This window comes from Enterobacter sp. 725m/11 (assembly GCF_011683705.1).
Classification (GTDB): domain Bacteria; phylum Pseudomonadota; class Gammaproteobacteria; order Enterobacterales; family Enterobacteriaceae; genus Enterobacter; species Enterobacter bugandensis.
Genome location: NZ_JAAQOK010000028.1, coordinates 1 through 57,671 on the forward strand (window position 1 = coordinate 1; position 57,671 = coordinate 57,671).

General features: G+C 55.7%; 52 protein-coding genes, 1 tRNA gene and 1 pseudogene (1 of these 54 running past the window's edge). 22 read left to right on the forward strand and 32 right to left on the reverse strand.

The window, feature by feature from the left end:
• Positions 1-1,587 (reverse strand): annotated as a pseudogene (locus HBA26_RS13470) (autotransporter outer membrane beta-barrel domain-containing protein); the annotation flags it as partial.
• A 445-nt stretch (positions 1,588-2,032) separates the two neighbouring features.
• Between HBA26_RS13470 and hemB the strand changes: the two are divergent.
• Positions 2,033-3,007, forward strand: a complete 975-nt coding sequence (gene hemB, locus HBA26_RS13475; protein ID WP_045259875.1) for a porphobilinogen synthase — start codon at positions 2,033-2,035, stop codon at positions 3,005-3,007.
• Between the two features lie 72 nt (positions 3,008-3,079).
• The gene (locus HBA26_RS13480; RefSeq protein ID WP_126345138.1) at positions 3,080-4,780 is read left to right on the forward strand and encodes a lysophospholipid acyltransferase family protein; all 1,701 of its coding nucleotides are present in this window, start codon (positions 3,080-3,082) and stop codon (positions 4,778-4,780) included.
• Between the two features lie 106 nt (positions 4,781-4,886).
• Here the strand turns inward: HBA26_RS13480 and tauD are convergent, their stop codons facing one another.
• From tauD to mmuP, 6 genes are all read right to left on the reverse strand, one after another.
• Entirely contained in the window at positions 4,887-5,735 is an 849-nt protein-coding gene (gene tauD, locus HBA26_RS13485) for a taurine dioxygenase (protein ID WP_041911116.1), read from the reverse strand.
• On the reverse strand, positions 5,732-6,559 hold the full coding sequence (gene tauC / locus HBA26_RS13490; RefSeq protein WP_048957569.1) for a taurine ABC transporter permease TauC: 828 nt from the start codon (positions 6,557-6,559) through the stop codon (positions 5,732-5,734). The genes tauD and tauC overlap by 4 nt, the downstream gene beginning before the upstream one ends.
• On the reverse strand, positions 6,556-7,323 hold the full coding sequence (tauB, locus tag HBA26_RS13495; protein WP_126345142.1) for a taurine ABC transporter ATP-binding subunit: 768 nt from the start codon (positions 7,321-7,323) through the stop codon (positions 6,556-6,558). Before tauB ends, tauC begins: the two co-directional genes overlap by 4 nt.
• Positions 7,324-7,333: 10 nt before the next feature.
• Entirely contained in the window at positions 7,334-8,296 is a 963-nt protein-coding gene (gene tauA / locus HBA26_RS13500; protein ID WP_028012107.1) for a taurine ABC transporter substrate-binding protein, read from the reverse strand.
• Between the two features lie 174 nt (positions 8,297-8,470).
• The gene (gene mmuM, locus HBA26_RS13505; protein ID WP_126345143.1) at positions 8,471-9,403 is read right to left on the reverse strand and encodes a homocysteine S-methyltransferase; all 933 of its coding nucleotides are present in this window, start codon (positions 9,401-9,403) and stop codon (positions 8,471-8,473) included.
• A complete protein-coding gene (mmuP, locus tag HBA26_RS13510) occupies positions 9,390-10,790 on the reverse strand; it encodes an S-methylmethionine permease (RefSeq protein ID WP_126345144.1) in 1,401 nt (466 codons plus the stop codon). Before mmuP ends, mmuM begins: the two co-directional genes overlap by 14 nt.
• Positions 10,791-11,127: 337 nt before the next feature.
• On the opposite strand from mmuP, the gene HBA26_RS13515 reads away from it, so the two are divergent.
• The 11 genes from HBA26_RS13515 to HBA26_RS13565 all read left to right on the forward strand — a co-directional run bounded on the left by HBA26_RS13515 (position 11,128) and on the right by HBA26_RS13565 (position 22,760).
• Positions 11,128-12,237: an AI-2E family transporter gene (locus HBA26_RS13515; RefSeq protein WP_047367583.1), complete on the forward strand. Its 1,110-nt coding sequence runs from the start codon at positions 11,128-11,130 to the stop codon at positions 12,235-12,237.
• 119 nt (positions 12,238-12,356) lie between these two features.
• A complete protein-coding gene (locus HBA26_RS13520) occupies positions 12,357-14,141 on the forward strand; it encodes a diguanylate cyclase (protein ID WP_166720922.1) in 1,785 nt (594 codons plus the stop codon).
• A 310-nt stretch (positions 14,142-14,451) separates the two neighbouring features.
• Positions 14,452-15,525, forward strand: a complete 1,074-nt coding sequence (locus HBA26_RS13525; RefSeq protein WP_126345146.1) for a catalase family peroxidase — start codon at positions 14,452-14,454, stop codon at positions 15,523-15,525.
• Entirely contained in the window at positions 15,522-16,085 is a 564-nt protein-coding gene (locus HBA26_RS13530) for a cytochrome b (protein WP_041911125.1), read from the forward strand. The genes HBA26_RS13525 and HBA26_RS13530 overlap by 4 nt, the downstream gene beginning before the upstream one ends.
• A gap of 427 nt (positions 16,086-16,512) precedes the next feature.
• Positions 16,513-17,007, forward strand: a complete 495-nt coding sequence (locus HBA26_RS13535) for a molybdopterin-dependent oxidoreductase (RefSeq protein WP_028012099.1) — start codon at positions 16,513-16,515, stop codon at positions 17,005-17,007.
• 17 nt (positions 17,008-17,024) lie between these two features.
• The gene (locus tag HBA26_RS13540; protein ID WP_047367578.1) at positions 17,025-18,962 is read left to right on the forward strand and encodes a bifunctional diguanylate cyclase/phosphodiesterase; all 1,938 of its coding nucleotides are present in this window, start codon (positions 17,025-17,027) and stop codon (positions 18,960-18,962) included.
• Positions 18,963-19,201: 239 nt separating this feature from the next.
• Positions 19,202-19,459: a YjhX family toxin gene (locus tag HBA26_RS13545; RefSeq protein ID WP_028012097.1), complete on the forward strand. Its 258-nt coding sequence runs from the start codon at positions 19,202-19,204 to the stop codon at positions 19,457-19,459.
• A 10-nt stretch (positions 19,460-19,469) separates the two neighbouring features.
• Complete coding sequence (locus tag HBA26_RS13550; protein WP_100170710.1) at positions 19,470-20,216, forward strand: class I SAM-dependent methyltransferase; 747 nt, start codon at positions 19,470-19,472, stop codon at positions 20,214-20,216.
• Between the two features lie 137 nt (positions 20,217-20,353).
• A complete protein-coding gene (locus HBA26_RS13555; RefSeq protein ID WP_166720923.1) occupies positions 20,354-20,509 on the forward strand; it encodes a hypothetical protein in 156 nt (51 codons plus the stop codon).
• Between the two features lie 24 nt (positions 20,510-20,533).
• Positions 20,534-21,208: a hypothetical protein gene (locus tag HBA26_RS13560; protein ID WP_166720924.1), complete on the forward strand. Its 675-nt coding sequence runs from the start codon at positions 20,534-20,536 to the stop codon at positions 21,206-21,208.
• 745 nt (positions 21,209-21,953) lie between these two features.
• The gene (locus HBA26_RS13565; protein WP_023306876.1) at positions 21,954-22,760 is read left to right on the forward strand and encodes a DUF4225 domain-containing protein; all 807 of its coding nucleotides are present in this window, start codon (positions 21,954-21,956) and stop codon (positions 22,758-22,760) included.
• On the opposite strand, the gene HBA26_RS13570 is transcribed toward HBA26_RS13565, so the two are convergent.
• From HBA26_RS13570 to proB, 4 genes are all read right to left on the reverse strand, one after another.
• A complete protein-coding gene (locus HBA26_RS13570; protein WP_015673660.1) occupies positions 22,757-23,071 on the reverse strand; it encodes a hypothetical protein in 315 nt (104 codons plus the stop codon). The genes HBA26_RS13565 and HBA26_RS13570 overlap by 4 nt on opposite strands.
• Before the next feature lie 622 nt (positions 23,072-23,693).
• A tRNA-Thr gene (locus tag HBA26_RS13575) sits at positions 23,694-23,766 on the reverse strand.
• Between the two features lie 111 nt (positions 23,767-23,877).
• Positions 23,878-25,131 carry a glutamate-5-semialdehyde dehydrogenase gene (gene proA / locus HBA26_RS13580; RefSeq protein WP_126345148.1) on the reverse strand — a complete coding sequence of 418 codons (1,254 nt, stop codon included), beginning with the start codon at positions 25,129-25,131 and terminating at the stop codon, positions 23,878-23,880.
• An 11-nt stretch (positions 25,132-25,142) separates the two neighbouring features.
• Positions 25,143-26,246, reverse strand: coding sequence for a glutamate 5-kinase (proB, locus tag HBA26_RS13585; RefSeq protein WP_014882684.1), 1,104 nt, complete (start codon positions 26,244-26,246; stop codon positions 25,143-25,145).
• 305 nt (positions 26,247-26,551) lie between these two features.
• Between proB and phoE the strand changes: the two genes are divergently transcribed.
• A complete protein-coding gene (gene phoE, locus HBA26_RS13590) occupies positions 26,552-27,604 on the forward strand; it encodes a phosphoporin PhoE (RefSeq protein WP_028012086.1) in 1,053 nt (350 codons plus the stop codon).
• Positions 27,605-27,715: 111 nt separating this feature from the next.
• On the opposite strand, the gene crl is transcribed toward phoE, so the two are convergent.
• From crl to gpt, 3 genes are all read right to left on the reverse strand, one after another.
• Positions 27,716-28,117 (reverse strand): sigma factor-binding protein Crl, encoded by a 402-nt coding sequence (gene crl, locus HBA26_RS13595; protein ID WP_008500249.1) that lies wholly within the window; start codon positions 28,115-28,117, stop codon positions 27,716-27,718.
• Positions 28,118-28,174: 57 nt separating this feature from the next.
• Positions 28,175-29,419: an esterase FrsA gene (gene frsA / locus HBA26_RS13600; RefSeq protein ID WP_028012084.1), complete on the reverse strand. Its 1,245-nt coding sequence runs from the start codon at positions 29,417-29,419 to the stop codon at positions 28,175-28,177.
• Between the two features lie 104 nt (positions 29,420-29,523).
• Positions 29,524-29,982: a xanthine phosphoribosyltransferase gene (gene gpt / locus HBA26_RS13605; RefSeq protein ID WP_003863205.1), complete on the reverse strand. Its 459-nt coding sequence runs from the start codon at positions 29,980-29,982 to the stop codon at positions 29,524-29,526.
• Between the two features lie 260 nt (positions 29,983-30,242).
• Between gpt and pepD the strand changes: the two genes are divergently transcribed.
• Positions 30,243-31,700, forward strand: coding sequence for a cytosol nonspecific dipeptidase (pepD, locus tag HBA26_RS13610; RefSeq protein ID WP_045630671.1), 1,458 nt, complete (start codon positions 30,243-30,245; stop codon positions 31,698-31,700).
• Positions 31,701-31,755: 55 nt separating this feature from the next.
• Here pepD and dinB read toward each other — a convergent pair whose 3' ends face one another.
• Complete coding sequence (gene dinB, locus HBA26_RS13615) at positions 31,756-32,814, reverse strand: DNA polymerase IV (RefSeq protein WP_041911133.1); 1,059 nt, start codon at positions 32,812-32,814, stop codon at positions 31,756-31,758.
• A gap of 158 nt (positions 32,815-32,972) precedes the next feature.
• Between dinB and HBA26_RS13620 the strand changes: the two genes are divergently transcribed.
• Positions 32,973-33,836 (forward strand): glycerophosphodiester phosphodiesterase family protein, encoded by an 864-nt coding sequence (locus HBA26_RS13620; RefSeq protein ID WP_126345150.1) that lies wholly within the window; start codon positions 32,973-32,975, stop codon positions 33,834-33,836.
• Positions 33,837-33,866: 30 nt separating this feature from the next.
• On the opposite strand, the gene nqrM is transcribed toward HBA26_RS13620, so the two are convergent.
• From nqrM to HBA26_RS13655, 7 genes are read right to left on the reverse strand one after another with little or no spacing between them, the layout of a single operon-like run.
• Entirely contained in the window at positions 33,867-34,067 is a 201-nt protein-coding gene (gene nqrM / locus HBA26_RS13625; protein WP_041911135.1) for a (Na+)-NQR maturation NqrM, read from the reverse strand.
• A gap of 2 nt (positions 34,068-34,069) precedes the next feature.
• Complete coding sequence (nqrF, locus tag HBA26_RS13630) at positions 34,070-35,293, reverse strand: NADH:ubiquinone reductase (Na(+)-transporting) subunit F (protein ID WP_059357365.1); 1,224 nt, start codon at positions 35,291-35,293, stop codon at positions 34,070-34,072.
• 10 nt (positions 35,294-35,303) lie between these two features.
• Positions 35,304-35,900: an NADH:ubiquinone reductase (Na(+)-transporting) subunit E gene (gene nqrE / locus HBA26_RS13635; RefSeq protein ID WP_003863217.1), complete on the reverse strand. Its 597-nt coding sequence runs from the start codon at positions 35,898-35,900 to the stop codon at positions 35,304-35,306.
• Positions 35,901-35,906: 6 nt separating this feature from the next.
• Positions 35,907-36,545 carry an NADH:ubiquinone reductase (Na(+)-transporting) subunit D gene (locus tag HBA26_RS13640; protein WP_028012078.1) on the reverse strand — a complete coding sequence of 213 codons (639 nt, stop codon included), beginning with the start codon at positions 36,543-36,545 and terminating at the stop codon, positions 35,907-35,909.
• Positions 36,538-37,332: a Na(+)-translocating NADH-quinone reductase subunit C gene (locus HBA26_RS13645; protein WP_041911137.1), complete on the reverse strand. Its 795-nt coding sequence runs from the start codon at positions 37,330-37,332 to the stop codon at positions 36,538-36,540. The genes HBA26_RS13640 and HBA26_RS13645 overlap by 8 nt, the downstream gene beginning before the upstream one ends.
• Entirely contained in the window at positions 37,325-38,560 is a 1,236-nt protein-coding gene (locus HBA26_RS13650) for an NADH:ubiquinone reductase (Na(+)-transporting) subunit B (RefSeq protein WP_126345151.1), read from the reverse strand. The genes HBA26_RS13645 and HBA26_RS13650 overlap by 8 nt, the downstream gene beginning before the upstream one ends.
• Positions 38,561-38,562: 2 nt before the next feature.
• Entirely contained in the window at positions 38,563-39,906 is a 1,344-nt protein-coding gene (locus HBA26_RS13655) for a Na(+)-translocating NADH-quinone reductase subunit A (protein ID WP_100170714.1), read from the reverse strand.
• Between the two features lie 298 nt (positions 39,907-40,204).
• Between HBA26_RS13655 and dpaA the strand changes: the two genes are divergently transcribed.
• The gene (gene dpaA, locus HBA26_RS13660; protein ID WP_041911140.1) at positions 40,205-40,945 is read left to right on the forward strand and encodes a peptidoglycan meso-diaminopimelic acid protein amidase; all 741 of its coding nucleotides are present in this window, start codon (positions 40,205-40,207) and stop codon (positions 40,943-40,945) included.
• Here dpaA and HBA26_RS13665 read toward each other — a convergent pair.
• Positions 40,916-41,683, reverse strand: a complete 768-nt coding sequence (locus tag HBA26_RS13665) for a class II glutamine amidotransferase (protein WP_028012073.1) — start codon at positions 41,681-41,683, stop codon at positions 40,916-40,918. The genes dpaA and HBA26_RS13665 overlap by 30 nt on opposite strands.
• A gap of 48 nt (positions 41,684-41,731) precedes the next feature.
• Positions 41,732-42,310: a D-sedoheptulose 7-phosphate isomerase gene (gene lpcA, locus HBA26_RS13670; protein WP_003863232.1), complete on the reverse strand. Its 579-nt coding sequence runs from the start codon at positions 42,308-42,310 to the stop codon at positions 41,732-41,734.
• A gap of 239 nt (positions 42,311-42,549) precedes the next feature.
• On the opposite strand from lpcA, the gene fadE reads away from it, so the two are divergent.
• Entirely contained in the window at positions 42,550-44,994 is a 2,445-nt protein-coding gene (fadE, locus tag HBA26_RS13675; RefSeq protein WP_028012072.1) for an acyl-CoA dehydrogenase FadE, read from the forward strand.
• Positions 44,995-45,102: 108 nt separating this feature from the next.
• Entirely contained in the window at positions 45,103-45,873 is a 771-nt protein-coding gene (locus HBA26_RS13680) for an amidohydrolase (RefSeq protein WP_041911141.1), read from the forward strand.
• Positions 45,874-45,929: 56 nt separating this feature from the next.
• On the opposite strand, the gene HBA26_RS13685 is transcribed toward HBA26_RS13680, so the two are convergent.
• From HBA26_RS13685 to HBA26_RS13720, 8 genes are all read right to left on the reverse strand, one after another.
• Complete coding sequence (locus HBA26_RS13685; RefSeq protein ID WP_059357368.1) at positions 45,930-47,531, reverse strand: gamma-glutamyltransferase family protein; 1,602 nt, start codon at positions 47,529-47,531, stop codon at positions 45,930-45,932.
• A gap of 9 nt (positions 47,532-47,540) precedes the next feature.
• Complete coding sequence (locus HBA26_RS13690; RefSeq protein ID WP_028012069.1) at positions 47,541-48,416, reverse strand: ABC transporter permease; 876 nt, start codon at positions 48,414-48,416, stop codon at positions 47,541-47,543.
• Between the two features lie 2 nt (positions 48,417-48,418).
• Entirely contained in the window at positions 48,419-49,360 is a 942-nt protein-coding gene (locus HBA26_RS13695) for an ABC transporter permease (protein WP_028012068.1), read from the reverse strand.
• Between the two features lie 18 nt (positions 49,361-49,378).
• On the reverse strand, positions 49,379-50,893 hold the full coding sequence (locus HBA26_RS13700; RefSeq protein WP_192979052.1) for an ABC transporter substrate-binding protein: 1,515 nt from the start codon (positions 50,891-50,893) through the stop codon (positions 49,379-49,381).
• 2 nt (positions 50,894-50,895) lie between these two features.
• Complete coding sequence (locus HBA26_RS13705; RefSeq protein WP_126345152.1) at positions 50,896-51,978, reverse strand: oligopeptide/dipeptide ABC transporter ATP-binding protein; 1,083 nt, start codon at positions 51,976-51,978, stop codon at positions 50,896-50,898.
• Positions 51,975-52,988, reverse strand: coding sequence for an ABC transporter ATP-binding protein (locus tag HBA26_RS13710; RefSeq protein WP_047367562.1), 1,014 nt, complete (start codon positions 52,986-52,988; stop codon positions 51,975-51,977). The genes HBA26_RS13705 and HBA26_RS13710 overlap by 4 nt, the downstream gene beginning before the upstream one ends.
• Positions 52,985-53,704, reverse strand: coding sequence for a FadR/GntR family transcriptional regulator (locus HBA26_RS13715; protein ID WP_028012064.1), 720 nt, complete (start codon positions 53,702-53,704; stop codon positions 52,985-52,987). The genes HBA26_RS13710 and HBA26_RS13715 overlap by 4 nt, the downstream gene beginning before the upstream one ends.
• A gap of 365 nt (positions 53,705-54,069) precedes the next feature.
• On the reverse strand, positions 54,070-55,899 hold the full coding sequence (locus tag HBA26_RS13720; protein ID WP_048960608.1) for a glycosyl hydrolase family 18 protein: 1,830 nt from the start codon (positions 55,897-55,899) through the stop codon (positions 54,070-54,072).
• Positions 55,900-56,215: 316 nt separating this feature from the next.
• Between HBA26_RS13720 and gspG the strand changes: the two genes are divergently transcribed.
• The 3 genes in view from gspG to HBA26_RS13735 are tightly spaced (at most 2 nt apart) and all read left to right on the forward strand, a layout consistent with a single transcriptional unit that may run on beyond the window.
• The gene (gene gspG, locus HBA26_RS13725) at positions 56,216-56,635 is read left to right on the forward strand and encodes a type II secretion system major pseudopilin GspG (protein WP_045630682.1); all 420 of its coding nucleotides are present in this window, start codon (positions 56,216-56,218) and stop codon (positions 56,633-56,635) included.
• Positions 56,636-56,637: 2 nt separating this feature from the next.
• Positions 56,638-57,102, forward strand: a complete 465-nt coding sequence (locus HBA26_RS13730; protein ID WP_126345153.1) for a lytic transglycosylase domain-containing protein — start codon at positions 56,638-56,640, stop codon at positions 57,100-57,102.
• A protein-coding gene (locus HBA26_RS13735) for a type II secretion system F family protein (protein ID WP_088205262.1) crosses the window boundary here: on the forward strand, positions 57,099-57,671 show its 5' portion. It continues 597 nt past the right edge of the window; 573 of the gene's 1,170 nt are visible here — the first part of the coding sequence; the start codon lies at positions 57,099-57,101; its stop codon lies off the right edge, out of view. The genes HBA26_RS13730 and HBA26_RS13735 overlap by 4 nt, the downstream gene beginning before the upstream one ends.

Consider the following 57,671-nt stretch of genomic DNA (forward strand, 5'->3'; position numbering starts at 1 on the left):
GGTGATATAGCGTGCGTTGTTCAGATCACTGTTCAGCACATAATCGCGGCTGGCAACGTTGAGCACGCCGCCATCGGTCAGTACCATATTGTGCGTATCAACCTGACCCAGACCCAGCGCCAGCTCGGCACCGTTGTCTACGGTAATGGTGTTGGCATACAGCTCTGCTGTCTCTTCAGTCAGTGCCGCACGGCTATAGCTGTCCAGATACAGGCTGTCGGTTGCCACGGCTCCGCTGTCGCCAATATTCATGGTTGAAGCATTGGTCAGGGTGATTGAATCCGCCAGCAGGCCGGAGTTTTCAACATTGACCTGAGACTGGTTGTTCACCGTCAGCGCATCAATGTTGGAGACCTTGCGGGTATCCCACTCGGAACCGTTATCCAGCGCCACATTGAACAGGCCGCTTTGGTACACCTCTTCACCGGCAACGTGACCGTTGCTGTCGAAGGTAGAATCAGGCCAGATGCTGTTCGGGGACAGAGCGTGCCAGTCAACGTTGCTGTAGCCCTGGCCATACATCTGCGCAGTGCCGATAGCTTCAACGCTGGACTGCGCTGCACCGACCCACTTGCTGCCGTTGGTCAGCGTTACATCCAGTGTATCGGTACCGTCCCAGCCGTTGGTGGTTGGGTTATAGACACCATCTTCAGTGGTATCCGTTGCCGGATCGCCATTCTCGTAGAAGTTGTTATCAAAGGTGCTGGAGAAAAGAATGTCACCCGTTACGGTAGAGTGATCGAAGGTAGCGGTGGTCTGCATGGCGTTATCAGACGCGCCGGCCGCAACGATCAGCGCCGCATCATCCGCAGCCGAGGCGTTGGTTTCACCATAGTCGCTCGGCTTCGCCGTTTGACCGTAGAACCCGTTGGTGCCCAGATCGCTGTACGCACCAGAGGTCAGCACGGAGTCTTTCACCACCAGCGTATCGGTAAAGACATTGCTGCTGTTAGCAACGCCTTCAACGCCGTCGTATGGTGTGTTATCCAGTTCCTGATAACCCTGCGTCAGCGTGATACCCGCGACGTGGGAGTTGTTCTGAATAACGATATCAGATTCAACGTCCAGGGTAATTGCGTTACCCAGACCATAGGTGTCCAGATAATGCGTTTCAGTATTCTCGCCATTGACGACATCATACGCGTAATGCTCGTAGGCATCGTTGATGGTGGAGTTATCAACGGTCAGGCTAAAACGATCGTACTGGGCATGGCTGGTGCCATCGGTATCCACGCCATCTGCACACGTCGTGGTCATACACTCTGACGTGATCATGCCGTTAATGGTGCTGTTAGAAATACTCAACGCGTTCGCACGGCCATTGACCCCATCATCCAGATAGTAAGTCGAAATAACACCGTTTACGGTTGATTTATTGATGACCGGATAAATGTCACCATCATGGGTGGCATCCGAGTAATCCCAATCTGCGTAGCCATAATACCACGGCGTAGATGCGGTATTATCATATCCAAAAGTATTATATGTCGTACCGGAAATATCTTTCGCATTAGCCTGAGAAGCGATAGCCAGCGTACAAGCTAATGCAAGTTGAGATACAACCAGTTTCTTTTTCCATGTTTGCATTGGGTCATCCCTCCTCAGGGACGTAAGCATGTTTGTCCGTAAATCAATTAGCAATGTTTAATTGCGGAGTGAATTATGCAGTTTCATTCAGAAAAGGTTCAATGAATGATTCATTTAAGTCCGTATCCAGACAATCAGCAGATGTAAAACGAGAGAAAAAGAGCGCTAAATATAAATACTATAAAGAAAAAGTCAAAATAAACTAAACAAGCAAAGGTGATATGACTTTTATAAACAGATCATTTTTATTTATACATTCCCTTCGTAATAGAATTAACATCAATAATTCGAACCGACATTCCGCAGGATTAGTTAATTATATATAATTCACTGGCAATCATAGACAGGCCGCATTAATCGGTATCAAAATGCCCACTTTAGTAAAACACCTCACTTCACTTTGAGGTACACTAACCTTCTTTGTTCCACAAACATCAGGCATACCATGACCGATTTAATTGCACGTCCCCGCCGCCTGCGTAAGTCACCCGCACTGCGCGCTATGTTTGAAGAGACAACACTGAGCTTAAACGATCTGGTGTTGCCGATTTTTGTTGAAGAAGAGATTGATGACTACAAAGCCATCGAAGCCATGCCGGGCGTGATGCGCATTCCTGAAAAATACCTGGCGCGTGAGATCGAACGCATTGCCAACGCGGGGATCCGCTCGGTGATGACCTTCGGCATCTCCCACCATACCGACGCCACCGGCAGCGATGCATGGAAAGAAGATGGCCTCGTGGCCCGCATGTCCCGCATCTGCAAAGATACCGTGCCAGAAATGGTGGTCATGTCCGACACCTGCTTCTGCGAATACACCTCCCACGGGCACTGCGGCGTACTGTGCGATCACGGCGTGGACAACGATGCCACCCTACTGAACCTCGGCAAGCAGGCGGTCGTGGCTGCCGCTGCGGGTGCGGACTTCATCGCGCCGTCTGCGGCGATGGACGGACAGGTTCAGGCTATCCGTCAGGCACTGGATGCGGCAGGCTTTACCGACACCGCCATCATGTCCTACTCCACCAAGTTTGCCTCCTCCTTCTACGGTCCGTTCCGTGAAGCAGCGGGTACGGCGCTGAAGGGCGATCGTAAGACCTACCAGATGAACCCGCTGAACCGCCGGGAAGCGATTCGTGAATCCCTGCTTGATGAAGCCCAGGGCGCAGACTGCCTGATGGTGAAACCGGCTGGCGCCTATCTCGATATTCTGCGCGACATTCGCGAGCGCACCGAACTGCCGCTGGGGGCATACCAGGTGAGCGGTGAATACGCGATGATCAAATTCGCCGCGCTGGCCGGTGCCATCGACGAAGAGAAAGTGATCCTTGAAAGCCTGGGCGCGATCAAACGCGCGGGCGCGGATCTGATCTTCAGCTACTTCGCGCTGGATCTGGCCGAGAAAAAAATCCTCCGCTAATCTTCACCAAACTGCAATACAACCGACATCTGCTCCTTCTACTGTCTTCGCAAGACGGCAGGAGGAGTAATCATGTTTAGCCTCGATAGCGTTCTCGACGATCTTTGGCCTCAGGCGAGGCCTGCACCCTGGCAAAAAAGTCTGTTAAAAAGGCTGTTTTACGAAGAAGAATTCCAGCAGTTTGCCGCCGCTCACCGCCACCTGAAAGGACTGGATATGGTGGAGCAAGTTCTGGAGCACCTTGATATTCTCTGCACCGTTTCCGCCCGCGATCTCGAACAAATCCCCGAACATGGCCCACTGGTTATTATTGCCAACCACCCGACAGGCACGCTGGACGGGCTGGCGCTGATGTACGCCGTCTCCCGCGTGCGGCGCGACGTTAAAGTCGTGACCAACCGGATGCTGACCCACCTTGAGCCTCTCAGTTCGCTGTTTATTCCGGTGGACAATATGGGCGGCAGGACGGCGAAATCGTCTCTGGTTCAGATGGAGCAGCATCTGCAAAACGCGGGCGTGCTGATCTTCTTCCCGGCGGGTGAAGTTTCACGCCCCACGCGCAAAGGCATTCGCGATAAAAAATGGCACTCCGGCTTTATCAAACTCGCCAGCAAGCTGCGCGCCCCGCTGCTGCCGGTGCATATTCAGGCGCATAACAGCCTGCTCTTTTATGCCAGCACGCTGGTGTCGCCGACATTGTCGATGCTGCTGCTAATGCAGCAGATGTTCCGCCGCCGCCACAGCCAGCTGCCGATTAAAATCGGCCAGCAAATCGCCTGGCATCACTGGCATAGCGCCACTCTTTCGTCACGTGAGATGGCCGAGCAGTGCCGTCAGCACGTGATACGTCTTGGCAAGGGATTGCCTGGCGTCTTCAAAACCCAGTGCGCCATTGCCCGTCCGGAAGACAGGGCCACCCTGAAACGCGAGCTGGCGCAGGCGGAATGTCTGGGTAAAACCAGCGACGGTAAAACCATCTACCTGTGGCAGCGCAACGGGCAGGAAGAGGCGCCTCTTCTGCGCGAACTGGGCCGCCTGCGCGAGATTGCGTTTCGCGCGGTGGAGGAAGGGAGCGGTAAACGCCGGGACACCGACAGCTACGATGACGATTATCTGCACCTGATCCTCTGGGATGAAGAGGATCTGGAGATCGTCGGGGCGTATCGCTTTATGCCGACGGCCATGCAGATCGAAAAGCGCGGCGTTGAAGGTCTGTACAGTTACAGCCTGTTCCACTACGACGACAAAATGCAGGACGTGCTTGAGCACGGCATTGAGCTCGGGCGCAGCTTTATTCAGCCGCGCTACTGGGGGCGTCGCGGTCTGGACTATTTATGGTCCGGCATCGGGGCTTACCTGGCGCGTTACCCACATTATCGCTACCTGTTTGGCCCCGTCTCCATCTCCGGCGGCTTACCGCCTGCGGCACGGGATCTGCTGGTCGCCTTTTACCGCCTGTGGTTCCCCGCGACGCATCCGCTAGCCGCGTCACGTCAGCCGTATCCGGCATCCTTACCGGACGTGCTGGCACAGTTTGGCGGCGTGGATTACGTGGACGATTTGACGAAGCTGAAATCCCTGCTCGGCAATCTGGGCTGCGGCATACCGCCGCTGTATAAACAGTATTCCGAGCTATGCGAGCCCGGCGGCGTGCAGTTTATTGATTTTGGCAGCGACCCGGCGTTCAACAACTGCGTAGACGGTCTGGTGCTGGTGGATTTGTGCTACCTGAAGGCGAACCGCTATCAGCGGTATATTGAGGCGCACCTTTAATTGGCCGGGGATTGGTAGGCCGGGTAAGACGTAGCCGTCACCCGGCAATTGTGCACCGTTTTCGCCGGGTGGCGCTGCGCTTACCCGGCCTACGGGTACTCCAGGATCAGGGGCGGTAAAACGGCTTATCCCCCAAAATCGTCGCCCGCTGCATAATCCTTCGCTGCGGCAGATAGTCCGCGTTGGCGTAATGCTGCGTCACGCGGTTATCCCAGATCGCCAGGTCGTTCTCCTGCCAGCGCCAGCGCACCTGAAACTCCGGTTTAGTGATATGTGCGAACAGGAATCCCAGCAGCGCGTCGCTCTCTTTCTCCGTCACGTCCACAATGCGCGTCGTGAATCCTTCGTTCACGAACAGCGCCTGCTTGCCCGTGACCGGATGGGTACGCACCACCGGGTGCAGCAGCGGCGGATGCTTCGCCACCGCCTCCAGCCAGCGCTGATGCTCCTCTTCGCTTTTACGGTACTTGTATTCCGGGAACGATTTTTTGAAGTCGTGCTCCGCCCGCAGGCCGCTCAGCAGCGTCCGGAACGGCGCAGAGAGCGCCTCAAACGCCGCAATCCCGCTCGCCCACAGCGTATCGCCGCCGGTCTCTGGCAGTAATTTTGCTGCCAGAATCGCCCCGGCGGGCGGCGTCTCGATAAAGGTGACGTCCGTGTGCCAGTTGTCGTTGTCAGGCGGGTTATCGTTGTGGGTATCCAGAACGATAATCTCCTCCACCCCTTCCGCATGCGGATAGACCGGGTGGATATGCAGGTCGCCAAAACGCAACGCCAGCGCGCGCTGCTGCTGCGGGGTGATCGCCTGCTCGCGCAGGAACACCACCTGATGGCGCAGCACCGCGTGGTACAGCTGCTCAAACTGGTTATCGCTCAGCGGGCGGGACACATCCAGGCCCGACACCTGCGCGCCAATATACGGCCCCAGCGGGGTGATGGTCAGTCGTTCACTCATTGTATTTCTCCATGCCAGGGCGTCAGGCGGCGCTGTAGCGCGCGCAGCCCCAGTTCTAATCCGAAGGCGATCGCGGCAATCACCGCGATCCCTGCCAGCACCACGTCAGTCGCCAGGAACTCTCCCGCCGACTGAACCATAAACCCTAATCCTCGCGTGGCGGCGATCAGCTCTGCCGCCACCAGCGTGGACCAGCCCACGCCGAGGCCGATGCGCAGCCCGGTTAAAATCTCCGGCAGCGCGCCGGGTAGAATCACGAACAGCAGCACTTGCGTACGGCTGGCCCCCAGCGACTGCGCCGCACGAATGCGCACCTGCTGGGCACTCTTCACGCCCGCCAGCGCCGACATGGCAACCGGCGCGAAAATCGCCAGATAAATCAGCAGAATTTTCGACGTTTCGCCGATACCGAACCAGATCACCATCAGCGGCAAATAGGCCAGCGGTGGCACTGGGCGGTAAAGCTCAATCAGCGGGTCAAGGATGCCGCGCACCGTCGGGCTTAGGCCCATCGCGATCCCGACCGGGATACCGATAACCACCGCCGCCAGCAGCGCCACCAGAATGCGCGTCAGGCTTGCGCCGAGATGCTGCCAGAGCGTAGCGTCCATAAAGCCCTGCGGCCCGGCGATGGAGATGAGTTTCGCCAGCACCTGTCCCGGCGGCGGCAGAAACAGCGGGCTGACCCACTGCTGGGCCGCAACCGCCCACCACGCTGCCAGCAGCACCAGCAGCGTACCGACGCTCAGCGTAATTTGACGTGAGAAAGGCCAGCGCAGCGCCGGACGCGTGCGGCGCGTTTTTTCACTGAAGACGATGCTCATGAGAAGGCCTCCCGCTGTTCAAACACGCGGCTTAAGACGTATTCACGCTGCTCAATAAACCGCGGATCGGATTTGATGCTGCGCACGGGTTCTCCCGCGACGTAGCGGCGTGCGAAATCCAGCGGCAGCCGCTCCAGCACGCGCCCCGGCCCCGGCGAGAGCAGCACCAGCTCGGTCGCCATAAACACCGCCTCTTCGATATCGTGAGTAATCAACAGCACCTGCTTGCCCGTCTCATGCCACAGGCGCAGCAGCAGGGTTTGCATCTGCTCGCGGGTAAAGGCGTCCAGCGCCCCGAACGGCTCGTCCAGCAGCAACAGCTGCGGATTCGCCGCCAGCGCGCGAGCGATCCCGACGCGCTGACGCTGGCCGCCGGAAAGCTGCCAGATAAAGCGTTTTTCCGCCCCTTCCAGCCCCACTTTTTTCAGCATCGCCCGCGCGGTTGCCAGCCGCTGTTCACGGTTCACACCCGCAAGCTGTAGCCCAAACGCCACGTTCTCCTGCACGTTGCGCCACGGAAGCAATCCTTCGTTCTGAAAGACCACGCCGCGCTCGGCGCCAGGGCCATGCACCTTTTTGCCTTCCAGCTGAATGGTGCCGTGCTGATACGGTACAAACCCGGCGATCAGATTCAGCAGCGTGGTTTTTCCGCAGCCGGACGGGCCGAGCACCACCAGCAGTTCACCGCTGCCCAGCGTCAGGTTGATGTCCTCCAGCGCGGGTTTACCACCGTAATCGGCATACAGGTTCGTAATGTTCAGCATGGCGGACTCCTTATTTCACAAAGCGGTCGGTGACGTACTGACTGTAATCCGCCGCGACCGCAGGCACTTTGCCCTGCTCTTTCAGGAAGGTGGCGGTATCTACAATCGCTTTGCTCACCGGCCCGTTTAGCTGCTGCACCTGCTGCGCGGGGGTCAGATAGGTATTGCCCCTCACCAGCCCCGGCACGTCCGCTTCCGGCACGCCGCTCAGGCGGGAGAGTTTTTCCAGATTGGCGGGCTGCTTCAGCCACTCATCCGGGTTGCTGATGTACGGCTGCTGAGCGGCAATCGCGCTTTTCGCGAAGGCTTTGACTACCTCAGGATGTTTCTCGGCGAAGTCTTTACGCACCACCCACACGTCGAGGGTTGGCGCGCCCCACTGGCCCACTTTTTCGGAGTCGGTCAGCACGGTGCCGTCTTTTTCCAGCTCGTTTACTGCCGGTGCCCACACGTAGGCCCCGTCAATATCACCGCGCTGCCAGGCGGCGATTATCGCCGGCGGCTGAAGATTGATGATTTGCACCTGCCCCGGCTTGATGCCCCAGTGTTTGAGCGCCGCCAGCAGGCTGTAGTGGGTGGTGGAGATAAACGGCACGGCGATGCGTTTGCCGATCAGGTCTTCCGGTTTGGTGATGTTTTTCTTCACCACCAGCGCTTCGGAATTACCGAGCTGAGAGGCGAGGAGGAAAACCTCAATCGGTACCTGCTGGCTGGCCGCGACCGCCAGCGGGCTGGAGCCGATATTGCCAATCTGCACGTCGCCGGACGCTAACGCACGCACGACGGACGCGCCGCTGTCGAACTTGCGCCAGTCGACTTTCGCGCCGCTCTCCTTCGCAAAGGTATTGTCCGCCTGCGCAACCTTCGCCGGCTCAGCCGAGGTTTGATACGCGACGGTAACGTCCACCGCCTGCGCCTGAAATGCCCACAGCGCCAGCGCGCCGAGAAGTGTGATTCGCGATGAAATTGCCATAGTGCCTGCTCCCCTGTTGTTATGAGGGCAGTATTTCCGGCGCGGGAATTTTGATAAAGGAATAAAAAAGAATCGCTAATGACGATTCGTTTTTAGAAAAAAAGCGGGAAAGGATAGTTGATTTTGTGCGGTTGGTTTGTGCCGGGTGGCGCCTGCGCCTTACCCGGCACAAACTCAGCGCTGCGCGTTCAGCTCTGCAATATCCTTCGGCGTGGTGCGACAACATCCGCCGATTAACTTCGCTCCAGCCGCCAGCCACTGCGGCAGATACCCCGCCAGCGTCTCGCACGCTTCGCCGTGGTGGTGCCAGGTTTTGGTTACCGCATCATAATGCTCGCCCGAGTTCGGGTAGACCACCAGCGGCAGCGGCGTCAGGCTTTGCAACTGCTTCAGCGCCGCCGCGGTGTTTTCCAGCGCGATACAGTTGATGCCCAGCGCGACGACCTGCGGATAGTCCTCCAGAGAAGAAACCACCTCCCGCAGCGGCGTGCCGTCGCTCAGGTGCTCGCTGTCGCGAAGGGTGAAGGAGAACCACGCCCGTGCGCGGGGATACGCCGTCAGCAACGCGGCCAGCGCCTTTATTTCCGTGAACGACGGCAGCGTTTCGCAGGCCAGCAGGTCTGCACCCGCGTCCAGCAGCGCTTCCACGCGCGGGCGATGGAATTCTGTGAATTCTTCGGCACTGCGCACGTAGTCGCCGCGATACTCTGAGCCATCCGCCAGATACGCCCCGTACGGCCCTACGGAGCCCGCTACCAGCAGCGTGCCCGCGTGCGGGTTTTCGGCCAGGTACGCTTCGCGCGCCTTACGCGCCAGCTCCACGCTTTTGCCAATCAGCGCGCGGGACTGCGCCTCATCCAGACCGCGTGCCGCAAAGCCCGCAGGCGTGGCCTGGTAGCTGGCGGTGATCGCCACCTGCGCGCCCGCGCGGTAGTAATCAAGATGCACTTCACGGATAAGATCCGGGTTTTCCACCAGCACTTTGGCCGACCAGAGGCTGTCTGCAAGGTTACAGCCGCGCGCTTCCAGCTCCGTTGCCATTGCGCCATCCAGCACCACAAACGGCTGTTTTTCAAGGATGGCGGTAAGCGGATTATTCTGCGACATGTTCAGGCTCCTGCGATGTCATATTTCGGGTCAGGTAGTAGGCACCATAACACAGGGCGACGAACGGAAGCCCGCAATAAAGGGCAATGCGCTGGCTGGGGTCAAACCACAGGCCGACGCAGGCCACCACGCAGAGGATAAAACCGAGCACCGGCACCAGCGGATACCACGGCGCGCGGTACTTCAGCGCAGAGAGCGGCTGGCCGGACTGCAGATGACGGCGACGGAAAACGAAATGCGACGCGCAGATGCTGATCCACACCGCCACCACCGCAAAGCCAGAAATGGCCGAGAGTGCGACAAACACCGTGTCCGGGGCCACCACGCTTGAGAACAGCGCCAGCACGCCGCCGAGCATGGAAACCGAGAGCGCCGTCAGCGGCACGCCGTTTTTGTTCACGCGGGCAAAGCAGCGCGGGAGCGTTTTCTCATTCGAGAGCGACCACAGCATGCGCCCGGAGGCATATAAGCCAGAGTTCGCCGCCGAGAGGATCGCCGTCAGGATCACGAAGTTAAAAATATCAGCGGCATAAGGAATACCGACCTTTTCAAACACCAGCACGAACGGGCTTTTTTCCACGCCCGCCTGCTGCATCGGGATCAGCGCCGCCAGCACAAACACGGTGCCGATAAAGAAGATGATCAGCCGCGCGATGGTGGTGCGGATCGCAACCGGAATGACCTTGTGCGGATTTTCCGTTTCACCCGCCGCGATGCCGATAAGCTCGGTCCCGGAGAAGGCAAAGTTCACCGCCACCATGGTCATCAGGATCGGCAGGCCGCCGTGCGGGAACCAGCCCTCGGCGGTGAGGTTGCTTAAGCCCGGCGCGGGTGAACCGTCCTGCATCGGGATGAAACCAAAGACCGCCGCCCCGCCGAGGATGATAAAGGCGATGATGGTGATGACCTTCACCAGCGAAAACCAAAATTCCCCTTCGGCAAAGAAGCGCGTGGAGATGACGTTAAGGCCGAATATCACCACGCAGAAGACCACGCACCACGCCCAGACGGGCACCTGCGGGAACCAGTACTGCATGCAGAACCCGGCGGCGGTAAAGCTCGACCCGAGCGCCACCGTCCAGGTGAGCCAGTAGAGCCACGCCACGGTATAGCCCGTCGCCGGGCCGAGATAGCGGGCGGCATAGACGTGGAACGCGCCGGTTTCCGGCATCGCCACGGAGAGTTCACCCAGACACTGCATCACCAGCCAGACCACCAGCGCGCCGATCAGGTACGCCAGCAGCGTGCCCGCCGCACCGGTGGTGGAAATGATGTATCCGGTATTAAAGAATAACCCTGTCCCAATCACGCCGCCCAGCGAGAGCATAATCAGGTGGCGTGTTTTCATGGTGCGCTTAAGCTGTCCATTTTCTTGTTGTGTTTGCATATTACCTTCTATACGTATGGACATCTAAACATCCAAAGAAGGTGTTATACCGCGATTGTTAATAAAAAGCTAGATGACCAGACGCAAACGGGCACGCCGCGCGCTGAGTCTGGGGTGGGTTGTGAGGATCACATAAAGAATGGGACGCCAGGCCATAAGCACCTCCGCAAGCAGATACTAACAGCATGGTGCGGGAACGTGCGATCTTCGGTCAGTCGAAAGTGCTATCCGTGAAGCGCAAATTCATACTGCGATATTGCTGAACTGGCCGCCGGGTTGGTAATTCTCGCAATCGGTTCTATAGTCGTCACAGTTTCTTAGTAACCAGGACTGACTGATGCGCTTTAACGGACTGACCAAAGGTTTCTTTATTTTCATTCTCGCCCTTGTGACCTGGGCCTTCTTCGACGTGCTGTCGCCCTACTTCTCCGCGATACTGTGGGCCGCTATTCTGACCGTCATTTTCAACCCGGTAAAAAACAAATTGCGCGCCGCGCTGGGGGATCGCAACGGGCTGGCCTCGCTGCTGACGATTGGCATTATCTGCCTGATCGTTTTCATCCCGCTGATGGTGATCCTCTCCTCGCTCGCCATTGAGCTGAACGTGGTTTACACGAAGCTTCAGGAGAACAACACCCAATTCCCGGAGGTAGTGGCGAGCATCTTCAACCACTTGCCGGACTGGGCCAGCGGCTTCCTGGCGGATCACAACCTGACCAACGCGGCGCAGATCCAGAAAAAACTCTCCGACGTTGCGCTGCAGGGCGGGCAGTATCTGGCGGGCAGCGCGTTCCTGATCGGCAAAGGCACGTTTGGCTTTGCGATTAGCTTCGGCATCATGCTTTATCTGCTGTTCTTCCTGCTGAAGGATGGACCGTATCTGGTACGCCAGATCCTCGACTCCCTGCCGCTGTCTGATTTTGTTAAACAGCACCTGTTCGCCAAGTTCGTCGGCGTCTCCCGGGCGACGGTGAAAGGGACGGCAGTGGTGGCCGTCGTTCAGGGCACGCTCGGCGGGATCGCGTTTGCCATCGTGGGCATCGACGGCAGCGTGCTCTGGGGCGCGCTGATGGCGTTCCTCTCGCTGGTCCCCGCCGTCGGCTCGGCGATTGTCTGGGTGCCAGCCGCCATTTACCTGTTCGCCACGCACCAGCTCTGGCAGGGGCTGTTTATTGTTGGCTTCTTCGTGATTATTGTCGGGCTGGTGGACAATATCCTGCGCCCGCTGCTGGTGGGGAAAGACACCAAAATGCCGGACTACCTGATTTTAATCACTACCCTCGGCGGTATGGAGCTGTACGGCATTAACGGCTTTGTGATTGGGCCGCTCATCGCCGCGCTGTTTATCGCCTGCTGGAACCTCTTCTCCGGCCGCGATCACGCGGGGAATGCCGAAGAGCTGGACGCCGAGTTCATCGAAGAGGGAAAAAACTCTCCAGATTTGTAGGGACGTGACGATAACGACCACATCAGGCGGCGCTGTGCCGCCTTTTTTTTCGCCTTAAATCATACGTTTTCTATAATTTGAAGAACGCCATCCTCTTTATGCGGTAAAAGGATCTCCAGGTGCGAATCGCGACAATAACCAACTGGGCCTACGGTGCCACGGTCTGCCTGACTATCGCCTCCGGCATTATCATGCTGATGGCCTCTGGTGCTGACACCGCCGAACGTCAGGCCATTGAACTACGTCAAAATTTTGATGAGCTTACAGAAAATATTGAAACCGACGCCTGGAAACAGTCCGATTTAGCGCGCCTGTATGTCATCAAAAAAAATCCGCAAATCCTGGATGAGTACAATGCGTCAGAGAAAAAACTGAAGAGCATCGAGCTGAAGCTGGAGAAACTGCAGGACACCGGCGCTTCAGATGACGAGCTGGCCCTGCTGCATGATGGTTTAAAAATCATTGATGCACTGCAGGATGAGCAGCAGGCGGCACTGACGAGCGCGACCCGGGGTGAAGATGCGCAGGCCGTTGCCCTGCTCTATGGCATGCCCTACGAGCAGGAGCTTGAGCGCGCACAAACCCAAATCGATCGCTTTCGCCAGATACTCGACAAACGTGTCATCGCCTCCGTGCGGGAGGCGACGAAAAAATCGAAAGCGCTGCGCACGGCTTCTGAAGTGATGGTTGGCCTGACCGCCCTGCTGTTCTTGTTTGTGCTCGGCTTTATATTAAAACGCCGCGTGCTGCGCCCGGTGGTACGCCTGAGCGACGTGGTTCACCGTCTGGCCTCTCAGGACTTCGCCGTTGAAACGCCCAACTTTAACCAGATTGATGAGATTGGCGATATGGCCCAGGCCATCCGCATCTTTCGTGAAAACGGCCTTGCGCGACAACGTCTGGAAAAAGAGCGTGACGCCGACTGGGCCATCCGCGAGCTGCTGGCGCGCATGACGCAGCGGCTGCAGGGGTGTGAAAACTTTGACGATGTGATCAACGTGGCGGAGCTGTTTGCGCCCAATATCGCGCCGGGGATAGCGGGCCGGCTCTACGTTTTTGACCGCGATCCGTGGCAAATGCGCTGCGTCGCCCAGTGGCTTTCACCGGCAGATGATAAGGCCACATTCCACCCCGATGCGTGCTGGGCCGTGCGTCGCGGTCAGAGCCACCCGCCGGTTAACGGTGAACCGGATGTCGCCTGCTATCATCTCCCGGAATCACAGGCGGAAAGCGCGCTGTGCGTACCGCTTATCGCCCAGGGCCAGGCCATTGGATTGCTCTCGTTCCAGAACATCGCCCCGGAAAATGCTCCTGCACGCGCGTATCTGGAACTGATGGCCGAGGCGCTCGGACTGGCGCTGGCGAATCAGCGCCTGCGCGACGCGCTGCTGGAAAAAGCCTTGTTTGACCCGCTTACCGGCCTGCGTAATCGTCATCATCTGGAAGACACCCTGCACACGCAAATGACGCAGGCCATGCGCAACGGCGAGCCGTTAAGCTGCATGATGATCGACATCGATCACTTCAAGAGCATTAACGACCGCTTTGGTCACGAGGCCGGCGATCAGGTAATCAAAAACGTGGCGACGATTGTTCAGCGGGCCGCGCACGACGGCGGGCTGGCATTCCGCTACGGGGGCGAGGAGTTTCTGGTTCAGCTTCCCGGGGCCGGTGAAGCAGAAGCGCACGCCTGCGCGCAGAAGATTTACAACGGCGTGCATGCGCTATCGCTTCGCTACGGGCTGACCGAGATTGGGCCGGTGGATGTGTCGATTGGTATCGCCAGCTATCCAGAGCATGCTCAAAGTGACAACCTGCTGCGCGCCGCGGACGTGGCACTGTACCGGGCGAAAGAGCTGGGACGCTCGCGAATTGTGAGTTTTGGGATGCTGGAGGCGGGCTAGACCGCCCGCCGGGTGGCGAACGCGAAAATATCTGGCATCAAAAAATTATAAACTTTTCGTGATATTCTTTTTTAATAAAGTTTACCTTATATACTCTTCTCAGAGCGTAAAACGCACGTTATAAAAATAGTGGCTTTTCAGTCTATTATTCTTTAGCGCGTCTATAATCGCCTCATCATAAAAATATCCTCTGGCATATTACCGCGATTATAAAAAAATAATCGCCTCAACTTTATCCCTGTATTAATGCGTGGCTCGCCGATGTTCGTGCGCGTGACAGGTATTATTCTTTCACACTGGAAAAACGTCTATGTCTAATGTGGATTTACGATCCAAAAAATCCTGGGGAGCGCTGGCCATCATCGCCGCGATCGTGGGCGCGATAGCATCCGCATTTGCGTGGACGGCGGGTTGGATCGGTTCTCGCACCACCAGTCAGGCATTAGTCTCGGAAACACCAACGCCGTTTCCTCCCGGATTTCGCCGGGCACACGGCAAAGGAATGTGTTTTACGGGAAACTTCATTCCAGCCGGTTCAGCAACGTCTTTGTCAACCGCGCGCCTTTTTTCCCAGCAGCACACCCCTGTTGTCGGACGGTTTTCCATCGGCACTGGCGACCCCCACGCGGCGGATAGCTCAACGAAAACCCTGAGCATGGCCCTGATGTTCAGAACAGACGATAACCAGCAGTGGCGTATGGCGATGAACAACGAACCCTTCTTTGCGACCCGGGACCCTGAAGGATTTCTGGCGCTGCACCAGGCAACCGCGCCAGACCCGGCCACCGGCAAGCCGAATCCACAGCGCCTCGCGGCATTCTTAAAAGCCTATCCGGAAGCAGAGAAATACCTCAAATGGGCGGCACAAAAGCCCGCCCCCGGGAGCTTTGCCGGCGCAACGTTCTACAGCATTAACGCCTTTTACCTCGTGGACGGTCTCGGAAATCGCCAGGCGGTACGCTGGATGATGCGCCCGCACGATCCTTTTGTGTCGCTGAGCGAGGAGCAGCGCCAGAAGGCCGATCGCAACATCATGTTCGAGGGCGTCAGCCAGAGGCTTGCTCAGAAGCCTCTCTACTGGGATTTTGTTCTGCAACTCGCCCAGCCGGGCGATCCGGTGGATGACCCTTCCCGGCCGTGGCCTAACGATCGCAGGCAGATCGTGGCCGGTACGCTGGAAGTGGTGCGCGTCGAAGCCCAGGCTGACGGTCCGTGCCGCGACGTTAACTTCGACCCCTCGACGGTTCCTTCGGGTGTGAACGTGTCTGACGATCCTGTGTTAAACGCGCGTTCTGCCGCGTATTCACACTCCTTTAGTCGCCGGGAACGGGAAATTGGTTACGGCAAAGCCACCGAAGCTGTTGAAAAGCAGGAGGTAAAATGAACCCGAATCAAGAACACGGAAAAGCGCCGCAGCATTTCAACGCCCTGGCAAGAGGACTACACTGGCTAATGGCGGCGATGATTCTTGCCATGCTGTTTATTGGTACCGCAATGATGACGACGCTTCATCACCGGATTGCGCTTATCGACCTGCATCGCCCTCTGGGGATTGCCATATTACTGCTGGCGCTGCTCCGTCTGGTGAACCGACTTCGTAGCAAGACGCCCCGGCTGCCTGCTGATTTACCCTTCTGGCAAGTGCTTGCGGCTAAAGCGTCGCACTGGCTGCTGTATGCGCTCATGCTGGCAATGCCATTTTTGGGCTGGGCGCAGCTGTCGGCAGCAGGCTTGCCCGTCGTCATGTTCGAGGGATTTAATCTCCCACCGATTTTGCCAGTAAGCCCAACCCTTTTCGCCTGGTGTCACGATGCGCATAGCCTTCTGGCAAAACTCCTTTTTGCCGTGGTGCTATTACATATTTCTGCTGCATTAGTACATGCCTGGATCTACCGGGATAGCGTTTTTGCCAGCATGACGAAAAGCGGCAACCAGAAAAATTAAATAAAAAAAAGGCCTTTTTATCCGCTCTCGAATAAAAAATCGCCGGAGTGTGATAATTAAACGGCACAATTAGCGCGACATATAAATTGGCGAAAAATAACCAGGCGTCGTTGTCCCGGTAACCTGCAGTCTGGGGCATCCGACGTTATGGTTAGCAACGCTGCCCGGGCGATGCCTCGTGCGCGTCAATAAAAAACGATCGTTTTTTAGCCGAAAGCGACTTTATTCACATAATGGTCGCGTACTTAAAAAAAGAAGCACTCACAGTGCTGTAAAACCCGCTCGCACCAAACCACTTCAACTCGATGATTTTAAAACATTTTCCTGCAACGCATATCCAAAAACGGTAGCGTCTCAACAAAATACATAAACTAGTAGGATAACTAAATTATAATTCATATACTTCTGTGCAAAAGTGGAGGCCATAATGCGATTAATCCTAATGCTGGTATGCTGTCTGGTTCAGAGTTTAGCCTGGGCGGGTGAACTGCCGAAACCCGCCGGAAAACCCATTTTGACGATTTACGGGAATATAGAAAATACTAACGAAGATGGAAAAGCAGTGTTTGATCTCGCAAGCCTTGAAAAACTCGGCATGGTGAGTTTCGAGACGACATCTCCCTGGTATACGGGCAGGACGAAGTTTGAGGGTGTTCCAATGAACAAACTCATGGATTATGTTGGAGCAAAGGGTTCTGTCGTTAATGTTATTGCCCTTAATGATTACGCTACCGCTATTCCTCTCAGCGATTTTAAGAAATATAATGCTATTCTTGCCTTAAAGATTAATGGCGAATATATGCGTATCCGCGATAAAGGCCCATCATTCATTGTATACCCTTATGACAGTCTTCCTGAGTTGAATAATCAAATTTATTACTCGCGTTCAGCATGGCAGGTTAGCAAAATGAAGATTGAATAGCAGTTCAGGAGAACATAATGAACAGGATACTGGTTGGTATCATTTTTTCTCTTTTTATCACGACGGGATATATTGCATTTCTTGTTTACGATCGTCAGCAAGAGCTGCAAAAACTGACTCACTACACTGAGTCCTGGTCCGTGGCTCAACTGGTATCAGAGTACTACCGATTTGAATCATGGCTTGGTCTATACGCAACCGATACTGATGACGTTACGATAGACCAGGCCCGCATGCGGCTCGAAATTATGCTCAGCCAGGGCGAGTTACTGAACGGGGGAGACTTAGGCCGCTATATTGAGAGCGATAAAACGCATCAAGAGATCGCTGCACGCCTGAAAGAAATACTGGCGTATCTGGACAGTAACCTGGAAAAAATGAGCCATGAAGAATTAAAAAAGTACCTGGCAAATATGCATCTGCTCGACGCGCCGCTCAGTCAACTGTCTTCAAGCGCATTAACCAAAGATATTAACACAATTAATGAATCTAACCATAAAATACAGATCCTATATTATATTTACTCTGTACTTTCGTTACTTCTGGTGATATTAAGCTTTATTCTGGGGTTCTTAATGATCTATCAGAATAAAAATATTCTTAAAGCCCACATGCAGGTTAAAACCCTCGCTGACGAACTTCAGCGGTCAAAAGAAACGCTGCAAATACAGAATTCGAAGCTGGAATATGATGTGTATCATGACTCCCTTACCGGCATGAAAAACCGTCTGTTCTTCTGGGACGATCTCAATAAAATTACCCTTCAGGCAGATAAAAATCATACCCCTGTCACGGTGATGTTATTTGATTTAGACCGGTTCAAAGAGGTCAACGATACCTATGGCCATGACGCCGGCGATTTACTGTTGAATCAGGTATCCCGACGGCTTACCTCAATGAGTAACGCGACGGATACGTTTTACCGCCTGGGCGGTGACGAATTTGCACTTCTCTCCAGCGGCCTGACCGAGAACGCGGCGGTTTCGCGCGCCAAAGAGATCAGCGCTCACATCAGTCTGCCCTATACGATCAATAACCAGCTGATAAAAATTGCCACCTGTGTAGGTATCGTTTTATCTGATAATGAGCGGCGCTCGGATTATCTCTATAAATTTGCCGATCTGGCCCTCTACGAAGCCAAAAAAGAGGGCTCACAGCAGATAAAAGTTTTCCGTCAGTGGATGCTGCAGAAGCTGCAGGAAAGCAGAACCCTTGAGCATGATATGGCTCTCGCGATCAGTAACCATGAATTCGTTGTTTATTACCAGCCTATTGTCGATTCATTCAGCAATGAAATTTACGGCTATGAAGCGCTTATTCGCTGGATACACCCGGTAAAGGGGATTTTGTCGCCTGATTACTTTATTTCTGTTGCTGAAAAAACAGGGATGATCAATGAGATTGGCAAAAATGTGCTTGAACTTGCCTGCCGGGAGGCAGCTTCCTGGGCGGTTCCGGCCAGAATCTCGGTAAACGTCTCACCTGTTCAGCTGGGGACTAAATCATTTACTGCAATGGTTCAGTCCATCCTGAAAGAGACGGGCTTGCCGGCCAGCCGCCTTGAGCTGGAAGTTACGGAGTCTTCGCTCTTCAGTGACAGCAACACGCCGCTCACTATTCTCAAAAAGCTCAGATCGCTGGGGGTAAAAATTTCCATTGATGATTTCGGAACGGGTTATTCCTCGCTCTCGAGGCTGAGTGAACTCAATTTTGATAAAATTAAAATTGATAAATCCTTTGTGAATCCGATATCCACCCAAGACGATGCGCTTAATATCGTTAAACTGATTACCGGCATGGCGAAGAGCCTCAATATGCGGGTCATTGCAGAAGGTGTGGAAACCGAAGCGCAGCTTGAACGGCTTCAGGCGCTGGGCTGCGATCTCGTGCAGGGCTATCTGTTCGGAAAGCCACAGGCTGAAATCGATAAAAATATAAAAAACGGTACAGTGTGATCTTACCGGGATCACACTTTTCAACCCTGGGTATACACATACAATGACCGGGTGTTATCATTCACCCCGTAAATACCTTTCAACTCAATCCGAGGCTTTGATGCTGGAGAATGTAATCATCCGATAATCAGCTCCCCGACCTTTTCAGGCCGGACTGATTATCAATGCGCCGAAATCGAATGCGGACACCGCTGTGTGTTTGCACGTTTTGCACATGATGATTAAACAGGTTTTCCAGTATGAATTTATCCCGTCAGGAACAGCGTACCTTACACGTTCTCGCCAAAGGTGGCCGTATTGTGCACGTCCGCGATACGTCCGGCCGCGTCACCGCCGTTGAATGTTACAGCCGCGAAGGGCTATTGCTCAGCGACTGCACGCTCGCCGTCTTCAAAAAGCTCAAAACCAAAAAGCTGATCAAATCCGTTAACGGTCAGCCCTACCGTATCAATACTACCGGGCTGAACAACGTCCGTGCCCAGCCTGATAATCGTTAAGGAGAGGATGATGGATATCCCACGCATATTTACTGTTAGCGAAAGCGAACACCGCATTCATAACCCCTTCACGCCAGAAAAGTACGCCACGCTGGGGCGCGTGTTACGCATGAAGCCAGGCGCGCGCCTTCTCGATCTCGGCAGCGGTTCGGGAGAGATGCTTTGCACCTGGGCACGCGATCACGGGATTACTGGTATTGGCATCGACATGAGCCCGCTCTTTACCGCGCAGGCAACGCGGCGCGCAGAGGCGCTCGGCGTCAGCGAACGCGTCCATTTTGTGCATAACGACGCGGCAGGCTACGTGGCTGATGAACAATGCGACGTGGCGGCCTGTGTTGGCGCCACGTGGATTGCGGGCGGCGTCGCCGGGACGATGGACCTGCTGGCACAAAGCCTTAAGCCCGGGGGAATCATGCTCATCGGTGAACCTTACTGGCGACAGGTTCCCGCAACGGAGGAGACGGCTCGGGCTTGCGGCGTCTCGTCCACCGCAGACTTTCTCACCCTGCCCGACCTTGTCGCGTCTTTCGATCGCCAGGGCTATGACCTGGTCGAAATGGTGCTGGCAGATCAGGAAGGCTGGGACAGATACGAAGCCGCGAAATGGATGACCCTGCGCCGCTGGCTGGATCAAAATCCCGACGATGATTTTGCACAGGAGGTGCGCACGGAGCTGACGGCAGCGCCTAAGCGCCATGTGGCTTACACAAGGGAATATACTGGCTGGGGCGTATTTGCGTTAATTGCACGATAGGAGGGAGTGGCGGTATAGCCTTTTGGGGCTATACCGGCCTTAAGCATGAAGCGCTCAGCATTGTGAACGCTGCGCTACGCCTGGCATGAAAAAACTTCTATCATTGTTTTTTCCGTTACCGCATTCACAGGCGCTTTATGGAAACCCCTTCTTTTCTCTATTTATTGCTTTTCCCGGCCAAAAAGATGATGAAAGTGGGTAAAGCCAATAATATCTATAACCGCATTCAGTCGCTAAAACGGGTCTGGGGCGATGTGGATTATGCCCATTCTTACCGCATTGCGTTACCGTAGTCCGAGGTCTTTAAGCTGGAAAAAATGCTGCATTTTCTTTTGGCCAAATATCAAACGGGCATTGATGCCGGCGACGGCTATACCGAGCTGTTTTCCATTGAGGCGCTGGAGCCCGCCATTAAGCATATTCATTACGTCATTGAGCATGGGGTCATTGATGCTCAGCTCCTTCAGGGAATCGAAAAGCCACAGCTTCGGCCCGGCAAAAGCGCGGCGCATCGCCACGCGAAAATGAAAAAACAGTCAGATACTATGATTAACAACGTTGTCAGGGTGACGGAACAGTTCAGCAGGATAAATCGTTTACTGCTTATCTTGCTATTTAAGCAGCACCGCCTTCGTTATCAATATGACATTGAAGGTAATACCATACTGTTTCGGATAGCAGACAACCGTACTGACCAACGCGATGCTCACAAAATAATGCGCATGTTCAGCTTTTTTATTGAAGACTTCAGATATTTGGGCGGGACCAACTACTGCTCGGGGGTCTTTGGTGAAGGCACGGTCACGCAATACAACGTGGAGTTGATTTCAGGCGACCCTGACGCACATCCTCTGGTGGCCTATCTCGCCTCGCAAACAGAGCGCTTGTTTAATAAATTGCCATCGCGATCGGCGTTATTAATGGAAGATCTGCCGATACTGGAATCGAGCCGAATCCTGCGTAGGGTATTACAGAATGATGACGAGGATTAAGTTGCTTATGCCGCGACACTTATTGCTATTCAAGGGCAAGACGACGTACTGTCATCAAGACAGATGCCCTCTGGTGAATCCTGTATCGCGCTGTGGGAAGTCATGGATTATCGGTACGCCAGTTATATCTGGTGCTAGAAATCGCCGCTGAGGGCTTCTGGTGAAGCGTAGAAGGGATTGATGGGACTGGGACTGCATGCGCTGGTGTGGAAAAAGATACGCATCTATGACCGCCAGGACGGGAGAATTTCGCCAGGTGAGGGTAGACCTTCTACCCGTTGTGGTAACGTCGCCGTGGTGACTTTGCATCTGCTGGTGAATAGAAAAATATGCTTTTATGGCGTTTAATGCTCTGGCAGGATCAAAGGCCTGAAACCTGAAGTTGTGGGGTGACCAGACAAACTCATCCAAAATCCTTGAACAAGTAAACTCACCTCAAATCCTCCCGAATGCTATCCTTCTGTTGATCAAATCGCTGTTGTATACCCGGCTTCACGCCAACGCGCCGAAAAGCAATACCTGACCAAAAAAGCCAATTTGGCGAAGAAAAGCGCTTTTCACCGAGGGCCTGGGCTGACGGCCTAGCAGCGGTCCAACAGAGGCGGGGATATTTTCAGCAGGAGAATGTAAACTGGAAGGATAAAACAACGGGACACCCACGGGGGCGGGTTGTGAAAGTATTTCCTGTTATCTTCGACCTTATTGCACGTAAAATGACCAGACACATTTTGGGAAGGAGTCTTTAATGGATATTGCGCTGCTCAACAGGGGCTGGAACAGAACATGGTCAGATACCATGGTAAATCTGGAAGCCCGGAAACTCGTCGAAACTGCAAATCGGCTATCAGCATTCTATTTGCAAGATGGGATAACACGTATCAAGTTTGTCGAAGAGATAAGGCAGGTCGTAGAGAAAGAATTTGAAACTGCACGACGGGCCAAAACCGATGAAGAATGCATTGCATGCATCAAAAATCTGCGTGCCGAAACAGATAATCTGCAAGAACAAGAACGCCTGTTAAGAACCAGAGCCGCCCAACTTTATGCAAAGGTCGAGTTTGTCAGGGAAAACAATAAAATTGTCGGATACGTTATTTCGGCAATCCATATAGTGGTATCTGGAGCAGCATTATTTGGTGGGATGGTTATGATGTCCACTATGACCCCTGTTGGAGTTCTTGCAGGAGCAGTTTTATTTGTTGATGGTATTAACGGTATAACAAAAGAAGCAAGCCATCTTCGCTATGGTGAACAATCCAAATCGGAAGGGATTTTTGCTGATGGCGCAATGGAGACCGCACAATTTATGGGGTTTAGCCCAAAAAGTGGATTAGCTCTTTATAATACGGTGACTCTAGGGGCGAGTGTCTATAGTATCTTCGGCTTAGCAAGGAAACCCGGAGCTTGGCGATTATTCCGTTGGCTGCCGCGTGATTACTACCGAAAAGTTGACACAATGAGCAAGCCTAAGCTAACGATGAAAATCGCTGGATATGGTGTCAAAGCGAAAGTCATTTTTGATCTTCTGGCTACTGATAACAGTACTAATTAAGATTTGTTCGCTCTACAGAATCGCCAAGATTTATAAGCAAGTACAGGCGGTTGTATAAAAATTGCAACCGCTGCGCCACAAGAAAGGCCAATAGCACCAGAGAAAACACTCTGCTCAGATGCGAACATCACAAGAAAAATGAATACAGCAAGGCAACCGGATACAACCCACACGGCTAGAATAAATCGCCTGGCCAGGTCCCTGATTGCATTCCCCAACGTTCCACCATAGCTTTCAACGTTGTTCTTTATCTTCTTCAAATCCGATGGTGTAAAGCCAGAACTCAACAAAGCCTCATCAGTAACATCCATATTGTCCTCTCCGCATTTCTTAACTGGCAATGGCACACATAATCATAATGATGAACTTTACAGTAATCCATATGATGTTTGTGCAATGTAGCAGATTTCAGACAATAGAAGCCATAAAGCCCCGTTAGTGGTAAGAAGACAAGCGGAGCGTAGCAACTTCATCTGGCCAACCTGGTTGGTTTCGCTTTGCGAAAGTCACCAGTGACCAAATCAGATTGTCAGAGGGATCACACCTTATCAGGGTGCTCATGTACCTTTCGGAGCGTGAGCGAAGCGCTGGCAGAGCCTGCATATCGTGTGCAGATGCGTTTCCACTATTCACCTGTTTACGCAGCCACAAGGCCGCACATCGGGCTTGAATGCGTGTGATCAATCTGTTTCGGGAGGATTTAGAGACGTTGGCAGCGTCATCAGCTTCGAGTTGATAGCGGTTCGTGGGGACTGTTCACGCTTTGTACCTGTTCGAGCTTTACAACTACAGGCCGCTACGTGCTAACATCCCTGAGTAGCCACTGTTAACCATAGCGGCAACTGTTGGTCATAGAATCCCTTAAAAAAAGATTGTATCTTGAGAGCGATAATCGCCTTAAGTTATTTTTTTTAAAGGATTTTATTGTGTGAGTGCCGATAATAGGAGTCGAACCTACGACCTTCGCATTACGAATGCGCTGCTCTACCAACTGAGCTATATCGGCCCTGAGAGGCCGGTTACGAGTGTAACCACGGGGCAAAAGGTTAGATCTAACCGGGTGATGCGTCAATGCCCTTTTGAATCAAACGGCTATTTTTGCATCACCCGTGACTATTTACGCACGAATCGTATCGTCACCGAAGCCGATCCACTTATAGGTGGTCAGCGCTTCAAGGCCCATCGGACCGCGCGCGTGCAGTTTCTGCGTGCTGACCGCCACTTCTGCGCCAAGTCCGAACTGGCCGCCGTCCGTGAAACGGGTGGAGGCGTTCACATATACCGCAGAGGAATCCACTTCATTCACAAAGCGATCGGCATTGCGCAGCGTACGCGTCAGGATCGCGTCAGAATGCTGCGTGCCGTGTTCACGAATGTGCGCAATAGCGTCGTCGAGATCCGCAACCACCTTCACGTTCAGATCCAGCGACAGGAACTCGTCGTCGTACTGCTCCGCTTTTACGGGAACCACGCTAGCCGGGCCACCCTGGAGCAGCGCGAGGGCATTGATATCAGCGTGCAGCGTCACCCCGCTCTCCGCCATCTGCTTGCTCAGAGCAGGCAGGAAAGCGCTCGCAATCCCCTGGTGCACCAGCAGCGTTTCCACGGTGTTACAGGTGCTTGGACGCTGGGTTTTGGCGTTGACGATAATCTTCAGCGCTGGCTCAATTTCGGCGCTGTCGTCCACCACGATATGGCATACGCCGATGCCGCCCGTGATGACCGGAATGGTCGACTGCTCACGGCACAGCTTGTGCAGGCCCGCGCCACCGCGTGGGATCAGCATGTCGATGTATTTGTCCATGCGCAGCATCTCGTTGACCAGCGCGCGGTCAGGACTCTCAATCGCCTGCACGGCCCCCGCCGGCAAGCCGCACTCTTCCAGCGCCTGCTGGATGACTTTCACCGTCGCGGCGTTGGTGCGCCAGGTCTCTTTCCCACCGCGCAAAATGGCGGCATTACCAGTTTTCAGGCACAGGGAAGCGACGTCAACCGTCACGTTTGGACGGGCTTCATAAATCACGCCGATGACGCCGAGCGGCACGCGGCGACGCTCCAGACGCAAACCGCTGTCGAGCAGCCCACCGTCAATCACCTGCCCTACCGGGTCGGCCAGATTACAAACCTGACGAACATCGTCGGCGATACTTTTAAGACGAGCCGGGTTCAGCGCCAGGCGGTCGAGCATCGCTTCGCTCAGGCCGTTTCGACGCGCTTCCAGCAGATCCTGCTCGTTGGCAAGCAAAATGTCCTGAGACTGTGCTTCCAGATAATCAGCGATTTTTTCCAGCACGCGGTTTTTCTCGCGGCTGGAAAGGAGCGCCAGTTTGTAAGAGGCGGCCTTCGCGGCTGCGCCCATTTGTTCCAGCATGTTCTGGCTCCTTAACGAATAATCATGTCATCGCGATGCACGGCAACCGGGCCATATTCATAGCCCAGAATAGCGTCGATCTGCTGCGAGTGGTGGCCCGCAATGCGGCGCAGGGCATCGCTGTTATAGCGGCTTACGCCATGCGCGATGTCGCGACCTTCCAGGTTACGGATGCGGATCACTTCACCACGGGAGAAGTTGCCTGTCACGCTTTTAATTCCTTTAGGAAGCAATGAACTCCCTCGTTCCAGAATCGCCGCAGTTGCCCCTTCATCAACGGTGAGTTCACCGGCAGGCGGCGCGCCAAAGATCCAGCGCTTGCGGTTCTCCAGCGGGGATTCCTGGGCGTGGAAGCGGGTGCCGACGGAAATGCCTTCCATCACGTCGCCAATCACGCCAGGGCGGCTGCCTGCGGCAATGATGGTGTCGATACCGGCGCGGCACGCCACGTCGGCGGCCTGCAGCTTGGTCCCCATCCCGCCCGTTCCGAGGCCGGACACGCTGTCACCGGCGATGGCGCGCAGCGCATCGTCGATACCATGAACATCGGTAATCAGCTCGGCTTCCGGGTTGGAGCGCGGGTCGGCGGTGAACAGCCCCTGCTGATCGGTCAGAAGCAGGAGTTTATCGGCCCCGGCCAGAATGGCGGCCAGCGCAGAGAGGTTATCGTTATCGCCCACTTTTATTTCAGCGGTGGCAACGGCATCGTTTTCGTTGATAACGGGAACAATATTGTTGTCCAGCAGCGCGCGCAGGGTATCGCGGGCGTTCAGGAAACGCTCCCGGTCTTCCATATCCGCACGCGTCAGCAGCATCTGCCCGACGTGAATACCGTAGATAGAGAACAGCTGTTCCCAGAGTTGAATGAGTCGGCTTTGTCCCACGGCGGCCAGCAGCTGTTTAGAGGCGATCGTCGCGGGGAGTTCGGGATAACCCAGGTGTTCACGCCCGGCGGCAATCGCCCCGGAGGTCACAATCACAATACGGTGCCCTGCGGCATGCAGCTGAGCGCACTGGCGTACAAGCTCAACAATGTGGGCGCGATTTAGGCGGCGCGATCCGCCTGTTAACACACTGGTACCGAGTTTTACCACCAGCGTCTGGCTGTCACTCATGATTCTCTGCCGTTCAACGATAAGGGAAAGTAATGTCGAACGAACGTTTTAACAGGAGTCAGCCCGGTTGCCAACTGCCTTAGTGCATCACCAGGCACTTTGTTGCGCGGGATCAGGAAGCGTAGCGGCAGAATTTGACAAATTTATTACCGTAATAATAAATCACAGTTTTTTAAAATTATTCTTAGTTTGTCATAAAAGTTTCATTCCAGAACGATAAAACCCTTCCTGTTTTTTCACGGGACTTAAGCATCAGCTTATCGTCCAGCGAATTTTTAAAGCGCGTTTATAAGACAGGATCGAAAATGAAAAAGAGCACTCTGGCATTAGTGGTTATGGGCGTGGTGGCTTCCGCATCTGTTCACGCAGCAGAAGTTTATAATAAAAACGGTAATAAACTGGACGTGTACGGCAAAGTGAAAGCTATGCACTATATCAGTGATGATGACACCAAAGATGGTGACCAGACTTACGTTCGTTTCGGTTTTAAAGGCGAAACCCAGATTAACGATCAGCTGACGGGCTATGGCCGTTGGGAAGCTGAATTCGCAGGTAACAAAGCTGAAAGCGACTCCTCGCAGAAAACACGTCTGGCGTTCGCCGGTATTAAACTGAAAGACTTTGGTTCACTGGATTACGGTCGTAACCTGGGCGCGCTTTATGACGTCGCGGCATACACCGATATGTTCCCTGAGTTCGGCGGTGACGGCCTGGCACAGACCGACAACTTCATGACAAAACGTGCCTCCGGACTGGCCACCTACCGCAATACCGATTTCTTTGGCATGGTAGACGGTCTTGATATGACCCTGCAGTACCAGGGCAAAAACGAAAACCGCGACGTGAAAAAGCAGAACGGTGACGGCTTTGGTACGTCTCTGGCCTACGACTTCGGCGGCAGCGATTTCTCCGTCATTGGTGCTTATGCCAGCTCCGATCGCACCAACGCGCAGAACCTGCAGGCGCGCGGTGAAGGTAAAAAAGCCGAGGGCTGGGCAACCGGTCTGAAATACGACGCGAACGATATTTACCTGGCCACTATTTATTCTGAAACCCGCAATATGGCCCCTATCTCCGGTGGTTTTGCAAATAAAGCGCAAAACTTCGAAGTAGTTGCACAATATCAGTTTGACTTTGGTCTGCGCCCATCCGTGGGTTATGTACAGTCCAAAGGTAAAGATATCGAAGGCATTGGCGACGAAGATATCGTGAAATATATTGACGTGGGCGCCACGTATTACTTCAACAAAAACATGTCCGCGTTTGTTGATTATAAAATCAACCAGATTGACGACGATAATAAGCTGGGCGTGAGCAGCGATGATATCGTTGCGCTGGGTGTGACGTATCAGTTCTAAGATTATCCAGATAAGAAAATCCCGGCATACAAGCCGGGATTTTTTTGCCCAGGGTAAATGCGGTCTCCTGCCCTCACCCCGGCCCTCTTCCACAGGAAGAGGGAGAAACCATTACGCGGTCAGCTTCACCGCTTCGCTGGAAAAGTCATCCGCTGGCTCGAACTTAAGGTCCAGGGTGGCCAGCAGCGCGCTCGCTTTGTCGTGGAACTCTTTCAGGGTGTATTCCAGGCGATCGATCACTTCCTGATCTTTGATGGTAGTAGCCTGCCAGTTGCCGTCTTTGTTAAACAGGCCAAACTGATAGCTATACGTAAAACGTTTCTCCTCTGCTTCCATTTCCATCCACCAGCCCCAGAATTCACGTTTTTCGGGTGCAGGCTTCACGTTGACGCATACAGCCAGGCAGTCGAAAAAAAAGCGATTCTCTTCACACTGCTCTTCTCGAATATACGGGCCGAGAGCCATAAATTTCTTAATCAGCCTACTTTTCGGGTGTCCACTCGGTAACGTCATTGCGATCTCCTTTTGTGAAGCCACTGTTTTACCAAACCAGCGAAATTTAGCAATCTATTAACACACTCTCTGGGCGATCCAGCGCGTGATCTCTTTCAAGGCTTTGTCAAAATTCTGATACACCGGGCTGAACGGCACCTCAAGCAATTTGCCATCCGCAGATGACGAAGTGATTAAGCGTGACTCTTCCTCCGGGCTGAACGGATCGTTTTTCCAGAAACCGGACAGCATCGGCGTCGGGCAACGGCGTCCCAGCAACCCTTGCGTTTTTAACGAGTAGCGATTGAGCTCAACGCGCAGCGCTTCGTCTGAGGCATCATGCATGCCAAGTCGACTGGCAAGGACGTCCAGATACATCTCCGGCACGCTGCCCTGACGGGCAGGATCGCTGAGCAGGGCATGAACCACCGGGCCCAGGCAGGCGACGGCCTTCAGACGTGAAGATTCAAGGTAAGCCAGACGCACCGCAACGTTGGCACCAAAACGGAAGCCGAACGCCGCGACGCGGGTGTGGTCAACCCACGGAACATTTTCCAGCGCTTTAAGCGCATGCTGGTGCAGCAGGCTCGAATCCTGCGTTAACTTCCACTTCGATGAGAATCCAATAGAAGGCATATCGAGCGTCAGCATCGCGATCCCTTTTGGTGCGAAGTAGCGCTCATACAGGCTGTAATAGTCGATTTGCAGGGAATCCAGCCCGCCGCACATTAGCACGGTCGGGAACGGGCCGTCGCCTTCAGGCATGTGCAGGAACCCGGTGACGGGCGCACCGCCCGGAACGGCGAACTCAAGCTCGCGCATCTGACCCGGCAGACGTTGAGCAGCCTCCTCATAGGCACGATTCGCCAGCGCCTGAGCCTGCTCGGCCAGCTCATCCCCTTTCAAATGCGGATAGGCGGCGATGGCGTAGAGGTTGGCCGCGTGCAGCCAGTGCTTGCCGCTTCGCGTGGCATCCTCTTCCTGGCTGGCTTTTTGCTGCCAGAGCATCGCCTGTTTAGACCATTCGTAAATCCAGTTCCCGCCCCGGTAGCCGACCACCGTGTCGTAGAGCTCGCTGTCGGTACGCTCCGACTCGCTCATTACGATACGCGCCTGCACGTCGAGGATTTCACGGGGATCGATACCGCGCCAGATCCACATCAGGCGGTTAATCATGCGATACCAGTGGGGCACGTTTTTACCGTCTAACGCAGACTGGACGGCAGGCATGGTTCCCGGATTAAACCGACGGACCAGCGTCGACGTTTCAGGGTGTTTGAAACGGGGTTTGAAAAGCGTCTCGGTGAGATTTGCCTGCGTCATTGCGTTGCCTCCATGGATACGTCATATAGTGCCCATTGTAACGCGTGGCAGGCCAAAAAGAACAACGCCCGGCATAGCCGGGCGTGTAAAGTTACGTACTGGTATTAACGGCCTGAGATAGGCGGCACGAAGACCACGCCCATATCCCACGGCTGTTCAATCCAGGTATCCTGGGGGATATCAATGACGTAATCGTCAACCAGTGGGCGGCCCGCTGGCTTAGCGAAGATCGTCACGAAGTGCGCTTTTGGATACATTTCGCGAATAGCGACCGCGGTACCGCCGGTATCCACCAGGTCATCAATAACGATGAAGCCTTCACCGTCGCCTTCAGCGCGTTTCAGCACTTTCAGCTCACGCTGGTTATCATGGTCATAGCTTGAGATGCAGACGGTATCGACATGACGAATACCCAGCTCACGTGCCAGCAGCGCCCCCGGTACCAGACCGCCACGGCTGACGGCAATAATGCCTTTCCACTGTTCGGAAGGCATCAGACGCGCAGCCAGTTTGCGTGCGTGAATCTGCAACATGTCCCAGGTGACGACGTATTTTTCGCTCATGTGAAGTGTCCCAGCCTGTTTTTATACGGCTTAAAAAGTGTTCGAGGGGGAAATAGGTTGCGCGAGATTATAGAGATCTGGCGCACTAAAAACCAGTGTTTAGCGCTCCCTGCCTGAGTTTTTACATGCTTTATGCTACCAGCCAGCAGAGAAAGTGGTATTCTCAGTTGCATCTCGCAAGCCTGTCTTGTGGTAACTATTAACCTGCTAACCCTGTGGCCTGCAACCCTGTTTGCAGCGCCTCGACAAGGAGACTTATCGTGTCTGAACTGTCTCAATTATCTCCGCAGCCGCTGTGGGATATTTTTGCCAAAATTTGCTCCATTCCACACCCTTCCTACCATGAAGAACAGCTTGCCGAACATATTATGGGTTGGGCGAAGGAAAAAGGTCTGCACGCAGAGCGCGACCAGGTTGGCAACATTCTGATCCGCAAACCGGCTACCGCAGGCATGGAAAACCGTAAACCGGTTGTACTGCAGGCGCACCTGGACATGGTGCCACAGAAAAACAACGACACCGTTCACGACTTCACTAAAGACCCAATCCAGCCGTACATCGATGGCGACTGGGTAAAAGCGCGCGGCACCACCCTGGGCGCGGACAACGGCATCGGTATGGCCTCTGCGCTGGCGGTGCTGGCTGACGACAGCGTTGAACACGGTCCGCTGGAAGTGCTGCTGACCATGACCGAAGAAGCGGGCATGGACGGCGCGTTCGGTCTGCAGGCAAACTGGCTGCAGGCAGATATCCTGATCAACACCGACTCCGAAGAAGAAGGTGAGATCTACATGGGCTGCGCGGGCGGGATTGATTTCATCTCCACCCTGCCGCTGTCACGCGAAGCGATTCCTGCGGGCTTCCAGACCTTCAAGCTGACGCTGAAAGGGCTGAAAGGCGGTCACTCCGGCGGTGATATTCACCTGGGCCTGGGTAACGCCAACAAACTGCTGGCACGCTTCCTGGCGGGCCACGCGGCCGAGCTGGACCTGCGTCTGGTGGACTTCAACGGCGGCACCCTGCGCAACGCGATCCCACGCGAAGCCTTTGCCACCGTGGCGGTGCCAGCGGCGAAAGCGGACGAGCTGAAAAAACTCTCCAGCGTCTACCTGGATATCCTGAAAAACGAACTGTCGGCGAAAGAGAAGAACCTGACCGTGGTGCTGGAATCCGTGTCTACGGATAAAGCCGCCCTGACCGCGCAGTCTCGCGACAGCTTCGTTCAGCTGCTGAACGCGACGCCAAACGGCGTGATTCGCAATTCTGACGTGGCGAAAGGCGTTGTGGAAACCTCTCTGAACGTGGGCGTGGTGACCATGAGCGACGACAGCGCGGAAATTATCTGCCTGATCCGCTCCCTGATCGACAGCGGTAAAGAGTATGTAGTAAGCATGCTGGAATCTCTGGGTGCGCTGGCGGGCGCGAAAACCTCCGCCAAAGGCAGCTACCCTGGCTGGCAGCCGGATGCAAGCTCTCCGGTGATGGCGCTGGTGCGTGAAACTTATCAGCGTCTGTTCAACAGCACCCCGAACATCCAGGTGATCCACGCGGGTCTGGAATGTGGTCTGTTTAAGAAGCCGTATCCGGACATGGACATGGTTTCCATCGGGCCAACCATTACCGGTCCACACTCGCCAGATGAGCAGGTTCATATTGAAAGCGTCGGTCATTACTGGACGCTGTTGACGGAACTGCTGAAGGCGATCCCTGCGAAGTAATTTGTCGTCTGTTGCCCGGCGGCGCTACGCTTGCCGGGCCCACGATGAGTGCAATCTACAATCCCAAAACCAGCTGACGCTCCAGCTGCGGATCCAGCAGCGTGACGTGCAGTCCCACCAGCCTCACCCCTCGTCCGCCTCGTCGTTCTTCCCACGCCTTTTTCGCCGTTGCGATAAGATCTTCTTTGTTCAGGCGCGGCCAGACGTGCTCCTGCGTCGTCTGCTGAAAGTCGTTAAATTTCAGCTTGATGCCCTGTCGGGCAATCAGTAAATCAGGCTTTACTTTGATCAGGCGTCGCTCCAGCTCCGGATAGAGCTGTTCCGTAATAATGGTTTCGCATTCCGACCAGTCATGGATGTCTTCGCTCAGCGTGCGCTCAACCCCGACCGATTTACGAAGCCGTTCGTTGTTTACATCGCGGTCGTCAATGCCCTGACTGCGCTCCCACAGCACGCGGCCAAACTTCCCAAAGCGCTTGAGCAGCATAGCCAGGTCGCTTCGCTGCACGTCTTCGCAGGTGCGTAACCCCATACTTTCCAGCTTCGCGGCGGAGACTTTGCCTACGCCGGGGATTTTGCCAAGCGGCAGCGTTTTTAAAAACGCCGGGACCTCTTCAGGGGTGATGACGTACTGGCCGTTGGGTTTATTTAAATCGGAAGCAATTTTGGCGAGAAATTTTACCGGCGCGACGCCTGCCGACGCGGTGAGATTCAGCTCGTTGAAAATGGTCTGGCGGATCTCCTGCGCCATCAGGGTAGCGGAGCCGTGACAATGCAGGCTGTCGGTGACGTCCAGATAGGCTTCGTCCAGCGAAAGCGGTTCAATCAGTGAGGTGTAGCGGGAGAAGATTTCGCGTATATGGTTTGAGGCTTCTTTATAGGCGTCAAAGCGCCCTGGCAAAAGAGTAAGGTGCGGACACAGTTTCAGCGCCATCGCCGTCGGCATGGCGCTGCGCACGCCAAATTTGCGTGCAGGATAGTTGGCGGTGCTGATCACACCGCGCTGAACGCGGCTGCCGCCAATGGCGATGGGAATATCCCGCAGCGCCGGGTTGTCACGCATCTCCACTGCGGCAAAAAAGCAGTCCATATCGACATGGATTATTTTGCGCATCGGTCATACCACACATGTATTTATATACAGTATAACAAAAGGCAAAAAATGCGTCAGCTATTTTCCTTACTCACGGTTGTCATATAAACGTGTTACAAACATTCGTAATAAAACCTTTATATACACACACTTAGGCAATCAATGGAGCGTAATTATTCATGAAGAAAATTCTCCCGATTTCGTTACTGTTTCTGGCGAGTGCTGCATCTGCTAGCCCTGCGATCGTTGCCCACCGGGGCGGGACTGCGGATGCACCTGAAAATACCCTGCCAGCCATTAAGCTCGCCCTCGAAAACAAAGCAGATATCGTCTGGATTACCGTGCAGCTCAGTCGGGATGGCGTACCGGTTCTCTATCGACCTGCCGATCTGAAAGCGTTAACCAATCTGCAGGGAAAGGTGTCACAGTATACCGCTGAAGAACTGGCAAAAGCGGATGCCAGCGTGAAGTGGAAAGATAAGGACCTGCCGGAAAACCTGCTTAATTCCCCGATACCGAGGCTGAAGTCGGTGCTGAGCTCCTGGCCAAATACGCGTTTTTTCATTGACATAAAATCGCCGGATGCCGATCCGGCGACAATGGGCAGCAAGCTGCTTAACGTACTGAAAGAGACCAACAGCCTGAATCGCGTTCGCGTTTATTCAACCGAAGATCGCTATATGGAAGCATTGCCTGTCGAAATCCCCCGCTTTGTCACGCGCAGCGAAACCCGCACGCGTCTGGCCACGATTTCGTTGAGCCATGAATGCCTGCCTCCTTCACAAAAAATGGACGATTACTGGTATGGGCTTGAGTTAAACCGAAAAGTAGAAGTGGTCGAGAAATTCACCTTAGGCGAAGGTGTCTCTCCTGCAACATTAACGTGGGACAAAGAGGCCGTTGACTGCTTCCGCTCTCAGGGCAATGCCCATCTGATTTTTATCGGCGTGAACTCTGAAGAGGATTACCAGAAGGCGAAAACACTGGGTGCCGAAGGGGTTCTTGTAGACTCACCAGCCAAAGCCAAAAGCTGGGCAAAATAAATGATAAAGGCCGCACGAAGCGGCCTTTTCCTAGATGATCCTCTGCTGATCCCGGGCCATGCGCTTTTTGCGTGCATCGCACGGTTCGGGGCAGTCGCACACCTTTTCCATTCCGATGGAAGAGATACCTCCACAGCTGCCCTGAATGCTTTTACGCTTGATGATCCAGCCTAAAGACATACCGAACACCACCAGCAAAAACACCGCAAAGGTTGCCAGAAAGGTCAACATAATCAGCCTCCGAAATCATCAAGGAGGATGTTTTCATCTTCCACGCCGAGATCTTTGAGCATCTTGATCACGGCGGCGTTCATCATTGGCGGACCACACATATAGAACTCGCAGTCTTCCGGTGCCGGGTGCTGTTTGAGGTAGTTTTCATACAGCACGTTGTGGATGAAGCCCGTATAGCCCGTCCAGTTATCTTCCGGCTGCGGATCGGAGAGCGCCACGTGGAAGGTAAAGTTCGGATTCTCACGCGCCAGCTGTTCAAACTCATGGTCGTAGAACATTTCGCGCAGCGAGCGCGCACCGTACCAGAAGCTGATTTTACGCTTGCTGCCGAGACGCTTGAGCTGATCAAAGATGTGCGAGCGCATAGGGGCCATACCCGCACCGCCGCCGATAAAGACCATTTCCGCGTCGGTATCTTTAGCAAAAAACTCGCCGAACGGACCGGAGATCGTCACTTTGTCGCCTGGCTTAAGGGACCAGATATACGACGACATCACGCCTGGCGGCGCGTCAGGCACGTTTGGCGGCGGCGTGGCGATACGCACGTTGAGCATGATAATGCCCTTCTCTTCCGGGTAGTTAGCCATGGAATAGGCGCGCAGCGCGGGCTCTTTTACCTCGGAAACAAAGCGGAAGAGATTAAATTTATCCCAGTCGGCCCGGTACTCATCGGGCACGTCGAAGTCCGCATAGGCCACGGTGTGCGCCGGACACTCAATCTGGATATACCCACCTGCACGGAACGGGACGCTCTCCCCTTCAGGGACACGCAGCTTGAGCTCTTTAATGAACGTGGCTTTGTTATCGTTCGAGATAACCTCGCACTCCCATTTTTTCACGCCGAAAATCTCTTCCGGCAGCTCAATCTTCATGTTCTGACGCACCGCGACCTGGCACGCCAGGCGGCACCCCTCTTTCGCTTCACGCTTCGTGATATGCGACAGTTCAGTAGGCAGAATATCACCGCCCCCCTCTTTCACAGTCACACGGCACTGCCCGCATGAGCCGCCTCCACCGCAGGCTGACGAGACAAAAATCCCGTTGCCCGAGAGCGTATTAAGCAATTTGTCCCCTGCCGGAGTGCGGATCTGGTTCTGCGGATCGTCATTGATATCAATGATCACATCCCCGGAATTAACCAGCTTTGCGCGCGCCGCCAGAATCAGCCCTGACAGCACCAGTACTATCAGCGTGAACATCACCACGCCAAGAATAATTTCCATCTGTTAGCCCTTATAGCTGCACACCGGAGAAGGACATAAAGCCCAACGCCATCAGGCCGGTGGTGATAAAGGTGATCCCTAAGCCACGCAGCCCCGCAGGCACGTTGGCATATTTCATTTTTTCACGGATCCCCGCCATGGTGACAATCGCCAGCATCCAGCCGATACCGGAACCGAAGCCGTACACCACCGATTCACTGAAGTTGTAATCGCGCTGAACCATAAACGAGACGCCACCGAAGATGGCGCAGTTCACCGCGATCAGCGGCAGGAAGATCCCCAGCGCGTTGTACAGCGACGGGAAATACTTATCGAGGATCATCTCCAGGATTTGTACCAGCGCCGCAATCACCCCGATGAAGGTGATGAAGTTCAGGAAGCTAAGATCGACGCCTTCCACCAGCGCGCCGTCCCGCAGCACGAAGTTGAACACCAGGTTGTTAATCGGAACCGAAAGCCCCAGCACAACGGTGACCGCCACGCCCAGGCCAAATGCCGTCGAGACCTTTTTAGAGACGGCAAGGAACGTACACATGCCCAGGAAGAAGGCGAGCGCCATGTTTTCAACAAACACCGCGCGCACAAATAAACTCAGGTAATGAGCCATTGTCGGTTACTCCTTTTCCTGCTGTTCAGGCTTCAACGTACGAATCAGCCAGATCAGCAAACCGATAATGAAAAACGCGCTTGGGGCCAGCAGGAACAGGCCGTTCGGCAGATACCAGCCGCCGTTCTGTACCGTATCCAGCACCTGAACGCCAAACAGCTTGCCGCTGCCAATCAGCTCGCGCAGGAAACCGACCGTCAGGAGGATCACGCCGTAGCCCAGGCCGTTGCCGATACCGTCCATAAAGCTCGCCAGCGGCGGCATTTTCATGGCGTAGGCTTCAGCGCGCCCCATCACGATGCAGTTGGTGATAATCAGGCCGACAAACACCGAAAGCTGCTTCGAGGTTTCGTAGGCGAACGCGCGCAGCAGCTGATCGACCACGATCACCAGCGAGGCGATGATCGCCATCTGCACGATGATCCTCACACTGTTGGGGATGTGGTGGCGGATCATCGAGATAAACATGCTGGAAAACGCCGTCACCAGCGTTACCGCCAGCGTCATCACCACCGCCGTTTCCAGCTTAGTGGTCACCGCCAGAGCCGAGCACACACCCAGCACCTGCAGGGTTATCGGGTTATTGGCTAAAAGTGGGCCAATCAGCACTTTTTTAACTTCTTTCAGTTCACCCGTATCAGCCATTGTTCAGCGCTCCTTCACGTACGTTCTTCAGGAAGGGACCAAAGCCCAGTTCACCCATCCAGAAATCAAAACTGTGCTGCACCCCGTTAGAGGTGAGTGTGGCGCCGGAAAGACCGTCAACGGCGAATTCATCCCCAGGACGCGCGCCTCCTTTCACCACCTTCAGCGCAGGCTGACCGTTATCATTGAGCACTTTTTTACCGATAAACTGCGCACGCCAGTTAGGGTTTTCCACTTCGCCACCCAGCCCCGGCGTTTCGCCCTGGTCGTAATAAGTAATACCTTTGACCGTGCGGCCATCGGTATCCAGTGCCACAAACGCATACATCATTGACCATAAGCCGTTGCCGTAGATGGGCAACACGATTTCCTGTATGCGCTTCTGCTCGTCACGGACGAGGTAAATTTCCGCGACATTGCTGCGGCGCTTAATGCCAGCCGGATCCTGCGAGGCGTCAAGCACGGTGCTCATCTGCGGATCCTTTAATGCCAGCGCCTGGTTATATTTCGCCGGGTCTTTATCCATCAGCTCGCCGGTTTTTAAATCCACCAGCCGTGCGGTAATGCGTTCAGCAAACACGGCCGCGACGTCGTCCTTCGTCATGCCTTCCTGCATCAGCCCGGCCACGGCCAGGATGTTGCGCTGTTTATCCAGCGCGCGCTGTTCCTGCTGCAGCGGCTTTAACCCTACGGCGGAACCGGCAACCACGATGGAACAGACCAGACACAGTACCAAAACCACCAGCAGCGTTTTGCTGATGCTGTCGTTATTTTTAACCTCAGCCACGCGCCTTCCTCCGCTTAATGTTGGCGCGCACGACCAGGTAGTCGAACAGCGGCGCAAACAGGTTGGCAAACAGAATGGCCAGCATCATCCCTTCCGGATAGGCCGGGTTGACCACGCGAATCAGTACACACATCACGCCAATGAGCGCGCCGTAGCACCATTTTCCCCTGTCGGTAAAGGAGGCCGAGACGGGATCGGTGGCCATGAACATCATGCCAAACGCAAAGCCTCCCAGCACCAGGTGCCAGTACCACGGCATGGAGAACATCGGGTTCGTGTCTGAACCAATGAGGTTGAACAGCGTGGCAGTAAGCACCATGCCGAGCATAACGCCCGCGACGATGCGCCAGGACGCCACGCGGCCAAAGATGATGATGGCCCCGCCGATCAAAATCATCAGGGTAGATACTTCGCCAATAGAGCCCGGAACGTTGCCAAGAAACGCGTCGAACCAGGTTACGGGCTGGCCCGTAGCATTGTTGACCAGCGTTTCGCCGCCGCCTGCCGCCCACTGAGAAAGCGGCGTCGCGCCGGAGAAACCGTCCGCAGCCGTCCACACCAGGTCGCCCGAAATCTGCGCCGGGTAAGCAAAGAACAGGAACGCACGCCCCGCCAGCGCCGGGTTGAGGAAGTTACGTCCGGTGCCGCCGAAAATCTCTTTGGCAATCACCACGCCAAAGCTGATCCCCATTGCCGCCTGCCAGAGCGGTAGCGTGGGCGGAACAATCAGCGCAAACAGAATGGAGGTCACGAAGAAGCCTTCGTTAATCTCGTGTTTGCGGATGATGGCGAACAGCACTTCCCAGAAGCCGCCCACGATAAAGACGGTCATGTAGATCGGCAGGAAGAAGACGGCCCCCAGCGTCATCATGCTGACCCAGCCTGCATCAGCCGCAAAGCTCACGCCCAGCGACTGCGCCAGACGATAGTGCCAGTCAGACTGGATCACCTGCGCCAGCTGCTGAGCGTCGTACATGTGATGCAGCGCCGGAATGGTTTGCAGACCAACGTTGTACATGCCCCAGAACATGGCCGGGAAAACCGCAAACCACACCAGGATCATCATGCGTTTCAGATCGATGGCATCGCGAACGTGCGCTGCCCCTTTCGTCACCAGACCCGGAGTGTAGAAAATAGTCGTCGTCGCTTCATACAGCGGGTAGTACTTTTTGAGCTTCCCTTCGGTAAAGTGCGGCTCAATTTTTTCAAAGAGGTGTTTTAATCCCATGGTTATCCTTCCTGCTCAATGCGGGTTAACACCTCGCGCAATACGGGTCCATATTCGTATTTACCCGGACACACATAGGTACAGAGCGCCAGATCTTCTTCATCCAGTTCCAGACAACCGAGCGCCTGCGCGCCGTCGGTATCGCCTGCCAGAAGATCGCGCAGCAGCACGGTAGGCAGAATATCCAGCGGCATTACACGTTCGTAGTTGCCAATCGGAACCATCGCGCGCTCGCCGCCGTTTGTGCTGGTAGAGAAGTTAAAGAGCTTATGACGCAGAAAGTGGCCAAGCGTGGTGCGGGTGACGGAGTATTTTTCTGCACCAGGCAGAACCCAGCCGAACAGCTCTTTCTCACGCCCTTCCAGAACGACGCTCACCTGAAGATGGAAACGTCCCAGGTACGCGTGCGCATTGACAGCGCGGCGGCCGCTGAGTACCGAACCGGAAATGAGGCGGTTTTCACCCTCTTTCGTTTCCCCTGCCAGCAGTTCATTAATGTCTGCTCCCAGAAGCGTCTTAACCAGACGCGGGTTTGCGGCCTGCGGCCCGCCGATAGCGATAATCCGTTCAGCGCAGAGTTCACCCGTCGTAAAGAGTTTACCGATGGCAATGACATCCTGATAATTAAGGTGCCAGACCTGTTTTTTAAGGCTCACCGGCTCAAGGAAGTGGATATGAGTCCCGACCAGACCCGCCGGATGCGGGCCGGAAAATTCATTAAACGTAACCTGCCCCTGCGGATGGCCGCCAAGCTTGCCGCCGCTGGCCTGGCAAACGTGCACTTTTCCGGGCGTCAGGCGAGTCAGAACGGTCAGCCCGGCATCAAAGGCTTTACGCTGCGCCAGGATAATGGGCTGCGGGTCTGCGCTGAGCGGGTTGGTGTCGATGGCCGTCACGAAAATGGCAGCCGGGGCGGTATCAGGAACGGGGGATTTGCTGAAAGGACGCGTACGCAGCGCCGTCCACAGGCCGGACGCGAGCAGCTGAGCCTGCACATCTTCGCGGCTAAGCGTCGCGAGGTCTGCCGCATCATAACGAGCAAACTCACGCTGTTCATCGCCTTCAATGCGGATTACCACCGACTGCAGCACGCGACGCTCGCCGCGGTTGATCGCTACCACGGTGCCGCTGGCGGGGGCCGTGAACATGACGCCGGGATTTTTTTTGTCTTCAAAGAGCGCCTGCCCTTTGATCACGCGATCGCCCTCCTGCACCAGCATTGAAGGACGCATTCCCAGATAATCGTCACCTAAAATTGCGACATGACGGACGCTTGCGCCACCCGAGACGTGCTGCTCAGGCACGCCTGCAATCGGCAAATTAAGTCCTTTTTTTATTTTAAACATGTGGTTAGCAGGTTTCCATAAACAACAATCCAGTGGGCGCAAAGTGTAACATTTTCCCCTTCTCTCGGGCAGGGGATCCACGGTCAGGCGCGCCAAAATGCGAGCTATTACGCAAAGTTCCTGGAGCCAGCGCAGTTTTGATGGTTTATAAAGTAAAACTAATTTGTAAACTCACCGCCCGGCTCTTGCGAAAATCTATAGCGGTGCTAATGTGAGCGCACCTAACAGAATAATCTGATTTCGGGTCTCTTTTGCCGTCCTGGCAAGTTAGTCCAGGTTTTATCAAGGAATTTGTAGTATGCGTAAAATCGCATTGTTCATTGCGATGCTTCTGATTCCGTGCATGTCGTTTGCCGGGCTGCTCAGCAGCAACAGCTCCACCACGCCGATCAGCAAAGAATATAAACAGCAGTTAATGGGATCCCCGGTTTATATTCAAATCTTCAAGGAAGAGCGCACGCTCGATCTGTTTGTAAAAATGGGCGAAACATATCAGCTGCTTGATAGCTACAAAATTTGTAACTATTCCGGCGGGCTGGGCCCGAAACAGCGTCAGGGCGATTTCAAAAGCCCGGAAGGTTTTTACAACGTTCAGCGTAACCAGTTAAAACCGGATAGCCGCTTCTATAAAGCCATCAACATCGGTTTCCCCAACGCCTATGACCGTGCTCACGGTTATGAAGGGAAATACCTGATGATCCACGGTGCCTGCGTGTCTGTCGGCTGCTACGCGATGACCGACTCCGGCATTGATGAGATTTTCCAGTTCGTAACCGGCGCACTGGTCTTTGGGCAGCCTAACGTTCAGGTCAGCATCTATCCGTTCCGCATGACCGATGCCAATATGGCGCGCCATAAGTACTCTTACTACGCCGATTTCTGGAAACAGCTGAAGCCGGGTTACGACTACTTTGAGCAGACCCACAAGCCGCCGGTAGTCTCTATCGTCGATGGCCGTTACGTGGTCAGCAAACCGCTGAGCCACGAAGTCGTCCACCCGCAGCTGGCGTCAAATTACACGGTCCCCGAGACAAAATAGCACCCACTCGCCTGGCATAATCTTTTGCCAGGTTTCGTTGCCCGTCAGCGGCTGCGTTGCAATAACGGTGACCACATCGTTCGGTGTGGTCTCTTTCTGAAAATCTATCTCCACATCCTGATCGAGCAGCGTAGCAACGCCAAACGGCGCGCGGCGCGTGATCCAGAAGAGATTCGTCGAGCAGAACGCCATCACGTAGCGTCCGTCAGACAACAGCATGTTAAACACGCCTTTTTCACGCAATTCGGCTGCCAGCGTCGCGATGTATTTGAATACGGCGGCCATATTGCCGGGCGTGCGCGGATAACGTTCCGTCAGCTTATGCAGCAGCCAGCAGAAGGCCTTCTCGCTGTCCGTTTCGCCCACCGGACGGAAGTTACCCGTTTCCAGAGATTTATAGCCCGTAAGCTGCCCGTTGTGCGCATAGGTCCAGTTACGGCCCCACAGCTCGCGGGTAAAGGGATGGGTATTTTCCAGCGCAACTTCGCCGCGGTTTGCCTGGCGAATATGCGCGATCACCGAACAGGATTTAATGGGATAGTCCTGAACCAGTTTGGCAATCGGTGAGTTAAAACTGGGCTGTGGATCTTTGAACGTGCGACACCCTTTGCCTTCGTAGAAGGTGATGCCCCAGCCGTCTTTATGCGGCCCGGTTCCCCCACCGCGCTGAACCAGCCCGGTGAAGCTAAAGCAGATATCGGTTGGCACATTGGCGCTCATCCCGAGCAGTTCGCACATACATCACCTCCACAACAGCGGGGGGCACCGGTGCCCCCCAGCGAAGTCTTACTTAACCATCTCTTTTTCGATCAGCTGGATCAGGATGTGGATCACTTTAATGTGAATTTCCTGAACGCGATCTGCATAGCCGAAGTGCGGAACGCGAATTTCGATATCCGCCGTACCGTCCATCTTACCGCCATCTTTCCCGGTCAGGGTGATGACCTTCATGCCTTTTTCACGCGCGGCGGCGATCGCTTTGATCACGTTCGCGGAGTTACCGGAAGTAGAGATACCCAGCAGCACGTCACCTTCACGGCCTACTGCCTCAACGTAGCGGGAAAAGATGTGGTCGTAACCGAAGTCGTTGCCTACGCAGGAGATGTGGCTCACGTCGGAAATCGCAATCGCCGGGTAGCCCGGACGGTTTTCGCGATAGCGTCCAGTCAGCTCTTCGGCGAAGTGCATGGCATCACAGTGGGAACCGCCGTTACCGCAGGAGAGCACTTTGCCACCGGCCTTAAAACTGTCGGCCAGCAGGACCGCCGCGCGCTGAATAGCGTGAATATTGGCATCATCTTTCAGAAAGTTCGCCAGCGTTTCCGCCGCTTCGTTCAGTTCGTTACGAATAAGATCCTGGTACATGAGGATAATCCTTCAGTATTGATGAAATAACACAGTGGAGTGTACCGGATAGCGGGAAAAGCGAGAAGCTAAAGCCATGCGAATCGTCCGGCGTTTTGATTTTTTGTGCCGACGAAAACGCGAACAATGTGAACCAGGTTGTAATTATTTTGTAAACACATTGCTAAAGGAATTCACATCAACTACAACCATATCATCACAAGTGGTCAGACCTCCTACAAGCAAGGGAGCTTTTCTTTATGATGATTTTGAGCATTCTCGCAACCGTTGTACTGCTCGGTGTGTTGTTCTATCACCGCGTCAGTTTATTCCTGAGCAGCCTGATTCTTCTGGCCTGGACGGCTGCGCTTGGCGTCGCAGGTCTCTGGAATATCTGGATTTTGGTCCCTCTTGCCATCATTCTGCTGCCGTTTAACCTGGCCCCGATGCGTAAGTCGATGATCTCCGCGCCGGTATTTAAAGGCTTCCGCAAAGTGATGCCGCCGATGTCGCGCACCGAGAAAGAAGCGATTGATGCGGGCACCACCTGGTGGGAAGGCGATCTGTTCCAGGGCAACCCGGACTGGAAAAAGCTGCACAACTATCCGCAGCCGCGCCTGACCGCCGAAGAACAGGCCTTTATTGACGGCCCGGTGGAAGAAGCGTGCCGCATGGCGAACGACTTTGCTATTACCCACGAAATGGCCGACCTGCCGCCGGAGCTGTGGGCGTACCTGAAAGAGCATCGCTTCTTCGCGATGATCATTAAGAAAGAGTACGGCGGTCTTGAGTTCTCCGCTTACGCGCAGGCTCGCGTGCTGCAAAAGCTGGCGGGCGTCTCCGGGATCCTGGCGATTACCGTCGGCGTACCGAACTCCTTAGGCCCGGGCGAACTGCTGCAGCATTACGGTACGGAAGAGCAGAAAGATCACTATCTGCCGCGACTGGCGCGCGGTCAGGAAATCCCGTGCTTCGCGCTGACCAGCCCGGAAGCAGGCTCCGATGCAGGCGCAATCCCGGATACTGGCGTGGTCTGTATGGGCGAGTGGCAGGGCCAGCAGGTGCTGGGCATGCGCCTGACCTGGAACAAACGCTATATCACCCTGGCACCTATCGCCACCGTGCTCGGCCTGGCCTTTAAGCTCTCCGACCCGGAAAAACTGCTGGGCGGTGAAGAAGATCTGGGCATTACCTGCGCGCTGATCCCAACCTCGACGCCGGGTGTGGAAATTGGCCGTCGTCACTTCCCGCTGAACGTGCCGTTCCAGAACGGTCCGACCCGCGGGCAGGATATTTTTGTGCCGATTGACTACATCATCGGCGGCCCGAAAATGGCCGGTCAGGGCTGGCGCATGCTGGTGGAATGTCTGTCGGTGGGTCGCGGTATTACCCTGCCGTCGAACTCAACCGGCGGCCTGAAGTCCGTCGCGATGGGAATTGGCGCTTATGCCCACATTCGCCGTCAGTTCAAAATCTCCATCGGCAAGATGGAAGGTATCGAAGAGCCGCTGGCGCGCATCGCGGGCAACGCCTACGTGATGGACGCCGCTGCATCCCTGATTACCTACGGCATCATGCTGGGCGAAAAACCGGCCGTTCTGTCCGCGATTGTGAAGTACCACTGTACCCACCGCGCGCAGCAGTCGATCATTGACGCGATGGATATCGCGGGCGGTAAAGGCATTATGCTCGGCGAAGGCAACTTCCTGGCGCGCGGCTATCAGGGCGCACCGATTGCCATCACCGTGGAAGGGGCCAACATCCTGACCCGCAGCATGATGATCTTCGGCCAGGGTGCGATTCGCTGCCATCCGTACGTGCTGGAAGAGATGGCCGCTGCGCAGAATAACGACGTGGACGCCTTCGACAAGCTGCTGTTCAAACATATCGGTCACGTGGGCAGCAACAAGGTACGGAGCTTCTGGCTGGGCCTGACGCGCGGCCTGACCAGTGCGACGCCAACCGGCGATGCGACCAAACGTTACTACCAGCATCTGAACCGTCTGAGCGCCAACCTGGCTCTGCTGTCCGACGTTTCCATGGCGGTGCTGGGCGGTAGCCTGAAGCGTCGCGAGCGTATCTCCGCCCGTCTGGGCGACGTGCTGAGCCAGATCTTCCTGGCCTCTGCGGTGCTGAAACGCTACGACGACGAAGGCCGTCAGGAAGCGGATCTGCCGCTGGTGCACTGGGGCGTGCAGGATGCGATGTATCAGGCGGAACAGGCGATTGACGACCTGCTGGCGAACTTCCCGAACCGCTTCGTGGCAGGTGCCCTGCGCGTGGTGATCTTCCCGACCGGTCGTCATCATCTGGCGCCGTCCGACAAGCTGGACCACAAGGTGGCGAAGATCCTGCAGGTTCCGAGCGCCACCCGCTCCCGCATTGGCCGCGGTCAGTATCTGGCACCAACGCCGCATAACCCGGTGGGCCTGCTGGAAGAGGCGCTGCTGGACGTGATGGCCGCCGACCCGATTCACCAGAAAATCTGCAAACAGCTGGGTAAAAACCTGCCGTTTACTCGTCTGGACGAACTGGCGAAACAGGCGCTGGCCGGTGGCATTATCAATAACGACGAAGCTGCGCTGCTGGTGAAAGCCGAAGAGAGCCGTCTGCGCAGTATTAACGTGGATGATTTCGAACCGGAAGAACTGGCGACGCAGCCGGTAAAGCTGCCGGAGAAGCACCGCAAACCTGAAGCGGCATAACCCGCTTCGCTCTGACAAACCCCGCCCGGTGCGGGGTTTTTTATTGCCACATTTTCTCGTAATGACGTGCTACAGTGTCAAAAAGGGGTCGTTTGAGGAGTCTGTATCGTGCCTGGTTTGAAGATTTCGATTTTGCAGCAGCCTTTAGTGTGGATGGATGGCCCCGCCAACCTGCGCCACTTTGATCGTCAACTGGAAGAGATTACCGGGCGAGATGTGATTGTCCTGCCGGAGATGTTTACCACCGGCTTCGCGATGGAAGCGGCGAAACAGTCGATGCCCCAGGAAGAGGTGGTCGCCTGGATGCATGCCAAAGCGCAGCAAACCAACGCGCTGATCGCCGGGAGCGCCGCACTGCAGACGGAACGCGGCCCGGTGAACCGCTTCCTGCTGGTTGAGCCGGAAGGAAAGGTGCATTTTTACGATAAACGCCACCTGTTCCGCATGGCCGATGAACATCATCATTATGAAGCCGGTAACGAGCGCGTGGTGTTCGAGTGGCGCGGCTGGCGTATTCTGCCGCTGGTCTGCTACGACCTGCGCTTCCCGGTATGGTCGCGCAACCGCAACGATTACGACCTGGCGCTGTACGTCGCCAACTGGCCCGCGCCGCGCTCGCTGCACTGGCAGGCGCTGCTGGTGGCTCGCGCGATTGAAAACCAGGCGTACGTGGTAGGCTGTAACCGCGTGGGGACGGACGGCAACGGCCACCACTACCGCGGCGACAGCCGGGTGGTGAACCCGCAGGGCGAGATTATTGCCACCGCCGAGCCGCATCAGGCGACGCGCATTGATGCGGAGCTGTCGTTGACGGCGCTGAAGGAGTATCGGGAGAAGTTCCCGGCGTGGCAGGATGCGGATCCGTTTAGCATCGGGTGAAAAAATGCCGGGTGGCGGCTACGCCTTACCCGGCCTACCAATGTTGCTCGCTTCTTTTAACTCACTAACGCCTGCCCGTCTTTGCGGCTCTCCGTCGCGGCCACGTAGTGCCCCTCCGGCATACGATAGATTACCTGCGCACCGCCGAAGTTGTAATCCTGGAGCGGATCTTCCACCACGATCTGATGCCCGCGCTCGCGCAGCGCGGCAATGGTGTTGCGATCGAACGTCGATTCAACAATCACCTCCCTGCCCTGCACCACGCGCCAGCGCGGCGCGTCGATGGCCGCCTGCGGGTTTTGCCCGTGCAGCATAATGCGCAGCGCCATCTGCATGTGCCCCTGCGCCTGCATCGGGCCGCCCATCACGCCGAAGGACATCAGCGGCTGGCCGTTGCCGTCCATCGCAAAGCCCGGAATGATGGTGTGGAAAGGACGCTTGCTGCCCGCCAGCGCGTTCGGGTGTTTGGGATCGAGCACAAAGCCGCAGCCGCGGTTTTGCAGGCTGATTCCGGTATCCGGCACCACAATGCCTGAACCGAAGCCCATAAAGTTGGACTGGATAAACGAAACCATCATCCCGCTGGCGTCCGCGGTGCTGATGTAGACCGTGCCGCTCTGCGTCGGTGAACCGTACACAAAGTCAGAGGCGTTATCGCGATCGATAAGCGCCGCACGCGACTTCAGATAATGGTCGCTCAGCAGCTCTTTTGCTGCGAACTCCATATGTTCTTCATCCGCCACGTAGCGGTCGAGATCCGCCAGCGCCAGCTTCATGGCTTCAATGGATAAGTGCAGAGACTGCACGGAGTCCGGATGATGTTTCTCAATGCCGCACTGCTCCAGAATACCGAGTGCAATCAGCGTGGCGATCCCCTGCCCGTTTGGCGGCAGCTCCTGTACCGAGCCGCCCGCGAAGTCGCGCGACAGCAGTTCAACCCAGTCCACGCGATGGTTTGCCAGATCTTCCGCTGACAGGTGCGCGCCGTGCTCCTGGGCGAAGGCGGCGATTTTCTGCGCCAGCTCACCACGGTAAAAGGCTTCACCGTTGGTTTTGGCAATCAGCTCCAACGAATGTGCCTGCGCCGGGTTACGGAAGATCTCCCCCACGCGCGGGGCGCGGCCTTCCGGCGCGAAGCAGGCGCTAAAGCCAGGCTGATCTTTCAGCTTGTTATAGCCGCGCTGCCAGAGATGACCAATCAGCGGCGAGACCGGGAAGCCGTTGCGCGCGTAGTCAATCGCAGGCTGCGCCAGCGTGGTCAGCGGTAGCGTGCCGAAGCGTTCTGCCAGGGCCACCCAGCCCGACACCGCACCCGGCACCGTCACCGCGTCCCAGCCGATTTCCGGCACTGCGCTTTTACCGGCAAACAGATCCGCATGCCAGCTGGCCGGCGAGCGCCCGGACGCGTTCAGGCCGTGAAGTTTTTCACCGTCCCAGACGATGGCAAAGGCATCGCTGCCGATGCCGTTGCCGGTCGGCTCAACAACGGTCAGCGCCATGGCGGTGGCAATGGCCGCATCGACGGCATTACCACCCAGCTGCAGCATTTTCATTCCCGCCTGCGCCGCCAGCGGCTGCGAAGTGGCAACGGCGTTGTGGCCCATCATCGGCGGGCGGCGTGAAGCGTAACCGGATGTAAAATCAAGCGCTTTGGTCATCATGACTCCTTAGTCGTGGCGCGGATCGAGCGCATCGCGCAGCCCGTCGCCAAGTAAATTAAAGCCCTGCACGGCAAGGAAAATCGCCACGCCGGGGAAAACGGACATCCACGGCGCCTGCTCAAGGAAACCTTTCGCGGTATTGAGCATGGACCCCCAGGACGGATTGGGCGGCTGCTGCCCCAGCCCTAAAAACGACAGGCTGGCTTCGGCAATAATCGCCGAGGCAATGGCCAGCGTGGCCTGAACCAGGATCGGCGACATCACGTTTGGCAGAACGTATTTAATGATGATCCAGCGATCCGGCAGGCCAATCGCCCGCGCGCCGTCGATGTACTCTTCGTTGCGAATGGCGATCACCTGCCCGCGCGTCAGGCGGGCGAAGATCGGCATCGCCGAAAGACCGATGGCGATCATCGCGTTGGTCAGGCTCGGGCCTAAAAATGCCCCCAGCGCGATCGCCATGATCAGGAACGGACAGGCCAGCAGCGCCTCGATAAAGCGCGAGATGACGCCGTCCCACATCTTCTGGAAGTAGCCCGCCACCAGCCCCAGCGGCACGCCGATGACCACCGCGATAACCACCGACATACAGCCCGCCATCAGCGAGGTTCGCGCCCCCCAGATTATGCGGGACAAAATGTCGCGCCCCAGCTCGTCGGTGCCGAACCAGTACATCGCTGACGGCGCTTTGCGCACCGCGAGGAAGTTGGCTTTAACCGGGTCAAACGGGGCGATCCACGGCGCCAGCAGCGCCACCAGCACAAAGAAACCCACCACAAGCGCGCCAATCACCGCGCTTTTATTGGCGAGGAATTTCTTCAGCACCCGGTTCTGCGCGCGCGGCAGCGCGGGGGCTACGGTTTGCGTCGTCAGTTCCGCCATCGTTAACCTCGCATTTTCGGGTTGATAAGGACATAAAGCACGTCGGCCAGCAGGTTGAGCAGCAGGAAGCCGATCGCCACGATCAGCACCACGCCCTGCACCACCGCGTAGTCACGGTTGAACACCGAGTCGACGATCATCTTGCCGAAGCCCGGAATGGTGAACACCTGCTCGGTCAGCACCGCGCCGCCCAGCAGCTCGCCGAACAGCAGCGTGGTGAGGGTGATCACCGGCACCAGCGCGTTGCGAAACGCGTGCTTTAGAATGACCGCCTTCGGCAGCAGCCCCTTGGCGCGTGCGGTACGGATATAATCCGCTTTCAGCACCGCAATCATCGACGCGCGGGTATGGCGCATCAGCGTCGCCGCCAACCCGGTTCCGAGCACGGACGCAGGCAGCAGCAGCGTGCGCAGGTTCTGAAGCGGATCTTCACTGAACGGCACGTAGCCGGACGCGGGCAGCCACTGCAGGTTCACCGAGAAGACCAGAATCAGCAGGATCCCCAGCCAGAAGTGGGGAATAGAGATCCCCGAGATCGCCACGAAGTTCGCCCCGTGATCGACCCAGCTGTTTTTGTTCACCGCCGCAAGGATCCCCATGCTGATGCCAAACACCAGCGCAATAATCATCGCCAGCAGCGACAGCTCCAGCGTAACCGGCAGCTTGCTGGCGATAAGCTCGGTCACCGGCTCATGCGTGCGCAAGGAGACGCCCAGATCGCCCTGCAGCGCCCGCGTCAGCCAGTGGAAATACTGAACCGGGATCGGCGCATCCAGGTTCAGCTCCGCGCGCAGCTGGGCGATCACCGCCGGATCGCGTTCCTCACCGGCCATCGCAATCAGCGGGTCGCCGGGCAGCAGCTTTTGCAGCCCGAACACCATCATGCTCACCAGCAATAGCGTCGGGACGGCCAGCAGCAGACGTTTGCAAATCAGTTCCAGCATGAGTTCTCCTCAGGACGTTTATTTCGCCAGCGTCAAACCCGCCAGACGCACGATGCCGTCCGGGTAAGGCTTAAAGCCCTGCACGCGCTTGTTCAGGCCAAAAATGCGCGGCTCGAAGTAGAGGTAGGCAATCGGCATATCGGTTTGCAGCTGCTTCACCACCTTGTCATACAGCGGCTGGCGGGCGGCCTGGTCGGTGCTCTGGCGCGCCTGCGTCAGCCACTCATCGACCTGCGCGTTGCTGTAACGGCCATCGTTAAGCGTGCCGTTGCTGTGGATAAAGCCGTAGATGCTGCCGTCCGGATCCGGGCGACCCGACCAGCCGGAGAAGCTCAGCTGATAATCACCGCTCTGCTGGCGATCCAGCAGCGTGGCAAATTCGGTCATCTGCAGGTTCAGCGTGAAGCCGGCCTCGGCGACCATCGCCTGCAATACCTGACCCACCTGCTGCGAGGTTGGGTTGTTCGGCACCAGCAGGTTGACGGTCAGCGGCGCGGTGACGCCTGCCGCTTTGAGCAGCGCTTTGGCTTTATCAACGTCGCGCGGCGGAACCGGCAGGTTGACGTGATAAGGGCTGACCGTCGAAAACGCCTGGTTGGCTGGCGTATACAGCCCTTCAAAGACCACCTGGTTTAACGCATCGCGGTCGATGGCCTGAGAAAACGCCTCGCGCACGCGGGCATCTTTGAACGGATCGTTCGCCGGGACCTTGCCGTTGTTAATATTGAAAGTGATCCCCTGATAGCCCAGGCCGGTGACCTTCGCCAGCGCCAGCTTGCTGTCGGCTTCGACGGTTTTGACGTCGCTGGCGGCGATGCCTTCGGTCAGATCAAGATCGCCCGCGCGCAGGTTCGCGAGGCGCACGGAGGCATCCGGGATCGGCAGATAGATAATTTTGTCGAAGTGGTAGGCGCCTTTGTTCCAGTAGTTGTCGAAGCGGGTCAGAACGATGCGGTCCTGCGACACGCGGCTGTCGAACTTGTACGGGCCGGAACAGACCGGATGGGCGGCAAAGTCAGGCTTTTTCGCGGCCTCGGGTGCCATCATCGCGCCCGCGCGGTCGGTAAGCTGCATCAGCAGCGCGGCGTCCGGCGTTTTCAGGTGCAGCGCTATCTGCATCGGGCCGGTGACCTCTACCGATTCCACGGAGGAGATCTCGCTTTTCCGCAGGGAGCCTTTGAGGGTCAGGGCGCGGTCGAGGTTGTATTTCGCGGCGGCGGCATCGAATTTCTCTCCGTCATGGAAGGTCACGCCTTCGCGCAGATCCATGGTCAGCGTTTTGCCGTCGGCGCTCCAGGCCCACGATTTCGCGAGACCTGGCACGACCTTCAGATGCTCGTCGACGTCCACCAGCCTGTCACACAGAGAGGCAAACACGAAGCGGCCATAGTAGGTGCGCGCCAGGTGCGGGTCGAGCATGTCCGGGTCTGCCCCCAGGCCGATTCGCAGCATGCTTTCAGAATGGGCGGGCAGCGCCGCGCCAAGCAACATAACACTTCCCAGTACGGTCAAAAGAGAATTACGCATTGTCATTATCATGAGTTCCTTGAAGGAAGGGAGGAGTGAGTGGCCGCGTGTTCAAACAGCGCGCGGCGGCGCAGAAAGGCTGCGGATGGCGGTGCGATCTGGATAACGCTGCGATCGCGGTTAATTTCCTGCCAGCGGTGGCAGGCAACCTGACGCTCGCCGTCGAGCACCTGATTAATCGGCTCGACCTGGCGGCATTCGTCGGTGACGTACGGGCAGCGGGTGTGGAAGCGACAGCCCGACGGCGGGTCAGCCGGGTTCGGCAGATCCCCCTGCAGCAGCGGCGCGTCGCGCTCAATACCCGGCTGCATCTGCGGCGCCGAGGCGATCAGCGCCTGGGTGTAAGGGTGCAGCGGTGCGTCAAAGATCTCGTCGACGGTGGCAAGCTCAACGATTTGCCCAAGATACATCACCGCCACGCGGTCGCTCATGTGGCGGATCACCGCCAGACCGTGGGCGACGATCACCATCGTCAGCCCCAGCTGGTGCTTCAGGCTCTCCAGCAGATTAACCACCTGCGCCTGCACCGATACATCCAGCGCGGAAACCGGCTCGTCGCCCAGCAGCAGCTTTGGCCCCGAAGCCAGCGCGCGCGCAATGCCGATACGCTGGCGCTGCCCGCCGGAAAACTCGTGCGGATAGCGCCCGGCCCAGGCGGCAGGCAGGCCAACGGTCTTGAGCAGCTCCGCGACGCGGTACTGACGATCCGCTTTCTTCATGTTCTGGTGCAGCCACAGCGGCTCACCGACGATCTGCTCCACCGTCATGCGCGGGTTCAGCGAGGCAAAAGGATCCTGAAAAATAATCTGCAGCTCGCGCCGGAGCTGGTTTAGACGGGCGCCTGTGGCGTGGGTAATCTCCTCCCCCTGATAAAACACGCGTCCTTCGCTGGCGGCCAGCAGACGCAGCAGCAGACGGCCGAGGGTGGATTTCCCGGAACCGGACTCGCCGACAATCGCCAGCGTTTCGCCCGGCATCACGGCAAGCGAAACGCGATCGACCGCCGTGACAAACCGGGCCGGGGAAAAGAGTTTTTTCGGACCGGGGAAAAGCTTGCTGAGGTCCCGGGCTTCAAGAATGGGCGTGGTCATGCGGTCTCTCCCAGGGCAATGTGGTGTTCGAGCGGCACGCGGAAGCAGGCGACCTGATGGCCCGCGCCGAGCGTGGTGAGCTGCGGTTTTTCATCATGACAGCGCGACTGCGCAAACGGGCAGCGCGTCGCGAAACGGCAGCCTTTCGGCATGGACTCCGGCAGCGGGACCGATCCGGGAATGGTGGAGAGCTGGCCTTTGCGTGCGCCCAGCGAAGGGATCGAGCCCATCAGGCCGATGGTGTACGGGTGCTGCGGGTCAGCGAATATTGCCTCAACGCTCCCCTGCTCCACCACCTGCCCGGCGTACATCACCGCCACCTGCTGGGCGACTTCGGCCACCACGCCCAAATCGTGGGTGATCATCAGCACCGCCGTGCCGGTTTCCTCTTTTAGAGTGTTCAGCAGGGTCAGGATTTGCGCCTGGATGGTGACGTCGAGCGCGGTGGTCGGTTCATCGGCAATCAGCAGTTTAGGGTGGTTGATCAGCGCCATGGCAATCATCACGCGCTGGCGCATGCCGCCGGAAAGCTGGTGCGGATACGCCTTGAGGCGCATCTCCGCCGCCGGGATCTGCACCTTTTCAAGGATCTGCAGCGCGACCTTCATCGCCTCCGGGCGCGTAACGTTCTGGTGACGCATGACCGCTTCACTGAGCTGATCGCCTAACGTGAAGGCCGGATTGAGCGAGGTCATCGGCTCCTGGAAAATCATCGCCAACTCGCTCCCGCGCAGGTCGGCATACTCCCGCGGCGAAAGCTTGCGCAGGTCGTGGCGGCGAAACTGCATCTCGCCGCTGACAATCTGCGCGCTGGCGGGCAGTAAACCCATCAGCGCCAGTGAGGTGATACTTTTCCCGCAGCCGGACTCCCCCACCAGCGCCAGCGTTTCGCCCGCTTTGACCGTCAGGGAAATGCCGTCCAGGACGCTGACCGGCGAGCCGGAAAACTTAACGTTGAGATTATTCAGCCGGAGTACAGGCGTGGAGTCCTTAAACGGGATCGTCGTCATAGCGTGAAATCGTCCTCAAGGTGGATCGCCTGAATCAGGGCGTTTTGCAGGCTGAGCAGGTGTTCGCGCATGGCGGCCGCTGCTTCATTAGGCTGGCGATGGATAATCGCGGACATGATCTTGTGATGGTGGTCGTTGTAGCTGTCGACACGTTCGGGCGTGCGGGCTAATTCACGCAGATGCTGCCAGCCGGGTTCGCGCCGCACGGCGTCAATGGCGTCAAACAGGCCGAGCATCAGGCGATTGCCCGCCGCCTCGGCAATGGCGCGGTGAAAGGCGCTATCCCAGAGTTCATTGAGATCGCGGTCATCCGGGCTGACCTTGTCGATGCGTTCCAGCATGCGCTGCATGAGCGCGAGGTTTTCCCTGGTGGCACGCAGTGCCGCAAGCCGGGCTAAGCCGGGTTCGATCTGTATACGAGCTTCCATCACTTCCAGCAGATTGGTCTGCTGAACCAATCCCTGAAGGGCCAGCGGTTCAACAGGGGCAGCCGGACCAATAAAGGTGCCTTTGCCCTGTTTACGCCAGATCCGCCCTTCTTCTTCCAGCACGTCCAGCGCGCGACGCACTTCGCGTCGTCCTACGCCGAGTGTTTCCGACAGCTCACGTTCCGTGGGCAGCGGAGTGCCTGGTGTTGACTCATGCTGGTTGATTAGCCCGCGCAGTTGCTCAAGTGCGGTGCTGGAATTGGCCAGAAACCGTGACGGTTTTTCCATATTGGTTCGCTCACTATCATCGTTATTTTCTTTTTATGAACGATAAGTTATTGATATGGCGTGCTACTTATCGTGCTAATGATTAAGCAATAAACGAACCAATTTTTTAATGGTTCAAAAGAGATTTAAAAAAGCGGTAGTAAATGAAGGGGTTACAGCAACGTATTGTTACAGATGCAAGCGGCATCCTGAGACGATAAAGGCCAGAAAAGAACATGAAACGCACAAAGACAGTGCAAATATTGCACTACAATAGTGCTATTGTTAATTTTTTGCACTATAAATGATAACAATAAGTTAACAAAAAGTAATAAATAAGGCGTGCTTACGCCTGAAAATGGCCCCCTTGCGAGGGCCGCGAAAGATTAAGGAACAGGCTGCCAAAGCGTCGCAGCCGCAGTCGGCGCCCAGTCGGACTGAGACGTATGCCCCTGCACGCAGCGATACTGTGTGCCGTTATACGTGACAATTTCTCCAGTCTTATAGCGCGTACCGACTTTCCACTCGCCTTCCGGCTCAGGCGTTACAGACCCCTCTTTCGTCGTGGCTTTAAGCGGTGTACTGGCGAGAGACTGATGACCTTTGGCATTTTCGGCGATCACCTGGTAGCTGTAGGTTGTTCCCGCGCGCAGGCCGCTGTCGAAGATCTGCGTTCCGCTTACGGTGAGTAACTCCGCCCCATCGCGTAGTACGTGGTATTTCACCGCGTTGTCTACCGCATTCCATTTCACCGTCAGGCTGTTTTCCGTCGAAGAAACCAGTGCCAGGCCGCCTGGCGCGTCAGGACGTCCCTCTTCGACCTGTACGGTTTCTACCTTAACCACGTTGCTGCTTTCAGAGATATTGTTCGCTGCATCACGTGCTTTCACGCTGTAGTGGTACACCACACCGCCGGTCTCAACCGCATTATCGGTCCACTGGGTGTCCGTTGAAGACCCGACTTTGATGTCATTACGGTAGATGTCATATCCCACTACGCCACGGTCATCGGTGGAGGGCTGCCAGGCAAGGGTGATAGTCAAGCCATTGTTCAGCACCTTCAGTCCTGCTGGCGCAGTTGGCGCGACGGTATCCTGCGGGCGTTCAGGCGACATCAGGTCCGCGCGCTCTTTCATTTCATTGAAATAGTCAACCTGCTGCGGGATGGACAGCTGCTGATCGTTTGAACCCAACGTCCAGATAAAGAACCCACCATAGCCGTTTTCCGCCTGCCAGCCCGCACGGTTTACGTTGTTCTGTCGGTTCTCAACAAAGCGACCTTCTGGCCCCCACTGGGAGTTGATGGTCTGACCGAGAACGATTTTGCTCTTATCACCCACCGCCCGGGCGTAGTTAGCCATCGCCACGTCATATTTAAAGCGTGGGCCGGCGTCATAGGCCATGACGTTGAAGAAATCGAAAACGTTTTTCCCCTGCGTCAGCAGCGGCAGAACTTCGCCATGGTGTGAAGAGCGAGCCGCCTCAACGAAGGAACAATTCTCGGTTACCGCGCTGTTGGTGCAGTTCTCCGGGTCAGCACCGACGTGATAGGTGGTCAGGCTCAGCAGCTTTTTGCTGCCAGACGCATTGAGCTTGCTACGAACCCGTTCAGCCAGATCCAGCAGGTTTGCATTTTCCTCTGGCGTGACGCGATCGGGCTTTTCAAAGTCAAAATCGATGCCGTCAAGCTGAACGGTACCCGCCTTCTGGTAGTTCGCCATATTACATTTGCCTTGCCAGTCGGCGCTCAGGCATTCCCCAACCATCTCTTCCGGCTTCAGGTTCTTTTTATATACCGGGAAGTTGGTATTCAGCAGATTCACCAGATTCTGCGCCAGCGTTTCTCGCGTTTGCGCGTTATTCAGATAAGACCACATCGCGGAGTACGTCTCGCCGCCGAGCGCCAGCATCATTTTTTTCTCCGGGTGCGCCAGCTTCAGCTGACTCCACACGACATAGGCTGGCGCATTAATATACCAGGGATCATATTGTGGTACTGCAACAATATTATCGGAACTGGACAGCTTACCGCTTGCATCCCAGCCACCAAATGAAAGCAGGAACGTATCCGCTTTCACCTCTTTCATATCCTCAACGGACTCGACCGGAACGCCCCAGGAGGTCAGATAGGTGACCGCTCGTGGTGCCTGCGCCGCGAAAGCCGACTGCGCCATTAGTGCGCTACCAATTAACAGAGATAATGTAAGTTTTTTCATCAAAGTTCCTTATTGCTTTGTGATGATAGTCCTGTGGATTACCTCGCAAATTGTCTTTTTTTTTAGCGCCGAGATCGTTGGGGATAATAGAGTGGTGAATCAGGAAACCCTCCGCATTAAATAAGAAATATCTCTCGCATTTATAATAAATACTTCAACGACAGCGCGGGAGAATTCTCGCATCCTGTAAGACGCTTCTTTATTTAATTTTCCCATCTTCACCAATTAAAAAAGATGGCATACCTGTGTTCCCGCTCTTTTATCAGGGAAAATTCAGGAATTAATCACAACTATTATCCAACTAGGGACGCTCTCAATGAAATATGCAACAAACGTGATGCGAAAACAGGGTGGTTTCACCCTGCTTGAACTGCTGGTCGTGCTGATGATTATTGCGCTGCTGGCAGGATTTGTCGGGCCAAAAGTCTTCTCAAATGTCGACTCGGCTAAGGAGAAAACCGCCATGCGCCAGATGCGCTCGCTTGCTGAGGCACTCGGGCAATATCGCCTCGACACCGGCAGTTATCCAACTGAAACACAAGGTCTGAAAGCGCTGACTGAAAAGCCTTCCAACGCGCAAAACTGGAATGGCCCTTATCTTAGCCAGCATGTGCCGTTAGACCCCTGGGGCAATCCGTACCAGTGGCATAACCCCGCCCGGACAAAAGACGCCATTAATGAAGTCGAAATTACCTCCGGCGGTAAAGACGGTAAGCCTGTCACTTACGGGTTCTGAATATGCTGCGCCTGCCCTTATATTCGCTGTTTATCTTCAGCGTATTTTCCTGCCGGGCCGATTGCTGGCAGCTGGCGGGAGAGCGTTACGGCATTGAGCCAGAGCTATTACAGGCGATAGCGATAGTGGAATCCAACGGTAATACCCGGGCCATCAACAAAAATCGTGATGGCTCAATGGATGTCGGTCTGATGCAGATCAATAGCATTCACTTCGATGCGCTGCGTAAATTTCGTATTAGTCAAAAAGATCTGCTAACCGACCCTTGCCAAAGTGTCATGACCGGCGCCTGGATCCTGGCAGGTCAAATCCAGCGCTTTGGTTATACCTGGGACGCGGTGGGGGCGTATAACGCCGGAACGGCAAATACCCCCCAGCGCCGCGCGCTTCGTCAACAATACATAAAAAAAGTGGCTCCGCATTATGCCCGCCTTAAAAGGCAGAGCCATACACTGTCGCCAAAATGAAACCATATACCGTCACCATCCTCCAGGGGGGGAAACGCGTCAATCAGACTGTACTTGCCGCGTCGCCTGATGATGCCAGCGCCCGCATTATTGCCGCCGGCGGCATCGTTTTGCAGGTACAGGAACGCCCCGCCCGCAAGGAGAAACGCTTTCCACTGAATCTGTTCTTGCAGGAGCTTATCGCTCTGCTGGAAGCCGGGCTGGTCGTGGTCGAGGCCGTCGAAGCACTGCGCGAAAGCAGCCGCGACGGCGGCACCTCGCTGGTTCTGGATACGCTGGTTAAAAAGCTCTACGAAGGAGCGCAACTCTCCCAGGCGATGATGGCGCTACCAGCACTGTTTCCGCCTCTGCTGATTAACACCGTTGCCTCTTCTGAGCAAACCGGACACTTACCCGAAGCGCTAAAGCGTTTTCAGTTTTACGAATCAAGAATGGAAATTCTGCGCAAGCGGATTAAATCAACCCTGCTCTATCCGACGATTGTCATTGCCGCTGGCGGGATAATTCTGTTCTTTCTGCTCGGCTTTATTATTCCGCGTTTTTCCGTGGTGTTTGACGGGATGAAGAAC

Coding starts and splice junctions, on each gene's coding strand:
- gpt (WP_003863205.1), bottom strand. CDS start 29,982: ATGAGCGAAAAATACGTCGTCACCTGGGACATGTTGCAGATTCACGCA.
- HBA26_RS13555 (WP_166720923.1), top strand. CDS start 20,354: ATGGAAACCCCTTCTTTTCTCTATTTATTGCTTTTCCCGGCCAAAAAG.
- proB (WP_014882684.1), bottom strand. CDS start 26,246: ATGAGTGACAGCCAGACGCTGGTGGTAAAACTCGGTACCAGTGTGTTA.
- HBA26_RS13480 (WP_126345138.1), top strand. CDS start 3,080: ATGTTTAGCCTCGATAGCGTTCTCGACGATCTTTGGCCTCAGGCGAGG.
- nqrE (WP_003863217.1), bottom strand. CDS start 35,900: ATGGCTCATTACCTGAGTTTATTTGTGCGCGCGGTGTTTGTTGAAAAC.
- HBA26_RS13700 (WP_192979052.1), bottom strand. CDS start 50,893: ATGACAATGCGTAATTCTCTTTTGACCGTACTGGGAAGTGTTATGTTG.
- HBA26_RS13540 (WP_047367578.1), top strand. CDS start 17,025: ATGAACAGGATACTGGTTGGTATCATTTTTTCTCTTTTTATCACGACG.
- HBA26_RS13570 (WP_015673660.1), bottom strand. CDS start 23,071: ATGGATGTTACTGATGAGGCTTTGTTGAGTTCTGGCTTTACACCATCG.
- HBA26_RS13640 (WP_028012078.1), bottom strand. CDS start 36,545: ATGGCTGATACGGGTGAACTGAAAGAAGTTAAAAAAGTGCTGATTGGC.
- HBA26_RS13690 (WP_028012069.1), bottom strand. CDS start 48,416: ATGGCGGAACTGACGACGCAAACCGTAGCCCCCGCGCTGCCGCGCGCG.
- HBA26_RS13715 (WP_028012064.1), bottom strand. CDS start 53,704: ATGGAAAAACCGTCACGGTTTCTGGCCAATTCCAGCACCGCACTTGAG.
- HBA26_RS13565 (WP_023306876.1), top strand. CDS start 21,954: ATGGATATTGCGCTGCTCAACAGGGGCTGGAACAGAACATGGTCAGAT.
- HBA26_RS13530 (WP_041911125.1), top strand. CDS start 15,522: ATGAACCCGAATCAAGAACACGGAAAAGCGCCGCAGCATTTCAACGCC.
- tauD (WP_041911116.1), bottom strand. CDS start 5,735: ATGAGTGAACGACTGACCATCACCCCGCTGGGGCCGTATATTGGCGCG.
- HBA26_RS13685 (WP_059357368.1), bottom strand. CDS start 47,531: ATGACCAAAGCGCTTGATTTTACATCCGGTTACGCTTCACGCCGCCCG.
- dinB (WP_041911133.1), bottom strand. CDS start 32,814: ATGCGCAAAATAATCCATGTCGATATGGACTGCTTTTTTGCCGCAGTG.
- dpaA (WP_041911140.1), top strand. CDS start 40,205: ATGCGTAAAATCGCATTGTTCATTGCGATGCTTCTGATTCCGTGCATG.
- HBA26_RS13655 (WP_100170714.1), bottom strand. CDS start 39,906: ATGTTTAAAATAAAAAAAGGACTTAATTTGCCGATTGCAGGCGTGCCT.
- hemB (WP_045259875.1), top strand. CDS start 2,033: ATGACCGATTTAATTGCACGTCCCCGCCGCCTGCGTAAGTCACCCGCA.
- HBA26_RS13705 (WP_126345152.1), bottom strand. CDS start 51,978: ATGACCACGCCCATTCTTGAAGCCCGGGACCTCAGCAAGCTTTTCCCC.
- tauB (WP_126345142.1), bottom strand. CDS start 7,323: ATGCTGAACATTACGAACCTGTATGCCGATTACGGTGGTAAACCCGCG.
- nqrF (WP_059357365.1), bottom strand. CDS start 35,293: ATGGAAATTATTCTTGGCGTGGTGATGTTCACGCTGATAGTACTGGTG.
- HBA26_RS13560 (WP_166720924.1), top strand. CDS start 20,534: ATGCTGCATTTTCTTTTGGCCAAATATCAAACGGGCATTGATGCCGGC.
- tauA (WP_028012107.1), bottom strand. CDS start 8,296: ATGGCAATTTCATCGCGAATCACACTTCTCGGCGCGCTGGCGCTGTGG.
- HBA26_RS13535 (WP_028012099.1), top strand. CDS start 16,513: ATGCGATTAATCCTAATGCTGGTATGCTGTCTGGTTCAGAGTTTAGCC.
- phoE (WP_028012086.1), top strand. CDS start 26,552: ATGAAAAAGAGCACTCTGGCATTAGTGGTTATGGGCGTGGTGGCTTCC.
- tauC (WP_048957569.1), bottom strand. CDS start 6,559: ATGAGCATCGTCTTCAGTGAAAAAACGCGCCGCACGCGTCCGGCGCTG.
- frsA (WP_028012084.1), bottom strand. CDS start 29,419: ATGACGCAGGCAAATCTCACCGAGACGCTTTTCAAACCCCGTTTCAAA.
- mmuP (WP_126345144.1), bottom strand. CDS start 10,790: ATGCAAACACAACAAGAAAATGGACAGCTTAAGCGCACCATGAAAACA.
- HBA26_RS13665 (WP_028012073.1), bottom strand. CDS start 41,683: ATGTGCGAACTGCTCGGGATGAGCGCCAATGTGCCAACCGATATCTGC.
- gspG (WP_045630682.1), top strand. CDS start 56,216: ATGAAATATGCAACAAACGTGATGCGAAAACAGGGTGGTTTCACCCTG.
- HBA26_RS13650 (WP_126345151.1), bottom strand. CDS start 38,560: ATGGGATTAAAACACCTCTTTGAAAAAATTGAGCCGCACTTTACCGAA.
- nqrM (WP_041911135.1), bottom strand. CDS start 34,067: ATGTTGACCTTTCTGGCAACCTTTGCGGTGTTTTTGCTGGTGGTGTTC.
- fadE (WP_028012072.1), top strand. CDS start 42,550: ATGATGATTTTGAGCATTCTCGCAACCGTTGTACTGCTCGGTGTGTTG.
- lpcA (WP_003863232.1), bottom strand. CDS start 42,310: ATGTACCAGGATCTTATTCGTAACGAACTGAACGAAGCGGCGGAAACG.
- HBA26_RS13525 (WP_126345146.1), top strand. CDS start 14,452: ATGTCTAATGTGGATTTACGATCCAAAAAATCCTGGGGAGCGCTGGCC.
- HBA26_RS13720 (WP_048960608.1), bottom strand. CDS start 55,899: ATGAAAAAACTTACATTATCTCTGTTAATTGGTAGCGCACTAATGGCG.
- HBA26_RS13710 (WP_047367562.1), bottom strand. CDS start 52,988: ATGACGACGATCCCGTTTAAGGACTCCACGCCTGTACTCCGGCTGAAT.
- crl (WP_008500249.1), bottom strand. CDS start 28,117: ATGACGTTACCGAGTGGACACCCGAAAAGTAGGCTGATTAAGAAATTT.
- HBA26_RS13545 (WP_028012097.1), top strand. CDS start 19,202: ATGAATTTATCCCGTCAGGAACAGCGTACCTTACACGTTCTCGCCAAA.
- HBA26_RS13695 (WP_028012068.1), bottom strand. CDS start 49,360: ATGCTGGAACTGATTTGCAAACGTCTGCTGCTGGCCGTCCCGACGCTA.
- HBA26_RS13620 (WP_126345150.1), top strand. CDS start 32,973: ATGAAGAAAATTCTCCCGATTTCGTTACTGTTTCTGGCGAGTGCTGCA.
- HBA26_RS13550 (WP_100170710.1), top strand. CDS start 19,470: ATGGATATCCCACGCATATTTACTGTTAGCGAAAGCGAACACCGCATT.
- mmuM (WP_126345143.1), bottom strand. CDS start 9,403: ATGTCGCAGAATAATCCGCTTACCGCCATCCTTGAAAAACAGCCGTTT.
- HBA26_RS13515 (WP_047367583.1), top strand. CDS start 11,128: ATGCGCTTTAACGGACTGACCAAAGGTTTCTTTATTTTCATTCTCGCC.
- HBA26_RS13730 (WP_126345153.1), top strand. CDS start 56,638: ATGCTGCGCCTGCCCTTATATTCGCTGTTTATCTTCAGCGTATTTTCC.
- proA (WP_126345148.1), bottom strand. CDS start 25,131: ATGCTGGAACAAATGGGCGCAGCCGCGAAGGCCGCCTCTTACAAACTG.